Source organism: Rathayibacter sp. AY1B5, assembly GCF_002932795.1.
Taxonomy (GTDB): domain Bacteria; phylum Actinomycetota; class Actinomycetes; order Actinomycetales; family Microbacteriaceae; genus Rathayibacter.
Window position 1 is genome coordinate 56525 of sequence record NZ_PSWM01000005.1, and the last position, 56910, is coordinate 113434.

A 56910-nucleotide genomic window follows, 5' to 3' on the forward strand; every position below is an offset into this window, starting at 1 on the left:
GGTGACGGGGGCCTGGTTCATCCGCAGCGTGAGGCCCTTGTTGACGGCGTCGCCGAACTTGACGGCGCTCGCGAGCGGACCGTAGGCGCCCATCACCGAGACGGTGCCGCCCTTGCGGATGCCGTCGATCGCCCAGTTCAGCGCGATCGGCGAGCCGCCCTGCAGCTTGAGCGTCGCGCCGGTGACGTGCTGGAGGAGGTTCCCGTCGGCCTCCGCACCGACCGCGTCGATCACGACGTCGGCGCCGAGCCCGCCGGTGGTCTTCTTGAGGGTGACGATCAGGTCGTCCTCCTCGGTGTAGTCGATGGTCTCGGCGAAGGCGAAGTCGCGGGCCTTGGCGAGGCGGTAGTCGATCTGGTCGACGACGATTACTCGGCCGGCGCCCATCAGCCAGGCGGAGCGCGCGGCGGCCAGGCCGACCGGTCCGGCTCCGAGCACCACGACCGTGTCGCCCTCGACGATGTCGCCGAGCTGCGCGCCGAAGTAGCCGGTCGAGAAGGCGTCGGTGAGCATCAGGGCGTCCTCGTGCGGCAGCCACTCGGGGATCTTCGTCGGGCCCACGTCGGCGAACGGGACGCGCACGTACTCGGCCTGCCCGCCGTCGTAGCCGCCCGCCGAGTGCGAGTAGCCGTAGATGCCGCCGATCGCGGTGGCGTTCGGATTCACGTTGTGGCAGTTGGAGTAGAGGCCGCGGGAGCAGAACCAGCAGGAGCCGCAGTAGATGGTGAACGGGACCATCACGGTGTCGCCGACGCTGAGGTTCTGCACCGACGAGCCGACCTCGTCGACCACGCCGATGAACTCGTGGCCGAAGGTGTGGCCGATCCGGGTGTCCGGGAGCAGCCCGTGGTAGAGGTGCAGGTCGGATCCGCAGATCGCCGCCATCGTCACCCGGACGATCGCGTCGTTCGGGTGCTCGATCCTCGGCCGGTCCTTCTCCTCCACGCGGACCTTGTAGGGGCCCCGGTAGACCATCGCGCGCATGCCGCCTCCTGTGTCGTCGTCCCCCAGCGTGCGTCGCGCTCCCGCCGTCCCTCCAGGAGGTTGCGCGCGAAGCCCGGGCTCCCCAGCGTCCGTGCCTCCGCGCCGCGCTCTCCCCCCTCCGCGAGATGCCGCTTCGGTACGCGACACGCCGCACAAGGCGTACCGAAGTGGCATCTCGCAGGCAGGGCGCGAGCGCAGGCGCGGACGTAGGATCGACGGCATGCCGCAGATACGGATCAGGGACGCCGCCGCCGCGCTCGGCGTGAGCGACGACACGCTGCGGCGCTGGATCGAGAACGGGACGCTCGAGAGCGCGAAGGACGCGTCCGGGAGGCGCGTCGTCGACGGCCTCGAGGTCGCCCGGCTCGCCCGCGCGAACGCCGTCCTGCCGGAGGATCCCTCCCCGGTCGCGCGCTCGGCCCGCAACCGCTTCGTCGGGATCGTCACCGGCATCGTGATGGACACCGTGATGGCGCAGGTCGAGCTGCAGTGCGGTCCGCACCGCGTGGTCTCGCTGATGAGCAGCGAGGCGGTCCGCGAGCTCGGGCTCGAGCCCGGGTCTCCCGCGGTGGCGGTGGTCAAGGCGACCACGGTCATCGTCGAGACGCCGCTCGCCCGCGGCTGATGCGCACCGGGTCCGGCCTGCCGCGCTGGGTCGTGGCGGTCGCCGCGCTCGGCGCCCTGCTGGTGCTGCTCCCGCTCGTCGCGATCCTCGCCCGCGTCGACTGGCCGCAGTTCCTGCCGCTGATCACCTCCGACTCCTCCGTCGCCGCGCTCCTGCTGAGCCTGCGCACCTCCGCCGTCGCGACCCTGCTGTGCCTGCTGCTCGGGACCCCGATGGCCCTGGTGCTCGCCCGCACGGCGTTCCCCGGCCAGCGCCTGCTCCGCTCGCTGGTGCTGCTGCCGCTGGTGCTGCCGCCGGTGGTCGGCGGGCTGGCGCTGCTCTTCACCTTCGGGCGGATGGGCCTGCTCGGCGGCGCGCTGGAGGCCCTCGGCGTCCGCATCGCGTTCTCGACCACCGCCGTCGTGATCGCGCAGACCTTCGTGGCCCTGCCGTTCCTGGTGCTGACGCTCGAGGGCGCGCTGCGCAGCGCCGGCGCGCGGTACGAGTCGGTCGCCGCGACGCTCGGCGCGTCCCCCGGGACGGTGCTCCGGCGGATCACGCTGCCGCTGATCCTGCCGGGCCTCGCCTCGGGCGCGATCCTCTCGTTCGCGCGGGCGCTCGGCGAGTTCGGGGCGACGCTGACCTTCGCCGGGAGCCTCGAGGGCACGACGCGCACCCTCCCGCTCGAGATCTACCTGCAGCGGGAGAGCGATCCGGACGCGGCCGTCGCCCTCGCGCTGGTGCTCGTGGTGGTCGCGGTGCTCGTGATCGGGCTCGCGCACGGCCGCTCCGCCCGGGGGGTGCCGCGGTGAGCCTGCTGCTGGAGGCGCGGCTCGCGGAACGCGGGATCGACGTGCTGATCGACGTGGCCGAGGGCGAGACGATCGCGCTGCTCGGGCCGAACGGCGCGGGCAAGTCGACCGTGCTCGAGCTGATCGCCGGCCTCGTCCGCGCCGACTCCGGGCGGGCGACCGCCGGCGGCGAGCTGCTCTTCGACGACCATCGCTGGACTCCTCCGCACCGCCGCCCCGTCGCCCTGCTGGCGCAGGATCCGCTGCTGTTCCCGCACCTGAGCGTGCGGGAGAACACGGCGTTCGGTCCGCGCAGCGCCGGCGCCGGGCGGGCGCGGTCCCGCGAGCGGGCCGAGCGCGAGCTGGCGGCCGCGGGCGTGGCCGACCTGGCCGACCGGCGCCCGGGGAGCCTCTCCGGCGGGCAGGCCCAGCGGGTCGCCCTCGCCCGGGCCCTCGCGACCGACCCGCGCCTCCTGCTGCTCGACGAGCCGCTGGCCGCGGTCGACGCCCGGACCGCCCCGGTCCTCCGCCGGATGCTCCGCGAGGTGCTCGCCGACCGCTCGGCGATCGTGGTCACCCACGACGTGCTCGACGCCTGGACCCTCTCCGACCGGGTGCTGGTGCTGCACGGCGGCCGCGTGGTGGAGGAGGGGCCGACCGCCCGCGTCCTCACGCGCCCGCGCACCGCGTTCACCGCCGAGCTCGCCGGGCTCGAGCTGCTCGAGGGCGTCCGCACCGGGTCGGGTCTGCGCACCGCCGACGGGCGCGAGCTGTCCGGAGTCGCGGCCGAGCCGGTCGCGGTCGGCGCCGCGGTGCTCGCCGCGCTCCGTCCCTCCGCCGTCTCCGTCGGCGACGGGGGCCTCCGGTCCGTGATCACCGACGTGGAGCAGCGGGGCGACGCGGTGCGGGTGCGCAGCGCGCTCCTGACCGCCGACGTCCCGGCGGCCGACGCGGCCCGGCTCGACCTCGCGCCCGGCCGCGAGGCGGGCTTCACCGTCGCCCCGGAGGACCTGCTGGTCTACCCGGCGTGAGGGGCGGGCCCGAGGAGACGGCTCGCTGTCCGGCGTGGATCCGTCCCTCGGGCCACCCGGTGCTCGACGCGAGGGACGGCCTGAGCGCCCGTTGCGCTACTCCGCCCGACCGACGTTCCCGCCGGGCGCCGCGCCGGACAGCGGGAGCCGCGCCCGCAGCCGCGCCCCCGCGAGCACGGGCGAGTCCGAGAGCTCCAGCGAGCCCCCGTAGACCGCGAGCTGCCGCTCCAGCCGCGCCAGGCCCGAGCGCGTCGCGTCCTCGGCGATTCCGCGGCCGTCGTCGTCGAGGGTGAGCACCACGACGCCCGCCTCCTCGGCGCCGCGCACCCGCAGCGAGGAGGCGCCGCCGTGCTTCAGCGCGTTGGTGACCGCCTCCTCCAGGAACCGGACCAGGAGCATCCGCTGCTCGAGCGGCGGCTCGGCGCCCTCCGCGGCGAGCGCCGCGATGCGCCCGAGGTCGAGGTCGACCGCGATCTCGGGAGGGAGGCGCGCGACGAGGTCGCGGACGGCGGGGACCAGGCCGTGGTCGATCTCGACCGGGTAGAGGGCGTGGCCGACCGCGCGCACCTCGTCCTCGCGGAGCCGGTCGAGCCGCGCGGCGATGGCGAGCAGCCGGTCCGACGCCGCCTCGTCCGCCGTGCTCGCGACCGCGTGCAGCTCGGCGGTCAGCACCACGAGGCCGTTCTGGAGGCCGCCGTGCAGGCTCTGCGCGACGTCGCGCCGCACCCGCAGCTCCTCCCGCTGCAGGGCCTGCACCGCCTCGAGCGCCTGCACGGAGGCGCGGGCGTGCTCCCGCTCCTTCTCGCGCACCCGCCGCGCCGAGCGCACGAGCAGGTAGCCGTAGGCGGTGATCAGCGCGATCACCGTGGATCCGACGACCAGCTCGACCGCGAGAGCGGGGAGGGCCGAGACCGGGTAGACGCCGGTCAGCACCTGGAGGCAGCAGCGGACGAGTCCCATCCCCACCGCGATCACCGCCGTCCGGGCCACGCGAGCGCCGCCCGACGAGCGCTCGGGGCGCAGCACCGCGACCAGCGCGATCGCGAGCCCGATCGTCGACACGTTGACCAGCACGCGCGTCGTGACGTCGAGCAGCGGGCCCGGATCGACGCCCCGCAGCGTCCGCGACAGCATCCCGAGCGCGAAGACGGCCTGGAGCGCGGCCAGCAGCGAGAGGACGCCGCCGAGGAGGGCCATCGCTCCGAGGACGATGCGGTTGTCCTCGTGCGCGTCGCTCGGGCCGGTGCTCATCCGGTGTACTCGAGGAAGAGGAGCGTCGCGTCGACCCGCGGGTTGCGCTCGCCGTCCGAGCGGACCCCGAGGGCCGCGTAGACGGCGTTGACGTGGTTGTCGACCGAGCGGACCGCGATGCCCAGGCTCTCGCCGATCGCGGCGTTGGTCAGTCCCGACGCGAGACCGGAGAGCACCTCGTACTGGCGCGGACTCAGCGCGGCGACCGGGGAGTCGCGGCGGGCGGCGCGGGCGGCGACCAGTGCCGGGTCGAGCACGGTGCGGCCGTCGGCCGTGGCGCGGACGGAGGCGAGCAGGGCGGGGGCGGAGAGGGAGGAGGTCTTCGAGAGGTAGCTCCAGCCGCGGGCCTCGGCGCGGTCGAGGCGGAGGAAGCGGTGCATCGCGTCGACGGCCGAGAGCAGGACGACGCCCAGCTCGGGCGCGGTGGACCGCAGCCGGCGCCCGAGCTCGATGCCGTCCCCGTCGCCGAGCTCGATGTCGAGGATCGCCACGTCGAGCTCCGCGGGCCGCAGCACCGACCGCGCCTCCGTGGCCGATCCGGCCTCCACGACGCTCCGCACGCCCGGCACCGAGCGCAGCAGCGACGACAGCATGTGCCGGTAGAGGGGCTGGTCGTCGACGACGGCCAGCCTGAGCTCCGGAACGCCCCCCGCGGATGTCATCCGCCCATCTTCACCCATGCGCCGGAGGTCGAGCCGTCCCTCGACCGGGGGGCGTCGCGCGGGGATCCGCGTCAGCTCGCGGGCAGGGGCGGGCGCCTGCCCCGTGAGCGGGGGGATCCGGAGTGACGGGGCCGGGTCGACGGGGCGGGCACGGGCGGGCTGCGGGGCCGGTCGGCGAGCGGCCGAGCGCCGACCGGCCGCCCGGCGCGGCTCAGGAGAAGCGGACGCCCGTCAGCGCGAGACCCGCGGCCGCCGCTGCGACGGCGAGCGCCGCCGTGCCGACGCCGTACCCCAGCCCGGCCGCCCAGCGCCGGTCGAGCAGCAGCCGCGCGGTCTCGACGCTCGCCGTGCTGAACGTGGTGAAGCCGCCGAGCACGCCCGTCCCGAGCACGGCCCGCCACACCGGGTCGAGGACGCCGGCCAGCACGAGCCCGGTGACGACTCCGAGCAGCAGCGACCCGCTCACGTTGATCAGCGCGGTGCCGACCGGCCAGCGCGTCGGCACGAGCGACCGCGCGACCCCGTCGACGACGAGCCGTGCGGCCGCTCCGACGCCGCCCGCGAGCGCGACCGCGAGCAGCAGGCCGGGCGTCACGCCGCCGTCCTCCGCCGCCCCGCGACCGCGATGCCCAGAGCGGCGGCGAGCACGCCCAGCACGAGCGTGCCGCCGGTGTAGAGCAGGTACTCGGCGACGTGGCCGCCCTCGAGCAGCGCGACCGTGTCGAGCGAGAAGGTGCTGTAGGTGGTGAATCCGCCCAGCACGCCGGTGCCGAGCAGGAGGCGCAGGGTGCGGCGCCCGCCGTCGTCCGGCCCGCGCCGCGCCAGCGCCTCGAGCAGGAGGCCCAGGAGGAACGCGCCCGGCAGGTTCACGGCGAGCGTCGCGACCGGCACGACGCCCAGCGGAGACAGTGCGGCACCGATCGCGGCGCGGGCAGCCGTGCCGACGGCACCGCCCGCCGCGACCAGGAGGATCGCGGAGGGGCGCAGGTGGAGGGGTCGCGTCACTCCGCGAGGTCCCAGGGCGCCGGGCGCGACGGGTCGCGGTCGGCGCGCGGGACGACGAGCACGGGGCGGTGCTGGCGGTGCGCGAGGTGGGCGGCGACGCTCCCGCTGAGGAACTCGGCGATGCTCGCGAGCACGCCCGCGTCGCGGGTGCCGACCACGATCATCCGAGCGTCGACCTCCTCGGCGACCTCGGCGAGCGCCAGGGCGGGCTCGCCCCGCGCGGCGCGCAGCGACCACTGCACGGTGCTGCCGTCCAGCTCGTGCTCGACCGTCTCGCGGAGCCCGGGCGGGAGGGTCGGGCCCTCGCCGCGGTCGGCCGCGGCTCCGACGAAGCCGAGCGGGATGCCGCCGGTCATCGGATCGACGTACTCGCCGACGAGGTACGGATCGGCCGAGACCGACACGAGCAGCAGAGCGGCTCCGGCGTCGGCGGCGACGCGGGCGGCGGTGCGCAGGACCTCGGGTCGCTGGCCGTCGACGATGCCGACGAGGACGGGTCCGGTGGGGGTGGGTGCGGTCATGAGGAGCTCCTTCCCGGTTGCGCCCCATCCTGGCACCGCACGGGCGCGAGCGGTCGGAGCATCCGTGCCGGATCCGTCGTGATCGTTCCGTTATCCGCGGGCCTCGGGCTAGAGTGGCTCGTCGCCGGATCCCCCACCGGCCCCGACCCCCGTCACCACCGTCACCCGAGGAGAACGCACGCGTGTCGAAGCCAGGCATTCCCACCCCTGAGGAGAGTGCCGGCACCCCGACCACTGCACCCCTGACCCGGCGCGAGGCCCGCGAGGCCGAGCGCCGTGCGGCCCGGGCGGAGGCGGAGACGGGCGCGGCGACCGCCGGCACTGCGGTCGAGGGCAGCGGATCGGACGACTCCACCCCTTCCGCGGGTACCGACGACTCCGCCGGCGCTGACGACTCCGCGGGCGCTGACGAGTCCGCGGGCACCGCTTCCACCGCCGTCGACGCCGCGGCCCCCGTGGCGACCGCTCCGACCGTCTCCGTCGAGGTCCCCGCTGTCGCCTCCCCCGCCTCACGGTCGATCCCGGCCTCACCGCGCCGCGCGTCCGCCTCCCGCCCCGTCGCTCCCCGCGCCGCCGAGCCCGCCCGGGCCCGCGGCCTCAGCCGCCGCGCCCTGGCCTTCGGCACCTTCTCGGTGGTCGGCGGCCTCTTCGCCACCGCCGCGATCCCCGCGTACGGCGCCCGCAGCTCCTCCGCCACCGCGACCGGTCGCGCCGCCGCGAACCGGGTCGGCCTCCAGAACCTCACCGTCTCCTCCGACGCCGCCGGCCAGACCGCCGTCCGCGACGCCTTCGCCGCGCCGACCCAGGCGCAGCTCGACGAGGCCAGCCGCCAGGCGGCCGTGCTCTCCGGATCGAACGGCGGCGAGTTCTCGACCGTGCAGACCCGCGCGGTCGGCGACGACTACCCGTGGCCCTACGAGACCATCGACGACGACGGCGGCGGACTCTCGCCGCTCGGCTACTACTACCGCGAGTGCGTCGACTTCGTGGCCTGGCGCCTCAACCGCGACGCCGGCCGCACCTCCGCCCCGTGGAAGTACACCTGGGGCAATATCACTCCCCTGGGCGGCAGCGCCTACGAGTGGCCCGACAACTGGGCCGCGAAGGGCTGGGCGACCAGCAGCGTCCCGATCGTCGGCTGCGTCGCGTGGTGGACCTACAACCACGTCTCGTACGTGCAGAAGGTGAACGACGACGGCACCGTGCTCCTGGAGGAGTACAACTACGGCGGCAAGCACAGCTACGTGACCCGCACCTTCCCCACCGCGCAGGTCCCGCTCTTCCTGTACCCGCCGGTCCTCTAGCGCGCCTGTTCCCGCCCCGCCCCCTCCCCTCCGCGAGATGCCACCTGTGACGGCCGTGCGCGGCGTGTCGCCGTCACAGGTGGCATCTCGCGAGCGGTGAGCGCTCGGGGACTCACGCGAGGGCGGCGACGAGCGCGGTGAAGGCGGGGCCGGCCGGGTCGACGAGGTCGAGGTGGCCGGCGTCGGCGAGCTCGTGCAGGCTCACCGAGCGGTGCCGGGCGGAGTAGCGGCGGCTGTACTCGACGGGGACGTCCTCGTCGAGGACGCCGTGGATCAGCGTGGTCGGCTGCGGCGGCGGGGGCAGCTGCGCGGGGTCGGCGCCCGGGAGCAGCCTGAGGTCGCCGCCGAGGAGCTCCCCGACGGCGTCATCGCTCAGGCGGTCGGCGGAGGCGGCGGCCAGGTCGAGCACGCCCGCCAGCGCCACCACGGCCGCGACGTGCGGGGACGGACGGGCGGCCTGCGACCAGACGGCGAGGTGGCCGCCGGCGGAGTGGCCGACGAGGGTGACCGGTCCGGCGTCGGGCAGCAGTGCCGGGAGCGCCGCGAGCACGGTCAGGACGTCCTCGCCGGTGCCCGGCCAGCCTCCGCCCTCGTCGCCGACCCGCCGGTACTCGGGGAGGATCACGTCGTGCCCGCGGTCGGCCAGCGCCGCAGCGAGCGGCCGGGCGTGCAACCGGTCCCACCGCGCGCGCCAGAATCCGCCGTGCAGGAGCACGACCGGCCCGCGCGCAGTACCGCCTGCACGGGCCGCTGCCCGGAACACCTCCACGAGCTGCTCGGGTGCCTCCCCGTACCGCCGCACCTCGTCCGGCTCGCGCCCCTCCGCCTCCTGCATCCCCCCAGTACCTCCCGCGAGATGCCACCTACGACGCCCGGACGCGGCGTGTCGCCGTCACAGGTGGCATCTCGCGGAGGGGCGTCAGGACTCGAACCAGCCCCGGGGGTGGTGGTCGGCCGTGAGGGGCGTGCGCGGGCGGGTCGGCCGGGCCCAGCGGACGGCGTTCGCCAGCACGCGCCGGATGTCCGGGTGGTGGTAGACGGGGTAGTCCTGGTCGCCGGGCGAGAAGTAGAAGACCTTGCCGAGGCCGCGAGTGTAGGTCACTCCGGAGCGGAACACCTCGCCGCCGGTGAACGTCGACAGGAACACCGTCTCCTCCGGCACCGGGATGTCGAAGTACTCGCCGTACATCTCCTGCTCGGGGATGATCAGCGGGCTGGGCACGCCCTCGGCGATCGGATGCGTGGGCGCGATCGTCCAGACCAGCTCGCGGTCGCGGTCGTTGCGCCACTTCAGCGAGCAGGTCGTGCCCATCAGCGCCCTGAAGATCGACGAGTAGTGGCCCGAGTGCAGGACCAGGATCCCCATCCCCTCCTGCACGTGCCGCAGCACGCGCTGGACGACCTCGTCCGACACCTCCTCGTGCGCGATGTGCCCCCACCACAGCAGCACGTCCGTCTTCGCGAGCGCCTCCTCGGTGAGACCGTGCTCGGGCTCGGGGAGCGTCGCGGTGCGCACCGAGACGGCGTCGCCGAGCGACTCCGCGAGCCCGTCCGCGATCACGCGGTGGATGCCGTCGGGGTAGTGGCGCAGCACGGTCTCGTCGCCGCGGGTCTCGTGGCGGAACTCGTTCCAGACGAGGACCTCGATCGGGGCGCTCATGCGACCGCCACCTCCTTCTTCTCGGCGGCGGAGCGGTAGATCGCGTCGACCACCCGGCTGCGGTGCAGCGCGTACTCGCCGTAGTGGCCGGAGTAGCGGGGGCCGCCCGCGGGCGCGTCGGCTCCCGAGGCGATCGCCTCCAGGAACTCGGCGATGACGGAGCGGTGGTGCCCGGCGGGGACCTTCACGTCGGGGTGCGAGACGGTCGGCGCTCCGGCGACCTCGGAGTAGAGGGTGAGCGTCCCCTCCGTGGCGTAGTCGGCGATGTGGAGGCGCGCGCCTCCGGCCGAGCCGAGCAGCTCGACCTCGATGTCCTCGTGGACCTTCGAGTAGCTCGCCCAGGACGCGTCGAGCTGGAGCGAGCGTCCGTTGTCGAGGCGCAGCAGGGCACTGGAGAAGTCCTCCACCTCGAACGCGTGGGTGCCGGTGGCGGCGACGCCGTGGGGGCGCCCGCCGCGGCCGGAGCGGCCGATCTCGCCGTACGCGACGGCCGAGACACTGGTGACGCGCGGCTCGTCGAGCAGGTGCAGCGCGATGTCGAGCACGTGGGAGCCGAGGTCGATCAGCGGGCCGCCGCCGGCGAGCTCCTTGCTGGTGAACCAGGAGCCGATGCCGGGGATGCCGGTGCGCCGCTGCCAGCTCGCGCGGGCGTGGTAGACGTCGCCGAGCGGCGCGTCGTCGAGGTAGTCGCGGAGGAAGGCGACGTCGGCGCGGCGGCGGTGGTTGTAGGCGATCTCGAGCACGCGGTCGTTCGCGCGGGCGGCCTCGACCATCTCGGCCGCCAGCTCGGCGGTGGTGGCGAGCGGCTTCTCGCAGAAGACGTGCTTGCCGCTCGCGAGCGCGGCCACGGCGATCGGGTGGTGCAGGTGGTTCGGGACTCCGATGGAGACGACGTCGACGTCGTCGCGGGCGACCAGGTCCTCCCAGTCGGCGGAGAGGTCGGGGACGCCGCGGGTCGCGCCGAGTTCGTGCAGGCGCGCCTCCTCCTGGCCGGCGAGCGCGACGACGCGGGCGCCGGGCAAGGACTGGAAGGCGTCGAGGTGGGTGGTGCCGGCGAAGCCGAGGCCGACGACCCCCACACGCAGCTCAGTGGTGTTCTCTGTCATGCGCCGAGCCTACTCGAATCGATTCGAGCACTCCACGGCCGACGTGTCCTCCCGGAGCACCGGACCGCCCGCGCGTCAGGCTGCGAGGCGCGCCTCGAGCGCGGCGAGCGACGCGCGCAGGGCCGGCGCCTCGAGGGCGTCGCCGTCGGCGGCGGCGTGGGCGTCCGCGAACGCCCGGACCTGGCGGTGCAGCTCGACGCGGGTCCCGCCGCGGGCGACGACCGCGAGCCGCTCGGCGAGGCGCACGCCGGCGCGGACGACGAGCGGCTGCTCCATCGCGTAGGAGCGCAGGGCGAGGAACACGTCGGCCAGCAGCTCGCCCGCACGGGGCCACGGAACGAGCAGCCGCACGACTCCGTCGGCGTCGGGGTAGCGGCCCCGCGCCTCCGGCCGGCCGCAGAGGTCGACCAGCGCGCTGGTCAGGGCCTCGACGGCGCCGACCGCGGTGTACGGGTCGTTCGTGCCGGTCGCGAGCCCGCGGACTCCGATCTCGACCACCTGCTGGACGGCGTAGCGGAGGTCCTGGTGCGGGGTCCGCGCGTCGGCGACGACGACCGCGGCGACCGCCTCCTCCTGGGCGACCGACCCCTCGAGGACCTCGAGCACCGGGTCGCCGACGAGGACGTGGTCGCCGGGCAGCGCGAGCACCTGGAGCCGCGCGTCGCCGCGGCGGGCCAGGGCGACCAGCCGCTCGATCTCGAGCTGCTCGACGTAGCCGCCCCGCACCGCTCGCAGCACGACCGTCTCGCGCCCCGGCGGCTGGGCCTCCTCCGCGAGCGAGGCCTCGTCCGCGTCCACCGGCTCCTCCCCGTCCTCCGGATGCAGCCGCTCGATCACGTCGACGAGCTCGCCGAGGACCCGCTGCTGCAGCGTCGTCACCTGCACCGACAGCGCGATGTGGTGGATGAAGTAGACGAGCACCGCGACGTCGCCCACCGCGAGCAGCACCGAGAACGAGACGGCCACCACCGGCACGAACGTCAGCGACGCGTCCTCCTCCGTGTGCACCGCGCGCAGCACGATCAGCGAGTAGAGGAACGTCGAGGTGAGCACCGCCAGGACGACCTGGTTGCCGCGATCGGCCATGAAGTTGCGGACCAGCCGGGGCCCGTAGGCGGAGGACGTGGTCGCCAGCACCGAGATCGTGATCGAGAACGAGGTCGCGGCGACGCCGAGCATCGTCCCGCCGATCGCCGAGAGGATCGCCCGGCCGCCGGTCGGCGACAGGTCCTCGATCAGCGGGATGTCGCTGACGCCGGCGCGGACCAGCAAGTGGTCGACCTCGACCAGTCCCAGCGCCAGCCCGACGGCGAGGACGCCGAACAGGGCCGGGAGGAACCAGAAGGATTCGCGGAGGTGGAGGAGCCGGGAGCGCACCCTCGAAGGCTAGAGCGGCGCCTCCTCGCGGGCCGCGCCGCCGCGGAGGCTTGCGCTCCGGGCCGGGTCGTGCCGCGGAGCCTCGCGCGTCGCCCCCGGCAACGCCCCCCGGACGCACCGGAGGCGCCGACCCGGCGGGGATCGGCGCCTCCGGTGGGCGTCAGGTGACGTTGATGAGCGTGCGCTGCCAGCCGGAGGAGCCGTCGGGCGCGACCGGCGCGCGGTCCTCGATCTGGACCATGCCGTTCTTGTCGACCGCGCGGACGGCGACGTAGTGCGAGCCCGGCTGGGCGTCCCAGTCGACGAACCACTGCACCCAGGTGTCGAGGTTGACCGGGGTCGAGAGCGTCGCCTCCTGCCAGTCGCCGTTGTCGATGCTCACCTCGACCTTGTCGATGCCGATGCTCTGCGCCCAGGCGACGCCCGCGATCTTGAGCGCGCCCGACGTGACGGGGACGCCGATCCGCGGGGTGTCGATCCGCGAGGACATCTTGATGGGGGCCTCGGCGGAGTAGCCGCGCGGGGTCCAGTAGGCCTGGTCGGCCTCGAAGGTGGTGACCTTGAGCTCGGTGAGCCACTTGGTGGCCGAGACGTAGCCGTAGAGGCCGGGCACGATCATCCGCACCGGGAAGCCGTGCTCGAACGGGAGGGGCTCGCCGTTCATGCCGACGGCGAGGATCGCGTCGAGGTTCTCGTCGGTGACCGCGGAGATCGGGGTGGACGCCGTGTAGCCGTCGCTGCTGGTGGAGAGGAGCATGTCGGCACCGCTCTGCACGCCGGCCATCGCGAGCACGTCGCGCAGGGGGACGCCGAGCCACTTGGCGTTGCCGACGAGGTTGCCGCCGACCTGGTTCGAGACGCAGGTGAGGGTGATGCCGTACTCGTCGAGGCCCATGTCGAAGATCTGCTGGAGGTTCAGCGTCACCTCGCGGTCGACCATGCCGGTGATCTTCAGCGACCACGCCGACGGGTCCAGGTTGGGCACGGTGAGGGCGGTGTCGACGCGGTAGAAGTCGGCGTTCGGCGTGTAGAGCGGGGTGATGCCCTCGATGTCGAGCTCGGCGCCCGCGGGGACCGAGACGGTGCTGCGCGGGGACGGCAGACGCAGGGCGTCGCGGACGCCGGCGAGGGAGGACGTCGCCGCGTTGACCAGTCGGGCACCGGTGCCGACGACGGCCGCGCCGACGGCGGAGATCAGTGCGATGCGGAAGAAGCCGCGGCGCTCGAGGGCGCCCGGGCGAGCCTCGGAGGATGTTCCCCGGGCCTCCGAGGCCCGGGCCGCACGCCAGCCGCGGAGGCGCGTGAAGAGGAGGTGCATGACGACGACGGCGACGACGAGTCCGACCAGCGTGGGCACCGCGGCGAGCGGCGACGCTCCCGTGCGGGTCACGATGGCGGCGATCGAGAGACCGCCGGCGATCACGAGCAGCACCTGGCCGAGCGGCGGGCGGACCAGCTGGAGCACTCCGGCGATCGCGGCGGCGACGACGACCGCGGCGCCCACGCTGCCGAGCAGGAAGGTCTTGTCGTTCTCGCCGAACGTCTCGATCGCGAACTCCTTGAGCGGGCGCGGGACGATGTCGACGATGAAGGCACCGAGGGCGAGCACGGGGCTCGCGGTGCGGGCGACCGCGAGGGCGATGAGCTCGGCGACGGCGAGGAGGACTCCGCCCGTGACGATGCCCGCGAAGGCGGCGAGCAGGAAGTAGAGAGCTCGATGCTCGCGCACGGGTGCCGCTGTCTGGTTCATGGAGGAGAGTTTTCTCCCGCGACCTGCCGTTTCCCAGGGTGTCCCTGGTTTGGTCGTGTAGGCGCCTTTTTCATAACGAACAGGTAACGCACAGCGGCAGCGCTCGGACGGGATCGCATCTCGCTCTACCCACCGCCGACGTCACCGCGCGCGACGACCCCGCCGGAGCACCGCGGCGTTCGCGGTGACGATGAGGGCGATGCCGATCCATCCGGCCGCGCCGACGTCCTGCCCGAGCACGGCCGTGCCGATGAGGGCGGCCAGGACGGGATTGACGCTCATGAGCATCCCGAAGACGCTCGTCGGGAGCCTCCGGAGCGCGATCACGTCCGCCACGAACGGGACCGCCGTCGCCAGGACGCCGGCGCCGACCGCCAGGAGCACGGTGCCCGCGTCCGGGCGCGTCGTGGCGAGCGTCCAGACGGCGACGGGCAGGAAGACGGCGGCGGAGACCCCGGTCGCCGTGGCGGTCCCCTGCGCTCCGGGCAGACGGAGTCCGATGATCCGGTTGAGCAGGATGTACGCGGCCCAGCAGCAGGCGGCCGCGAGACCGAGCGCGATGCCGAGCTGGTCGGACGAGGGCCTCGGCCCCGCGATCGCGACGACGCCCGCTCCCGCGACGAGGGCGCAGAGCGCGCTGGTCCTGCTCCGGGAGCCGAGCAGCGCGACCGCCAGCGGCCCGCAGAACTCCAGTGTGACCGCCAGCCCGAGCCCGATGCGGTCGATGGCCGCGTAGAGCGTGAGGTTCATCGCCCCGAACACCACGGCGAGGAGCAGGACGGGCCACCACTGCGCGCGGGTCAGGTCGCGGATCCGCGGCCGCACGACCGGGAGGAGGATCAGCGCGGCGACGATCTGCCGGACGGCGACCACCCCGACGGATCCCAGGACCGGGAAGGCCAGCGTCCCGGAGGCCGCTCCGAGCTGGTTCGAGAGGGCGCTCGCGAGGGCGGTCGCGGCGCCGACGGTCCGGCCGTCTCCGGGGAGCTGCTTCGTCATGCCGGAAGTCTGCGAGCGGTCCGGTCCCGGCTCACAATGCGCCATCGGCCCGATCGATGCGCGATCCGCATGAATAGGATGCGGGCATGGATCTGGAACTGCGCCACCTCCGGTCGTTCGTCGGCGTCGTGGACGCCGGGACCTTCACCGACGCGGGCATCGACCTCGGCATCTCCCAGACGGCGGTCTCCCGCAACGTCGCGGCGCTCGAGTCCGTCCTCGGCCGGAGACTCCTCCACCGGACGACCCGCAGCGTCGAGCTCGCGCCGGCGGGTGAGCGGGTGCTGCGGCACGCCCGCCGCGTCCTGGCCGTCGTCGACGATCTGCGCGAGGAGGCGGCGGCCGGGACGGACACGATCCGGATCGGCTACGCCTGGTCGGCTCTCGGCGAGCACACGCAGGAGTTCCAGCGCCGCTGGGCGACCGCGCTCCCCCACCACGAGCTGCGGCTGATCCGCTCCAACACGCCCACCGCGGGGCTCGCGGAGGGCCTCAGCGATCTGGCGATCCTGCGGCGCGGATCCGCTCCTGCGGACGTCGAGTCGGCTCTGATCGGCACCGAGAAGCGCTACTGCGCCCTGTCCGTCGACGACCCGCTCGCCGCGAAGCGCACGATCACTCTCGCCCAGGTGGCGACCGCTCCGCTGGCGCTCGACGACCGGACCGGGAGCACCCGGCTCGATCTCTGGCCCGAGCACGACCGGCCGCGGAGCACCGTCCCGACGACCGACGTCGACGACTGGCTCACGGTGATCAGCAGCGGCTCCGCCCGCGGAGTGACCGCGGAGTCGACGGTGAGCCAGTACCGGCGGCAGGGCCTCGCGTACCGGGTCGTCCGCGACGCCCCGCCGGTCCCCGTGCACGCCGCGTGGATCCGGAGCGACCCGCCGCCCGCCCTGCGCGAGGTCATCGGGCTGCTCCGGGGCCTCTACCGCACCTCCGACTGACGACGACGGCCGCCGGGGGCGAGCCCCGGCGGCCGTCGTCGTCACGTCACCTGCAGGTGAGAGCGGAGTACGCGGCCTGCTTCGTGGTCGTCACCGATGCTCCGTCCACGGTCGCCGTCGCGGTCACCGTCGCCGAGCCCGCGGCCACCGAGGCGGCGCGGGTGGTGAAGGCGTGCGAGGCGCTCGACCCGGGAGCGATCCCGGTGAACGCCTTCGAGCCCCAGGCGGAGCCGAGGGTGATCCCCGCCGGGACCTTCGCATCGTTCCGAGCGGTGACCGTCACCACGACCTTGCCCGCCACGCAGCGGCTGATGGCCGCCACGGTCGTCGGTACCGTCGCCGCGGAGGCGCGGACGATGGAGAGGCGGTAGGTCGCTGTCGTCGTGTGGTCCTGCGCCGACGACTCGACGACCACGCTCGTCGTCCCCGAGGCCGCGAGCGGCACGGTGCGGCGGACGGTGTCGTCGATCAGCACGCCGTCGACCTTCACCAGGCCGCTGGGCACGGCCGGGTCGAGGTCGAGCGAGACGCTCGTCGTGCCGGCCGGCACCGTGAGCGTGTGGTCCCTGACCCCGGCGGCGAGAGCCGGCGAGAGCGTCCCGACGTCGGAGGAGAGCTTCGTCAGCTCCGGGTCCGCGGCGTAGGTGGTCGACTCGGTCGTGTAGACCCCGAAGACACCGCCGACGTAGCTGGATCCGGTGCCCTGGAAGCGCACCGTGACGACGGGGATCTTCTGCCCCTTCGCGTCGAGCACGTACTTCCCGCTCTGGTCGCGCTTGTAGCTGTCCTTCGCGGCGAGACCGCTGAGGATCGACGCCGGGATCCGGTCGTACTGGACGTACCAGCTCGTCGCTCCGGCCGCTCCCGAGACCACCTCGGTCTTGAGCTTCACGTCGTTGAGGTAGACGTCGAAGGTGCGTCCCGCGTCGCCGCCGTAGTAGCGGACCCCGAGGTAGTTCGCCGGCAGAGCCGGGTCGACGATCATGTCGTACTGGAAGTACGCCTCCGCCGAGCGCTCGCCGTCGCGGTACCCCTCGCCGCGCCAGGTCCCCACCGAGGACCGCGCGGTCTTGTAGTTCTTGTCGGCCTCGCTGTTGTTGTTGTCGAAGGAGGTGAGGGAGTCGATCGTCGTCTCGTCGACGCGCAGCTGCTCCTTCTGCGTCCGGATCAGCGCCTGGGCCGCGGCCGAGTCGGGCTCGATCAGGGTCATGTAGGTCGCGTAGCGGGCGTTGTACAGGCTGTAGTACGGAGTGAACACCCGGGCGGCGGACGCGGCGTCGACGTTCTTCATGCCGAAGCGCATCGTCGTGCGGCCGTTGCCGTCCGCGCCGTCGGGCAGGCGGACCAGGTTGCCGCGGACCGCGGACTTCCAGGCCGCGGAGTCCGCGACGACGACGTTCGAGTTCACGGACTTGTCGGCCGTGCCCATGCGCACCAGGACGCCGGCGACGTAGGACGCCTCGACGTTCGAGCGGTTGAGCTCGGTCGCCAGCAGCACCGGTCCGTAGCGGAACGCGGTCCAGTCGGGGTTCTCCGTGTCCGCGACCGCGCTGACCGCGGCGGGCAGCTTCCAGGTCAGCACGTCACCGGCGGCGACGGCGACCGAGACGTAGCCGGCCTGGGCCGTGACGGCACGGACGGCACCGTTCACGGTGAGCGTCGGCGCTCCGTCGATCCAGGACGGCACGCGCAGCTTCAGGGTCGTGTCCGCGGACACGGCTCCTCCGGCCAGCGCTTCGACCCTCAGGGTCGCCGTGTCCGTGCTCGGGATGTCCGCCGTCTGGGTCAGCCGGAGGTTGTTCGCGGAGGAGCGGAGGACCGAGGAGCGGAACTGGTTCACGAAGACGGTCTTCGGCTTCTCGAAGTAGATCGAGTCGCCGAGCTTGGTGAAGCTCTCGATGCCCGAGCCGTGGTCGCACCAGAACTCGTCGAGCTCGTGCCCGAAGACCTTGGCGTAGCCCGCGGTCTGCGGCTGGAAGTAGGTCACCATGCCGGTGTCCGGGTTCTGCACCGAGAGGACGCCGTTGATGAACGTCTCCTCGTAGAAGTCGGCGTACTTCACGTCCTCGGTCACCTGGAACAGCGCCCGGGTGAGCTTGAGCATGTTGTAGATGTTGCAGCCCTCGGAGGTCGAGTTCTCGCCGTAGCCGGTGGTCTGGCCGTTCGTGGCGTACTCGTACAGGGTGCCGGGTGCGTGGAAGTGCTCGGACTGGCTGTTGCCGCCGTTGGCGTAGGTGTGGGTCTCGTCGACCATGCGCCAGAAGTTCTCGGCGGCACGGCGGTACATGTCCAGGTCCGACTTCTCCGTGGCGGTGAGCGTGGCGTAGAGCGCCGGGTCGTCGGTGAAGACGCGGTAGCGCTTCAGCGCGCCGATCAGCTTCGGGATGGTCGTGTTCGCGTGGAGCCCGTTGAGGACGTCCTCGTTGTTCGCGAGCTTCTGGAACAGCGCGGTCTCGTCGAAGTACTCGGCCGCGCGCTTGTGCGCCGGGTCGTGCGTGGTCTCGTACAGGCGGTAGAGCGCCTCGTTCATTCCGCCGTACTCCGTGTTCAGGAGCTGACCGGGGTTCGCCTGGCGGCCCGCCCAGGTGGTGATCCAGCTGCCGAAGCCGCCGGCGACGGCGAGCGCCTTCTGCGAGACGGCGTCGGGCGCCTGGTCGTGGGCGTCGAGGAGGCCCGCGAGCACCTTGTGCAGGTTGTAGAAGGGGACGAGCAGGCCGTCGCCGCCCGAGGGGAGGTAGCGGGTCGGGAACGGCGAGACGTAGCCGGCGTTCGCCGGGTCCTTCAGCGCGTAGGCGTCCTGGACCTTCTTCAGGCCGTCGACGGAGGCGGTCAGCTTCGCGAGCAGAGCCGCCTTGGTGGCCGCGTCCTCCTCGGTCGCGTAGGCCTGCGAGAGCGCCGAGAGGTAGTGGCCGAAGAAGTGGCCCTGGAACCGGGTGCCGTTCTCGCGCTCCCAGCCCCCGTATCCGCCGCTGGTGGTCGGGGTGAGCCCGGCCTCGCGGTAGAAGGAGTAGAGGAACATCTCGGGATCGAGGCTCAGCAGGTACTCGACGGTCTGCTGCTCCCCGTTCTCGAGGTAGGGGTCCTGCACGGAGACGTCGGACAGGCCTGCCTCCAGCAGGTAGTTCGACGTCTTCACTCCCCGGGGCTGCACCTGGAGAGTGTAGGTCTTCGTGACAGCCGCGCTGCCGCCGTAGGTGGCGGAGCCGGTGAGCACGACCGTCTTCGCGGAGCCGGTGGGCGGCGTGACCGCGGCCGTGCCTCCGCTGATCGCGACGGTCGCCGGGTCGGAGGAGCTCCAGCTGAGGGCGGACCCCTTCGCGCCGACGGTGGGCAGGGTGAAGCCGGTGCTGGTGCTCGTGGGCGGGGCGACCAGCTCGAGGTCGGCCCGGGCGATGCTCGCCGGATCGAAGGAGGGGTTCCCGGCCTTCGTCAGCGCGACGACGTCGGTGGTGGTCGCGACGCCGTTGTAGAGCGCGTAGTCGTCGAGCAGGCCGCGCAGGTGTGCGCCGTTGTACTGGGGGCCGTTGAAGCCGAGGGTCTTGACCGACGTCGACTCGGAGCCGAGGACGCCGGACGCGGAGGAGGACGGCGCGGTCTTGACGACGGCGGTCTGCTTCACTCCGTTGCGGTAGAAGGCGACGGCCTTGGTGCTCTTGTCGTACGTGGCGACCACGTGCGTCCACTCGCCGGCGGGGAAGAAGCCGGAGCGGGCGGTCTCGACGGCGACCTTGTACGGCTGCCCGCCGGACGGGCCGATCGAGAGGGCGAGCGGAGTGCCGTCGCCCTCGGACGTGAGGTACCAGCCGTCGGAGTTGTAAGCGGTCTTGTTCCAGGTGAAGACCTGCTCACCGGTCATCGCGCTGGTCGGCTTGTACCAGAACGAGACGGTGAGATCGGCGGGCTGCAGCGCCGCCGCGGTGCCGAGCGAGATCGCGTTCGATCCCGTGAACTCGAACGCCCCGCCGTTCAGGCCGGTGCCGTAGGAGGCGGTGCCCTTCTGCATCCCGAGAGCGGTCCCGCGCCCGCTGGTGTCGGCGAGCGAGCCGTCGAACGGGAGCTCGAGCACCTTCGCGCCGTCGAGGGAGGTGGTGGGGGCGGCCTGGGCCGTGGGGCCGACCGACAGGAGACCCGCCGTCAGCGCCATCACCGCCACGGTGGCCAGGGGGAGTCGTCGTCTCATTCGTGAGGCCTCTCGTCGTTGAGAAATCCGGCCCAGGGGGGCGGGCCGCCTCGAATGTTACCGTTAACAAGAGCTTTCGGTGAGGTTTCGGTGAGAGGACCGACAGGATCTCGAGCTCTCAGCGGCGCCGGTCCAGAGCCGCCCGGAGGTACGGAGCGGTCCGGCTTCCCGCGGCCTCCGCGACCTCCTCCGGAGTGCCCGTCGCGACCACCGAGCCGCCGGCCAGGCCCGCCCCCGGGCCGAGGTCCACGACCCAGTCCGCGTCGGCGACGACGCGCATGTCGTGCTCGACCACGATCACCGTGTTGCCCGCGTCGACCAGGTGCTGCAGGTGCTCGAGCAGGCGGTCGGCGTCAGCAGGATGCAGGCCCGAGGTCGGCTCGTCGAGCAGGTACAGCGTGTCCCCGCGCTGGGCGCGGCGCAGCTCCGAGGCGAGCTTCACCCGCTGCGCCTCTCCCCCGGACAGCTCGGGCGCCGGCTGGCCGAGCGAGACGTAGCCGAGCCCCACGTCCACCAGCGCGTCGAGGTGGCGGGCGACCTCGCGGTCCTCGGCGAAGGCCTCGCGCGCATCGGCGACGCTCAGCGCGAGGACGTCGGCGATCGTCCGGCCGCCCAGGGTGACCTCGAGGGTCTCGTCGTTGTACCGCGTCCCGCCGCACGCCGTGCAGGGCGCCTCGACGGTCGGGAGGAACAGCAGCTCCACCTCCACGGAGCCCTCGCCCTTGCAGACGGGGCAGCGCCCGCTGGGCAGGTTGAAGGAGAAGCGGCTCGCCGAGAAGCGGCGGCGCTTGGCCTCCGGGGTGGCCGCGAACAGCGTCCGCACCCGGTCGAACAGCCCCGTGTAGGTCGCGACGTTCGAGCGCGAGGTCCGGCCGATCGGGGTCTGGGTCACCTGCACCACCCGGCGCAGGCGGTCCGCGGGCCCGGAGGCGGTGCCGCGGGTCGCCGCCGCGGCCGCGTCGAGCAGCGGGTCCGCCTCCCCGCCCTCCTCGGCCGGCGCGTCCTCGGCGACGTCGGCGCGGAGCGAGGCGCGCAGCAGATCGGGCAGCGCCTGGTTCACGAGCGTCGACTTGCCCGATCCGGAGACGCCGGTGACCGCGGTGAGCACCCCGACCGGGAACGCGACGGAGAGGTCGTCGAGGGTGTGCCGCGAGACTCCGGCGAGGTCGATCCACTGCTCCGCGGTGCGGCGGGAGCGCAGCGGCGCCGGGTCGCCCTCGGGGAAGAGGTAGCGGCGGGTGACGGAGCCGCGGGCGCTCGGCAGGCCGTCGAGCGGGCCGGAGTAGACGACGGTGCCGCCGCCGGACCCCGCGCCCGGGCCGATGTCGACGATCCAGTCGGCCTCGCGGATGACGTCGAGGGAGTGCTCGACGAAGAAGACGGTGTTGCCGGTCGCCCGCAGGGTCCGCAGGATGCCCAGCAGCGCCTCCGTGTCGGCGGGGTGCAGGCCCGTCGACGGCTCGTCGAGCACGAAGACGACGCCGAAGAGGCGCGAGAGCACCTGCGTCGCGAGGCGCATCCGCTGGAGCTCACCCGAGGAGAGCGTCGGCGTGGAGCGGTCGAGCGAGAGGTGGCCGAGGCCCAGGTCGACGATCGGAGCGAGGCGGCCGACGAGGTCCTCGACCAGGCGCTGAGCGGCCAGCCGGGTCTGCGGCGCTCCGTCGGCCGGGGTCCACCCGGGCTCGAGCACGCGCCGGGCGAGCACGACCAGCTCCTCGAGGGGCAGCGCCGACAGCTCGGTGATGTCGAGCCCCTCGAACGTGACGGCGAGCGCGTCGGGCTTCAGCCTCCGCCCGCCGCACACCGGGCAGGCGACGCTGACGACGAACGAGGCCGCCCGCTCGCGCATCCGGGCGCTCTTCGAGCCGGCGAAGGTGTCGAGCACGTAGCGGCGCACCCCGAGGAACGTGCTCATGTAGCGCGGCTCGTCCCCGGCGGCGACGGAGGCGCGCACCTCCGCGGGCGAGCGGTCGGTCCAGACGGGCACCTGCGGGGAGTCGGGCGTGTGCAGGATCCAGTCGCGGTCCTCGGCGGGCAGGTCGCGCCACGGAGCGTCGATGTCGTGGCCGAGCGAGATCAGGCTGTCGCGCAGCTGCTTGCCGTGCCAGGCGGTCGGCCAGGCGGCGAGCGCTCCGTCGCGGATCGAGAGGGAGTCGTCCGGCACCATCAGCTCGTCGGGGACGTCGTAGACCCGGCCGATGCCGTGGCAGCTCGGGCACGCGCCCTGCACGGTGTTGGCGGAGAAGTCCTCCGCGAGCAGCATCGGCGCGCCCTCGGGGTAGGCGCCGATGCGCGAGAACACCATCCGCACCACGCTCGAGAGCGTCGTCGCGCTGCCGACCGTGGAGCGGGCCGAGCCGCCGGAGCGCCGCTGCGGGAGGGCGACGGCCGGAGGCAGGCCCTCGATCGAGTCGACGTCCGGCACGCCGACCTGGTCGATCAGCCGCCGCGCGTAAGGGGCGACAGACTCGAAGTAGCGGCGCTGCGCCTCCGCGTAGAGCGTGCCGAAGGCGAGCGAGCTCTTGCCCGATCCGGAGACCCCCGTGAAGGCGACGAGGGCGTCGCGCGGCACGTCGACATCGATGCTCCGGAGGTTGTTCTCGCGGGCGCCGCGCACGCGGACGCGGTCGAGGGGGTCGGTGGTTCCAGGCGCGCTCATCCGTACAGCCTGCCGTGCCCCGGATGTGGGACGGCCCGGGCGGAGCGGGCGGCGGCGTCGGCGGCGGCGGTGAGACGACATGCCCGCCTCTTAACGCGTCGGGCCTCCGGTCAAAGCAGCACCCTTCAACTTCGCCGTGTTCCCTGACCCCGGGCCTCACTCAACCGGTTGCGAGAGGCATCGAAGAACGACGTGCTGACTCGGCTCCGACGAGGCGTCCGGCCTCTCCCTCGACTACGTGTACCCGGGCGCCGAGGGCCAGCTGCCCTCCGACAACCCCTACGCAGGGCTCGACTACGACGAGCAGCCGCGCGCCTTCCGCCGCGTGAACCACCCGGTGACGCAGGGGTTCGTCCAGCGCTACTCCGTCGCCCTGACGCTCGGCCGCCACGACGGGTACCCGCCGATGATGCGCGACGTGTGGCGGCAGGCGTACACGCGTCTGCGCGACGACCTGTTCGAGGTCGACAACGAGCAGCACTTCCACCACGGCATGGCGATCCTCGAGCGGTACACGCGCCGCTACGGGGACGCGTGGGGGCTCCCGTTCGCCTGCCAGCTGCCGGACATGGACGTCTCGAGCGTCTCGTTCCAGTTCGGCTTCGTCGGGCAGCAGCCGGGGATCGGCTACCAGCTGCTCCGGTACGGCGAGAAGGAGGGGTCGGCGTCCGCGCGGGAGAAGGGGATCGGGATCGTCGACTTCTGGGCGCGGAACGGGCTCGGCGACTCCGGCCTGCCCCGGATGTGCTTCAACCCGACCCTCGGCGGATTCGAGCCCTACCCGCACTACCTGCGGATGCTGGCCGACGGCGTGGAGGCGGTGCTCGACGCGTTCCTCCTCCTCCGCGCCGCCGGCGACGAGCGCCCGGGCTGGCTCGAGTTCTGCACGCGCGCGGCGGACTGGCTCCTCGGCGCGCAGAACGCCGACGGCAGCTGGCACCGCGCCTACCACTCCGACGGGTCCGTGCGGATGGAGTCGCGCGCGAACACGCCGAGCGTCATCCGGTTCCTGGTGCAGCTGCACCTGGTCACGGGCGACGAGCGCTACCGGGAGGCGGCGCTGCGGGCGGGCGAGTGGACGCTCGAGAACACGTTCGAGTCGATGGAGTACCGCGGCGGCACCTGCGGCAACGCGGACATCCAGGACAAGGAGGCGGGCATCTACGCTCTCTGGGGCTACCTCGCGCTGCACGACCTGACCGGTGATCGGCGCTGGCTCGACGCGGCGGTCGGAGCGGCGGACTACACCGAGACGTGGACCTACGCCTGGCGGTTCCCGGTGCGCACGCCGTACCCGGCGCACCCCTTCGACCACTACTCCATCAGCGGCCAGAGCATCATCACGCTCCAGGGCGGCGCCGACGTGTACCTCGCCGCCTGCTCGTACACGTACTACCGGCTGCACCTGCTCACCGGCGACGAGCACTACCTCGACGTCGCGGAGCTCCTGCACCGCAACACCCGGCAGTCGACCGACGTCGACGGCTCGATCGGCTACGTGATGCCGGGCCTGGGACACGAGAGCGGCGACTTCGCCGACCAGACGCTGCGGAGCCACTACCACTGGCTTCCGTGGTGCACCTTCATCGAGGTGGACGCGGCGTCGCGCCTGCGCGACACCTTCGGCGTCTACGAGATCGCCGACGCCCAGCGGCTGCCGGCGGCGGAGCGGGCGCGGCGGAACCGGATCTACGACGGCTACGGGCAGCGCTGAGGCGGTGCCTCGGCGCGGTCTCGGCGATGGTCCGCCCCTGCGCTGCCGAGGTGGACACCTCGTTCTCGCGAGCAGAGAGGACGCCGAGCACCTCCGGACGGGCGGGCACCGCCGACGCCGTGTAGCCGCGGAGCGGGTTCGCCGGCCGCCACCGGCCACCACCGTCCGCCTGGGCCAGGACGATCGAGAGCGACGGCGCCATCACGTCGTGCACGTCCCGGGCTGTGCGTGCTCGCTCGGAGGCGACGGCGAGCTCGTCCGCGTCGGCGAGCCCGTCCTCCGGCACCCGCCGCTCGAGGAGAAGGATCGAGCGGACGCGGGTCACCCGCAGGAGCCGGCCCACGAGCCGGCCAAGCCCACGACGAGCGCACCGATGGTCGCGGCCGCGATCCCGCCCGCCCCGGTCGCAGCGTGCACGGCGAGCGAGGCGCCCGCACCGACCAGGGCGACGACGACGGCCGTCCGGCGAGGCGCGATCGGTGATCACCGACGGCCCGCGCCACCCTCACCAGCACCACCCAGTCCGCGAAAAGGCCGGTGACCGGGACGTTTCAGTGAGCATCGGGGAGGCAGCACCGTGATGGAGTCGACCCGGCGCGCCAGCGCCGTGACGGAAAAGCGTGCTTCCCTCATGATGGTCCAGCGCGCATAGCTCTTCCAAGGAGAAAAGTGCACGCCGTCGAGACGGAGATGTCCCGGCGACGGGACAGCAGGGAAGGACAGAACCATGAGGAGGACCACCACGACCGTCCTCGCACTCGCCGCCGCAGGAGTGGTCGCGCTGAGCGGCGCTCAGGCTGCGAGCGCGGCGACGATCTACGAGCACAGGAACTACGAGGGTCGGGCGCATGACGGTGGGTACGACACGGCCTACGTCGGAGAAGGTGCCAACGACATGGCGTCCTCCATCAGGAACCGCGACTCTCGTCGCTACTACGAGCATGCCGATCGTCGCGGACGGTCGGTTCGCCTGATGGGCGACTACAACGACCTCCAGTCGATCTCCACGGACCTCGGCTGGAACGAGAGCTGGAACGACAGGATCAGCAGCTGGGAGTAGCAGACCACGGTCGACGCACCTGCACCGCGACGGCTCTCCTCGCTCGGACCCGCCCGAGCCCCCGGCCACGAGCTCCCCATCCCTCACAGAAACGGCTTCGGACATGACCCGACGACACTCCAGCCATCGCTCCACGACCCGTGGGATCGCGGCTCTCGCGGCCATCACCCCCACTCTCGTCCTGCTCGGTGGATGCACGAGTGCTCCGCTGGACAAGGACTCGACGGCTCACGCTCTGCTCGACAGCACCACCGGCCGGATCGTTCTGCCCCTGGAGGAGTACGACTACTACGGTGACGACGCGAACGCGGCGATCGGGAACCGCGCCCTCGACACCGTGACTGCACGCTGCATGGCGGGGCAGGGCTTCGCCTATTCAGCGGCGTCGGTCGAAGAGGATCCGGAGCACAGCGGCGGCGACCGGACCTACGGTCTGTGGGACGAGGAACGCGCCCGCCGGTGGGGATTCGGCTTCGCACCGTCCCGGGTCAGCGCCGCGAAGGCGGTGGACGCGGCCGCTGGCGGGGAGGCGTGGACGACGGCGGTCGGCAGGTGCGAGGAGGAGACCGACCCGGCGCTCATGGCGATCCTGCCCGGGAACGATGAGAGCACCGACTCCTCCGTCTCTCGGATCGCGACCGAGGCTTACAGTGCCGCCCGGGCGGATCCGCTCTGGCAGACGGCCCGCGACGCCTGGGCGAGCTGCGTTCGGGACGCCGGACTGACCCCTCGCTCCGGCTCGTCCGAGTGGGGTGTGGAGCAGGAGGACGCGGTGCGGACGGGTGCCGACGGCGCCTCCTCGAACTCGGAGGAGGAGATCCGCCTCGCGACGGTCGAGGCGCACTGCAACACCGAGACCGGTCTCTCGCAGACCCTAGGCGACCTCGAGGCGTCGTACCAGGCGCCCCTCATCGCGCAGAACCAGGCCGCACTCAACGAGATCAAGACCCGCAACCAGGAGCGACTCGCCGCACTCCGCGACTACGTGGCCGCGCATGGCTGACGGACCCCTCACCCTCCGGAGGCTCCAGCAGCCCGGAGAGTCGCGACGCCCGCAGCAGTGATCCTCCTCGCGTCGACCGCGTCCGACCACTCTCGGCGGAAAGCGGAACTCCGAATCACATAAGAGAACGAAAGAAGGACTCCTCATGATTCAACCCGACACCGAAGCACGGAACGGTATGAAGTCACGGGGGCATCTCGCCCTCTCCTCCTTCCTCGGTCTCGGTCTGGCGCTCGCCCTGGGTTCCTGTTCATCGATGCCGGTGGAGCGGGAGCAGGACGTGACCGCCCGGGCACTCCTCGACCACACGACCGGCGAGATCGTGCTGCCTCTCGATGAGTACGACCCTTTCGACCCGGACAGCGTGGGGCTCCTCGTCGACCGCGCTTTCGACATCAGCACAGCGAAGTGCATGAGTCGACGAGGTCTGCAGTACACGGCTGCTGCCGTCGAAGAGGACCCCCAGCACGGGACCGGTGATCGAACGTACGGACTGTGGGACGAGGACCGAGCTCGCGCATACGGCTACGGCTACGCCCCCTCCCTCGTCGACGCTGCGAAGGAAGCCGACGCGCAGGCCGGAGGACCCGGCTGGGAGTCGGCGGTCGATGACTGCTCGACCGACGAAGACAACGAACTCGCTGCACTGATCCCGACGAACGAGGAGTCGGTCGATTCGCTCGTCGCCCGCATCCGGACCGATTCGTACAACGCGGCCGCATCGGATGCCGGATGGCAGAATGCTCGGGACGAATGGTCGCAGTGCCTTCGAAGCCTCGGCCTGTCTCCGCGTACGAGTGGCGGCGGCTGGAACTCGGAACAGGGTGAGGGACTCGTCACCAGCATAAGACCGGACGGCTCTTCTCCTGACAGAGAGGAGGAGATACGCGTCGCATCGCTTGAGGCGCAGTGCAACACCGAAACCGGACTCTCGCAGATCCTCGGCGATCTCGAGGCGTCGTACCAGGCGCCACTCATCAAGCAGAACCAGGCCGCACTGAACCGGATCAAGACACGGAACCAGGACCGGCTCGCCGGGCTTCGAGCCTACGTAGCCGCACATGGCTGACGCGACGACAACACTCCGACGGTTCCGGCATCCCTGGCGGATCGCCGTCCTCGCAGCAGTACTGACCCTCGCATCAGGCGCGTCGTTCGCTGCTGGACTGTCCGTTCACGCGCCCGAGCGGGACGCCCTTGTCTCGACACAGGAGCGGATCGAGGTGACGGCGATGGTCGAGCGGCGGGTCGTCGACTCCCGCTCCTCCTTCCCGGGAACGATCGTCGAGAGCCCTGCGGTTCCGGTCATCGCCCGATCACTGCCCGGTGTTCCTGTCGTCACTCGCCAGGCACTGACCACGGGCGAGCCTGTGTCCTCGGGCGACCTGGTCGCGCTCGTCGCCGGCGTGCCCTACTTCGTTCTGACCGGGCCGCTGCCGCTCTACCGGGATCTTCGCGCCGACGACCGAGGGGACGACGTCATTGCTCTGCAGCGCGCCCTGAACACGACGGGCGCCGATATCGAGGAGAGCGGATCGATCGACTGGGCCACGCTCGACGCTGTGAGTGGCCTCTTCGACGAACACGACCTCGTCCTCCCGGAGGCCGTCGCTTCGGATGGGAAGAAGACGTCGTTCATTCCCGCGAACCAGATCCTCGGCACCGGTTCCGCTGAGGGCACTGTCGTGTCGGCAGCCGGGGTGGGAACGGTGCTCGGTTCAGACACGCCGCTCATTAGCATCCGCACCGGACCGAAGACGATCAATCTCCGCGCCGACGTCGCGACTGCGGCGCGATTCACCGTCGGCGCCTCGATGACGGCTCGAGCTGGTATCCAGGACCTTCCGGTGACAGTAGCGTCCATCGGCGCGTTCAGTGATGCCGGCGAAGGCAGGCTGGCTGGACGTGATGTCGTCCTGGCCTGCACCGACCCGGCTCTCGCCGATCTCGGCCCGGGGACCTCGGTCTCCGTGCTCAGCGGCGGCGTCGATGAGGAAGCATTGGCCGTGCCGCTGATCGCTGTCCGGCGCGATGCAGAGGGCGACTACGTGCAACGCCGCTCCGACGGCGCCCCTGCTCCGGAACGCGTGCCGATCACGGTGCAGCGCTCCGGCGGCGGCTGGGCTGCTGTGGCGGACGGGGAGCTCGAGGTCGGCGACCCCGTGCTGCTGTCGTGAGTGATCCGGTTCCCCTGCTCAGCCTGCGCGACGTCTCTCGCACCTTCGGCAGATCTTCGACAGGAGGCGTGCGCGGGATCACCTTCGACGTCCGCCGCGGCGAGTTCGTCGCCGTCGTCGGCCCATCGGGGGCAGGCAAGAGCACGCTCCTCGACATCCTGGGTCTCCTCGATCGTCCCACCGACGGCAGCTACCTGATCGATGGCGTCGCCACGAACGAACTCCGCGAGGGGCGTCGCAACATCCTCCGCTCCCGTCTCATCGGATTCGTCTTCCAGTCGTCGTTCGTCCTCGGTCATCAGAGCGTGGGAGAGAACGCGGCGACCGGGCTGCGGATCCAGGGCCGTCCGCTGAAAGACCGCCGTCGTTTGACCTCGAACGCGCTCGCTTCGGTCGGCATCGGCCACCGTGCGGACCTCGACGCGCGTCTTCTCTCCGGTGGCGAGCGCCAGCGGCTGGCTATCGCCCGGGCCGTCGCGACGAGACCTGACCTCATCCTCGCCGACGAGCCGACGGGCAACCTCGACTCGGCCAACGGCGAGAGCGTGCTCGATCAGCTGGTGGACCTGAACGCGACCGGGACCACCGTGGTACTCATCACCCACGATCCCACCATCGCAGCCAGAGCGGAGCGCCGCATCCGGATCGCCGACGGTCGCGTCATCGAGGACACGGGAGCGAGACCGACCAGCGCGCTGCCCTCCCCGCCTCCTCGACCGGAGACGGCCCCGCGCCGCTCCTTCATCACATCCGCGGCGGACGTGCTCGGCGACTCCCTCGGCGCCCTCGCCGCTCGCCCGCTCCGCACAGCCCTCCTCGTCCTCGCGTTCGCGCTCGGAGTCGGTGGTCTCATCGCCGCGCTCGGAGTCAGCGAGAGCGCCTCGGCGCAGGTCTCGGAGCGGCTCACAGCTGCCGCGCTGGACGAGGTCCGCGTCACCGTGCCGGGCGGCGCGGAACTCCTGGCTGCTGAGGACGGGCGCCTCGATTCCTGGCTCGCCGCGACCAGAGCGCTGCCTCATGTGGTCGACGCCGGCTTCGTCGCGCAGACCGGAGCGGAGGCCGCGCGCATCCGGCGCCTCGCCTCGACCGACCCGGAGCCGGCCGCACCGCTGCAGCTGATCAGCGCGGACCCCACGTACCTCCGCCTGGTCGGCGCCTCTGCCGTCGGACCCGACACCCGGGGTCTTCTCGCGACCCCCGGAGCCGACGCCGTTGCGCTGCTCGGGTCGGGCGCGGCCTCGACCCTTGCCGCCGCCGCCCCGGGACCCGGCTCCACCGTCGAGGTCCTCGGCATCCGGGCCGCCGTAGCGGGCACCCTCATCGCGGGCGAGCGGGCGCCCGGAATCGACGGATCGGTCGTCGTCTCCCGGGACATCCTGGCGCGAGCACCGTCCGTCGCCGTCACCATTCTCGTCCGGACCGATCCCGGCTTCCCCGCTCCGCTCGCCGAGGCGCTTCCCCTGGCGCTCGACCCGGGCGATCCAGGGCGCTTCACCGTCGAGACGGTCGCCGATCTGCGGGCCCTCCGCTACGGCGTCGCGACCGACCTCGGCGCGCTCATCGGCTTGATCGGGGTCGTGCTCCTCGTCTTGGCGACCATCAGCGCCTCGACGACGATGTACGTGTCCGTCCAGGCTCGAGCGGCCGAGATCGCTTTGAGGCGAGCGATCGGAGCGAGCCGCGGTGCGGTCGCACGACTGTTCGTCGGCGAGGGGCTTGTGGTCGGAGTCATCGGCGGTGTGACGGGCGCCGTCCTCGGTACCGCCGCGACGCTGGCCACCGCCGCGGTGCAGGGATGGTCGCCGCTGCTGCCGCCCGCTCTCACTCCGCTGAGCATCGCGCTCGGAGCCGTGACCGGAGTCGTGAGCGCGATCGTGCCCGCGTGGGCGGCGGGGCGGCAGGAGCCTGCGAGCGCGCTCCGCGCCTGACGCCGAGACGGCCCGCTCCCCGCCGAGGCGCCGCCGTCAGGGCGGTGTCTCGGCAGGGGCGGGCCGTCTCGGTGTCAGCGGCGCGAGCGCGTCAGCAGCGCGCCCGCGTCAGCGGCGCGAGCGCGTCAGCAGGTGCGCGCCGGGTAGGCCGCGGTCAGGGCGCCCGCGGTGAGCGAGGCAGCCGGGATCGAGGTCTGACGGGTGGTGAACGCGGCCGAGGCGCTGGCGCCGGGGGCGGCGGTCAGGGTCTGCGAGGCGCCGAACGGCGAGCGGATGACGACCGAGAGGGGCGTCGTGCCCGTGTTCTTCACCACTCCGGTGAGGACCACCTTGCCGGCGACGCACCGGGTGGAAGCGGTGAGCGTCGAGGTCGGTGCCGTCACCACCACGGTCGCGGTGACCGTGACGGCCGTGGAGCTCGAGAGCCGGCGGTCGGCGGCGTTGTAGGCCGTCGATCCGTTCGCGCCCACCCACTGGTTGTCGTTCGCACCGATCGTGCGGACGACTCCGGTGACGGAGTAGCGGCCGGGCGTCGTCGCCACCGCGGAGGTGTTCCAGGTGACCGGCTGCGAGGCCGTGCCGCGGTTGTAGGCCAGCACGACGTCGGCGCGGGCGGGCAGAGCCGCCGCGGCGTCGGCGCCGGAGGCGACCGTCACCTCGCCGAGGTCCGAGCGGACCGCGGAGGCGGCGTCGGCCGACCGGACCTCGGCGTACTGCCCCGCGGTCAGCGAGACGATGCCGCCGTGCTTGGTCGACGAGGCGAGCGAGAAGCCCGGATCGGTGAGCTGGGTCCAGCCTGCGTCGAGGTCGTTCGTCACCATCGGCTTGTAGCCGGTCGCGGGGATCACGTCGACGTAGAGGTACCAGGTGTCCTCGCCGTGGTCCTTGAACACCGCGGGCCCCTCGACCCCTCCGGCGTTGCCGCCCGACCAGACCGCGCCGATCCGCGACTGGATCTGCGTCCACGCGGTCGTCGGCAGCCACCAGGTCGCCGAGGTGGTCGACTCCATGTAGATGCCCTTGCCGGTGCCGTTGTCCTTCGAGATCCGGTAGGTCGTGCCGGAGTCCTGGATCAGCGTGGTGTCGATCGTGTCGGCCCCGGTGTCGATGAAGGTGCCGCCGTACGAGTAGGTGGCCTGTGTGAAGTCCGTGGTCGCTCCCCAGAGCACGCGGGAGGATCCGGTGCCCGGCGTGTGCGCCGCGTTCGGGTAGACCGTCGAGGACCAGTAGACGACGAAGGCGCCCTTGCCGGGTCCCGCGTAGTCCGGCACCCAGGTGGCCTCGGGAGCCCACATCATGCCGGCTTCGAGCTTCTTCGTCCCCGCAGCGTCGAGCGCTACGTCGAACTGGCGGACGTCGCTCCACGACACGAGGTCGCTCGACTCCCAGACGTTCATCTTCGTGCTGCCCTTGGTGGTCCAGTAGCACCAGGTGTCGCAGCCGCTCGGGCCCCGGTCGCCGCCGAAGACGCGGAGGTCCGTGGCGATGATGTAGTACTTCTTCGTGTCGGGGTTGTAGGTCAGGTACGGGTCGCGCACGCCGGTGGTGCCGAGGTCGGAGGCCAGGATCGGCTTCGCGCCGTTGAGAGGGTCCCACTTCTCCGGGTCGTCGCCGCGGGAGACGTCGAGGTAGATCTTCTCGGCGTAGCCCTCGGAGTCCTCGACGAAGTGGACCATCATGTAGCCGTAGGGGGTGTCGACGCCGACCTGCGGCTCGACGGTCACGGCGATCGAGCGGGTCTGCACGATCCCGCGGATCGAGGCCGTCGCGGTGAGCGTCGAGGTACGCGCGGCCTGGCCCACGGCGGGGCGGTCGGCGCTGAGGGTGCGGCCGTCGGCCGAGACGCGCAGGGTCGGGTCACTGGAGGACCAGGTCACCGCTCCCCCGTAGTCGGGCAGGTTCGTGGTCGAGTCGTCGACGGTGAGCGGGGCGACCCCGGCCAGCACGGCGGCGGCGATCGGGGAGAAGGTGGAGGCGTGCGGCTTCGCGTCGACACTCGACACGGCCACCACCTCCGCCCCGGAGAGCGCGCGGTCGTAGACGCGGAACGCCGAGACCTCGCCGGTGTAGAACGGGTCGGGGTACGGTGCGCGGCCGATCGTGTTCAGCGACTGGTCGGCCACCGACGAGGGGCGGAGCGCCGTGGGCGCCGAGGCGACCTGGACGCCGTCGACGAAGAACGAGATCGTGCCGGCGCTCCCGTCGATCACCGAGGTGAGGCTGTACCAGCGGTCGGCGGTGAGAGCGGAGGCGCTGCGGGCGTTGTTCTCGCCGTTCCCTCCACTGGTCGTGATCGCGGTGCGCACCCGGTCGCGGACGGACGCGAACCAGTACTGGTTCGTGCTGTCACTGCCGATGTTCCACAGGAAGTGGAAGTTCGAGAGCATCGACGCGTCGGCGCGGGTCTCGATCGTCACGGTGGCCGACGAGCGGCCGGTCAGCAGATTCGCGGGCAGCTGCACCCAGGGGGCGGTGGTGCTGCTCTTGGGGCCGCCGGTGAGGCGGAGCGACGTGCCGGTCCAGAGCGCGTCGGTCGCGTTGCGGACGGTGGCGGCTCCCACGCCTCCGCTCACGGTGTTCGGGACCGTGCTGCCGGTGGTCTGCGTGAACCGGTAGTCGGCGAGGAGGCCCTGCTGCGGGATGACGGCGTCGGCCGCCTGCGCGGCCGGAGCCGGTGCGACGAGGCCCGAGAGCAGCACTGCTCCGAGGCCGAGCGCGGCGAGCGCTGCGCGCAGCGGCGCTCGCCGCGCGGGTGTGGTGGTGGGGGGCATGGTGCTCCTTCAGTGGAGTGGTGCGGTTCGGGGGGAGGGGCTCGGGGTGCGGTGCCGTGCTGGTCGAGCAGCGCCGTCAGGGGCGGGTCGAGACCTGTGCGCGGAACGCAGGGGTCTCGATACGCCGCTGCGCGGCTGCTCGACCGGCATGGAGGGGGTCAGTCACAGGTGAGGGCGGGGTGGGTCGCGGTGACGGTCGCGGTGCGGCCGGCGTCGTCGGTGCCCGCGACGGCGACCGTCGTGGATCCGGCCGGCACGCTCGTCCGACGGATCGTCACGGCGCTCGAGGTGCTCGCTCCGCCGGCGACCGCGGTCGCCCGCTTCGCCGTCGTGCCGGTGCCGACCGTGACGTCGACGGGCAGGTCGTCCGCGTTCCTCACGACCGTGGTGACAACGACCTTGCCGGCGACGCAGCGCGCGGCCGAGGTCGCCACCGGCTGCAGCGGAACCGTCGACGCCGGGGCGCCGAGCGAGAGGCGGAAGCGCTGGCAGTCGTTGTTCAGGACGCTCCACTGCCCGATCCGCGTGCCGTTCTGCGCCGAGCAGTTCGAGAGGTCGAGCGCCTTGCCGCTGTGCGCGGCCCGCAGTTCGACGGTGCCGTCGTTGCCCGGGCGGAGGCGCCAGCTGCTGCCCGTGACGCCGCACGCGCCCTGGGTGACGGTCGCGCCATCGGCGGTGGAGCCTCCGGTGACCGCGAGGCACTTGGCGGCGGCCGAGACGGGGTGCATCTCGAGCGCTCCGTCGGCGGCGGAGCCGAAGGTGACGCGCTGGCAGGGCGAGCCGAGCCAGTCCTGCTGCTGGAGCAGGGCGCCGTCGGCCGTGGAGCAGTTCGGCAGGTCGAAGGACTTGCCGGTCACGAAGGACGTGACGGCGACGGGCCCGGCGGGACGCAGCACCCACTCCTGAGCCGCGGCGGAGGTGGCGGCCGCCTGGCGGACGGTCGAGCCGGACGCCTCCAGCAGCTTGCCGCTGGTGCGGTTCGTCAGGGTCGAGTAGCCGCCGGTGGCCGGGGCGACCGTCCACTGCTGGCAGCTCGTGGTGAGCCACGCGGACTGCTGGAGACCGGCGGTGCCGGTGGCGCAGCCGACCGGTCCGAGCGCCTTGCCGCTCGACGCGTTCATCACGCGGAGGGTGCCCTCGCCGGTCGCGTCGAGCATCCAGTTCGCGCGCGGAGTCGAGCAGGAGCCCTGCACGACGCCCGCGCCGTCGCCGCTCTGCGCGGAGGAGACGGTGGCGCAGAGGCCGGTGCTGCGGCTGACGAGCTGCCACGGGGCGCCCTCGACGCGAGCGGTGATCGGGGCGTTCTCGCCGCTGGGGACGGGGATGCGGGCCGCGGTGCCGAGCGGAGCGCCGAAGTCGGGCTCGCCGGTCGCGGTCCACTCGACGAGGTGCGCGCGGGCCGAGCGCTGACGGCCGCAGCCGTCGTTCGGGCCGGGGTTCGCGTGGTACAGGTTCCAGGTCTCGGTGCCGTCGGGCGAGTCGAAGAAGTCGTTGTGGCCGGTGCCGTACTCGCCGTTCGCCTTCGAGAAGACGGGTCCGTCGCTCTTGGTCCAGGAGGAGGCGAGCACCGGGTCGCCGGTGCCGTCGTACTCGAGGGTGCCCAGCTGGTAGTCCTCGGTGCCGCAGAAGCTCGCCGAGTAGACGATCCAGGTGCGGCCGTCCTTCTGCAGCGGGATCGGGCCCTCGTTGACGGGCATGCCGATGGTCTCCCACGGCTCGACCGGCTCCGAGAGGACGTTGCCGGTGCTGGTCGCGGTCCACGGGTCCGACATCCGGGCGATGTAGTTGCTCTGGAGGCCGTTCCCGGGCTGGAACTCCGACCAGGTCATGAAGAGCTCGCCGTTCAGCTCCAGGTACGCGCCGTCGATGTTCCACCGGTCGGTCGGCACCGGGCGCCCCTTGTAGGTGTACGGGCCCATCGGGTCGTCCCCGGCGCTCTCGATCACCTGCAGGTGCTGGCCGTCGAAGTTCCCCGCGGTCCCCATCGTGTACATGAGGTACCAGCGCCAGCCGTTCGGACCCTGGAGCCGCTGCAGCTCGGGCGCCCACATGTTGGCGTTCCGGCCGGGGTTCGTGTCGGTGTACACGGTGGTCGGGGCAGTGGTGCCGAGCGCCGCGAGAGTGGGCGCCTTCCGCATCACGACGCGGTTGTCCCAGGTCGTCGCGACCATGTAGTAGTTGCCGTCGTGGAACTCGATCGTCGGGTCGGCGGTGTCCGGCGCGATCGGGTTCGTGAAGGTCGGCTCGCCGAGGGCGACGGCCGGCGAGGCAGTGGTGAAGGGCAGGGCCACGACCGCGGCGAGCAGGATCAGCAGTCCGGCCGTGAGCCGGCGCCGGAGCCTCGCGGGTCGGGGGCGCTCTACGGCGGCGAGCGTCGGTGCGGTCGTCATCGTGACTCCATCGTCAGGGGGCGGCGTGGGGCCCGGAGGCGCACCGTGAGCGGCGCGCCCCCGGGGGCGAAGGGGCTCCGGAGAGGCGCCGGAGGACGCCACGGAGAGAAGCCCGGTGGACCTCGGAGAAGGACTGGCCGTGCCTCGCAGGATCCGGCGCGACCTCCACTTCGAGATCTCCGACGCCGCCCGCTACACGATTTGTTCACGGTAACAGGGCGTTTGTGCAAACTCAACGGTCCCCGTGAGCGGGGGTGACATCGCCTCACGCCGCCCGCGGACCCCCGGTCGCGTTCACAACTCAGGAACGATTCGCGGCGCCCCGCGGAACGGCGCGGGCTGGGAGAGCCGGATCGGACGTTCTTCCTCCTTCATGAACAGCACCGCCGCCCCGAGCCGCCGCCCCGCACCCCCGCCGCCGGTGTCAAGAGGGGAGAGACGAACCGCACCGCTCGCCTAAGGTGCCGGGATGCCCCGCACCCGGACGCCCCGCGCCGCCCTCGCCTGGCGGGAGGCGGTCACCGGCTCGCGCCTGATGCTCGCGCTCAAGACGGCGCTGGCGGTCGGCATCGCCTGGGCCGTCGCGCCGCTCGCTCCCGGAGTCGCGGAGCAGTACCCGTACTACGCGCCGCTCGGCGCCCTCGTCAGCATGTACCCGACGCTGATGGGCTCGGTCCGCACCGGGCTGCAGACCCTGCTCGGACTCGCGGCCGGCATCGGCCTCGCGGCTCTCGTGATCGTCACCGTCGGCCCGACCTGGTGGACGATCCCACTCGTGGTCGGGATCGGCGTGGTCCTCTCGGGGACGGGCTGGTTCGGCGCGGGCCGCGAGTACGTGCCGATGGCGGCGCTGTTCGTCCTGATCATCGGCGGGGCCGACGCCGAGGACTACTCCCTCGGCTACCTCGTGCAGATGGCCGTGGGCGTGGTGGTGGGGCTGCTGGTGAACGTGGTCGTCGCCCCCGGGCTCACCGTCGAGGCGGCGTCCGCCCGGATCGACGCGTTCCAGCGCGAGCTCGCGGAGCACCTGCGCCAGCTGGCCGCCGCGCTCGAGGAGACGTGGCCGCCCGAGCACGAGGCGTGGGCGCGCAACGGCGAGGAGCTGGCCCGGACGGCGGAGGAGGTCCGCGCGGCCCTCGCGGAGGCGGACGAGAGCCGCAAGGGCAACCCGCGCGCGCTGCTGCACCGCCGCGACTCCCGGCCCGACCACCTCCGCCTCGAGACGCTCGACGCGATCCTCTTCCACGTCCGCGACCTCAGCGGCGCCCTCGCGGACACCATCTGGGAGCGGCCCGGCGCGCTCCCGTTCGATCCGGCGCTCGGCCCGCCGCTGAGCGAGGCCTGCCGGGCGGTCGCCGACGCGATCGACCGCGACGACGCCGGCTCCCCCGCCGCGCACCGGGCGATCGGAGGCGCGGCCCGCGCGATCCGGCACCTCGTGCAGGTCGTCGACGAGCGGACGGCCGCGACCTCCCGGACCCTCGGGCCCGGCGTCCTCGCGGCGATGCACCTCCGCCGCGTCCTGGTGCGCCTCCAGCACGACGGCGCGGAGCCGCAGGAGGGGTGAGCTCCAGCGCCGTTCCGCCCATACTGGTATGATCAGTACGGGCATCAGGAGGACGGGCAGGGCGTGGAGCGGACGGTGACGACGGTGGAGCGGACGGTGACGACGACGGGCTCCCGTGACCGCACGCCGGAGCGGGGGGTCCCGGGAGCCCGTCAGGCCTTCGCGCCGGTGCTACGCGCAGACGAAGAAGGCGACCTCCACGTAGCCCATCGTCGCGGAACGCGTGTCGACCTGGGAGCTCTCGACGGTCACGCCGGACGCGGCGAAGCTGCTGCCGCCGCCGCCGTTCGCAGAGTTGGCCGCGTAGGAACCGCCACCGCGCAGCCACAGGGAGGTGCCGCCGCCGGCACCGCCGAAGTAGCCGCCGCCACCGCCACCGGACCCGTAGCTCCTCTGCTGGCTCGAGGGCGTCCTCGGGGCGCCGGCGCCGCCGTCGCGCCCGGAGCCCGGGCTGCCGAGAACCGTCTCGGTCACGTTCACCGTCGTCACACCGGGCTGCCCCGGCCCGGTCTGCGTTCCGCCCGTGCTCACGGCCTGTCCGGTGGAGCCGGTGCGGCTGTCGGTGCGCGAGGCCCCGCCGTCGAAGCCGGAGCCGCCGACCGGGCCTCCGGACGCCGCGTTCGGTCCGGCGGGGAACGATCGCGTGAAGTCGTTCGAGCTGATGACTACCGCCTGGCCACCGCCGCCGCCCGCGATGACGAGCAGGGAGCCCGCGGCGGTGATCCCGCTGGCCCCGCCCCCTCCTCCGGTGAGAAAGTAGCCCGGTGTCCCCGGAGCCCCGCCGTTGCCGAGTCCGCGACCCCCGGCCTGGGTGCTGCCGGCCGATCCGGCGGTGAGGACGATCTCGGACGCTCCGCCGAGCGCGTCGACGGGGATGGTGCCCGTGACCCGCGCGCCGCTGAGGGTGGCCCCCGAGGGTTCTCGGTTTCCGCCGCCGTCGCCGCCGACCACCGTGAAGCGGACCCACTGGGTGCCCGCGGGAACGGCGATCGTGCGGGCCGCGAGCGCGGTGGTCGAGGTGGCGTCGATGCGCTGCGCGTCCTGCAGGGCGCACTGGGGAGTGGTGGAGGCCGCGGCCATCGGGGCAGCGATCGAGGCTGCCACCACGGGCACCGCCCATGCCGCGCCCCTCACCACCGTTCGTCGCTCGGTGAGGCGGGGGGATCCGCCGGTCGGGGTGCTGGTGTCTTCGGTCTGCATCGGAGTCCTTCTGTCGTCGTGCACCCCTGGGTGTCGGGGGCAGAGTCGGGTGAGAGGCGCGGGAGGATGCCCGCGCTGCTCCGACAGAGTCGCCTTGCCCGCGAGAACCCGGGCATTCCGAGGCCGCTCTGGCGCGAACGTCGCCCGGACACGGCGCGTCGCGCCGCCAGGGCCTCACCTTCTGGAGGTTCTCCCGCAGCACCGAGCAGCGGCACCAGGACGTCGCGGACCCCGCATCAGCGGACGACGACGCCCGCTGGAGGCGTCCGCCGACCTCAGCCCGGGTCGGCCGGCAGCGTCCCGAGCGTCTTCGCGTAGCAGCGCGAGTTCGGCTCGTCGCCCCAGTAGCCGTAGCCCGCGATCGGGTCGTAGCCGGCGCTCGCGTAGAGGGCCATCGCCTCCGGCTGCTCCGTGCCGGTCACCAGGCGGAGCAGCTCCACGCCCTCGCGCGCCGCCAGCCGCTCGACGCCGGCGAGCAGCACCCGGCTGAGCCCGCGGCCCCGTGCAGCGCTCACCACGAACATCCGCTTGATCTCGCCGATGCCGTCCTCGACCGCGAGCGCCACGCAGCCGACGAGCCCGCCGTCGATCTCGAGCAGCAGGGTCGGGGCGTCCGCCGGAGGACGCGGACCGGTGTCGTCGCCGCCGTAGCGGGCGAGGAGGTCGGCCTCCTGCAGGGCGAAGAGAGCCGTGGCGGCCGGGTCTCCGGCCGTGGTCTCGATCAGGCGGTGCACGGCACGATGCTACGGCGCGGCGGCGAGCCCCGCGCCGATCCCGGTCAGCTGCTCCAGCACGACCCGCACGGCCGAGCGCTCCAGCGTCTCGGGCCGGGCGAGGCAGTCGATGTGGCGGCCGAGCCCCGGGATCCCGAGCGGCCGGAGGACCACCTCCGGCGTGCGCCGCAGGTCGGTCGTGTACCGCGGCAGCAGCGCGACGCCGTCGCTCGCCGCGACCACCGCGGCCGCGACCAGGAAGTCGTTGATCCGGTGCGGGATGCGCGCGTCGCCGCCCGCGAGGACCGCGATGGCGTCGATGGCCCGCTCCAGGGGGAAGCCCTCGTGCACCGCCACCCACTCCTCGTCGCGGAGATCGGCGGGGCGGACGACGTCCGCCGCGGCGAGCGGATGGTCGCGGCGGAGAGCGAGATCGAGCGGCTCGAAGAGGAGGGGCGTCGACCGCACGGTCCCGGGCCACTCGGCGCTGCCGGCGAGCCGGTGCGCGATCACCAGGTCGTGGTCCGCGGTCAGCCCGGCGAAGGCGCTCTGCGCCACGTCGAAGTCGGCGAGCGCGACGCCCGGCCGGCCCGGTGCTCGCAGCGCCTCCAGCAGCGGGCCGAACATCGCCAGCCCCGCGCTGTGGAAGGCGGCGACCGAGACCGTCCCGCTCGGCTCCCCCTCGAAGTCCGCGACCGCGCGGGCCGCCCGCTCGAGCGCCACCTCGACCTCGACCACCGCCGCGGCGAGAGCGCGACCGGCGGGGGTCAGCGCGGTCCGGCGCCCGTCGCGGAAGGTCAGCGCCGCCGGCGTGCGGCGCTGCAGCGCGCTGATCTGCTGCGAGACGGAGGAGGGCGACACTCTCATCGCGGCGGCCACGGCGGCGATGCTCCCGCGCTCTCCGAGCTCCCGAAGCGCTCTGAGCTGTCCCAGTTCCATGAGTTCCAACTTACGCGTCGGCGAAGAAGACGCCGTCTTGTCCTGCGGGTCTCCCTGCCGCCACCATGAGCCGTGCGCGCTCTCCTCTCCCGCTTCCGGGTCGACCTCCTCCTGCTCGTGGTCGCCGCCTCCTGGGGCTCGACGTACTTCGCGGCGAAAGAGCTCGTCACCGACTCGAGCGTGATGGCGCTGCTCGGCTCCCGGATGACCCTCGCCGCTCTCTGCCTGGCCGTGATCGTCGCGGCACGGCGGCACCGGATCACCGCGGCGGAGTGGCGGGTCGGCGTCACCATCGGCGCCCTGCTCGCGACGATCTTCGCGCTCGAGACCTACGGCATCGCCGGCACCTCCGCCACCAACGCGGGCCTCATCATCAGCCTGACGATCGTGATCACGCCGATCCTCGACTCCGCCGTCTCGAAGCGCCGGCTCCCGGGCCGCTTCCTGCTCGCGTGCCTCGTCGCGGTCGTCGGAGTCGCGCTGCTCGCGGGCAACGGCGCCCTCCGCCCGCTCTCCCCCGGCGATCTGCTGATCCTCGGCGCCGCCGTCGTGCGGGCCGTGCACGTCACGTCGATGCACCGCCTCTCGGCCCGGGCGCCGATGGACTCCCTCCGCCTGACCACGGTGCAGCTCGGCACCTGCGCCGTCGTGTTCAGCGCCGCGTCGCTCGTCGTCGGCGTGCCGATGCCCGAGTACGTCGCGGGGCTCGACCCCGTGGGCGCCGGGCTGTTCCTCTACCTCGTCCTGGTCTGCACCGTGTTCGGCTTCCTCGTGCAGACCTGGGCGGTCCGCCGCACCTCCCCCTCCCGGGTCAGCCTGCTGCTGGGCACCGAGCCCGTGTGGGCGGCGGTCGTCGGAGTCGCGCTCGCCCGCGACCCGATCGCGCCGATCGGCTTCCTCGGCATCGCGCTGATCCTGGCGGGCACGGCCTGGGGCCGCTCGATCGAGCAGCGGACGTCGGCCGCGGCGGCCTCCGAGGTGCCGGTCGCCGCCGCCCCGGAAGCGCTCCTCGTGCGGGCGCCGGAGGACAGGCAGGCGCTCCTCGGGCGGACGCCGGAGGACGGGCGGCCCCGTCCCGTCGAGCGGTAGCCGGGTCAAGGGACTCGCGCGCGGCGCCCCGATGTGCGGGAATCGGGTCGGGAGGCGTCCGCCGCGGGCGCCGCCGGAGGAGGATCCATGTCGCTCAGCGTGCTGTTCATCGGCGGGACGGGCATCATCAGCGCCGCCTGCGTCCGCGAGGCGCTGCGGCTCGGCCACGACGTGACCGTGCTGAACCGGGGGCGGACGTCGCTCCGCCCGCTGCCCGAGGGCGTCCGCGAGGTGCAGGCCGACGGCCGCGACCGCGACTCCGTCACCACCGCGCTCGGCGACCGGAGCTTCGACGCGGTGATCGACTTCGTCGCCTTCACCCCCGACCATGTCCAGCAGGACGTCGACCTGTTCGCCGGCCGCACCGGCCAGTACGTCTTCATCAGCTCGGCCTCGGCCTACCAGAAGCCGCCGCGGAGCCTGCCCGTCACCGAGTCGACGCCGCTGCGGAATCCCTTCTGGGGCTACTCGCAGGACAAGATCGCCTGCGAGGACCGCCTCGTCGCCGAGTACCGCCGCAGCGGCTTCCCGGTCACGATCGTCCGCCCCTCGCACACCTACGACCGCACCGCGCTGCCCGTCGACGGAGGCTGGACCGTCGTCGACCGGATGCGCCGCGGCCAGGAGGTGGTCGTCCTCGGCGACGGCACCTCGCTCTGGACGCTCACGCACGCCGACGACGTCGCCGTCGGCCTGGTCGGGCTCCTCGGCGCCTCCGCCGCGATCGGCGAGGCCTTCCACATCACCGGCGACGAGACGCCGACCTGGGACGAGATCCACCGCTGCCTCGCCGCGGCGGCCGGAGTCGAGCCGCGCCTCGTGCACGTCGCCTCCGACGCGATCGCCGCGGCCGACCCCGAGCTCGGTGCCGGGATCATCGGCGACAAGGCGCACTCGATGGTGTTCGACAACGCGAAGATCCGCCGCCTCGTCCCGGCCTACTCCCCCTCGGTGCGCTTCAGCGACGGCGCCCGCGAGATCGTGGAGTGGTACGACGCCGACGAGTCGCGCCGCGTGGTCGACGAGCGGATGAACGGCCTCTTCGACGCGCTGATCGAGCGGTACCGGCCGCGACCGCTCTAGCCGGCGGGCTCGGACGGATCGGTGGTGCCGGGCGCGGCGGGCGCCTTCGCCGGATCGGACGCGCCGGGCGACTCCGACGCAACGGGCGCCTCCGACGTGCCAGGCGCCTCCGACCCGCCGCCGGGACCGCTGCCGTCCGGTGCCGCGATCGGCTCGAGCCGCACCAGGAACCCGCCCGGCACGCCCGGCTGCAGCTCCTGGTACTCGGACGGCACGCGGGAGGAGCCCTCGCCGACCGCGGCCACGGTGAAGGCGTCGTCGGTGCGCGTCCCCGCGAGGAAGACGGTGTAGACAGCCGTGCCGTCCTCGGTCGTGCGCTTCCCGCCCGCGGCGCCGACCCACCGGTGCCCGCCCGGATCGGCGATCGCCGTCTCGCCGAGGGTCGCGTCGATCGCGGCCGGGTCGACGCCCTCGGTGCGGATCCCGTCCTGGCACTCGCGCCAGATACCCGTGAATCCGGGGTCGGGGTCGGAGTAGCAGAACATCATCGTGCCGTCGGGCGCGACGTGCAGATCGCCGTAGCCGCCGACGACCGGGCCGGAGACAGGAGCGGTCGAGGGCCCCGTGGTCGGCCCGGGATCGGGTTGCGGCGTGCACCCCGCGATCGCGAGGACGAGCACCGCCACCGCTCCCGCTCGCCACCTCATGTGCGCAACCTACTGGAGCCGCGCCCCCGCCCGTCCGCGTGCCGAGCCGGGAGTCCGCCGGGAGCCGGCGCGCCCTCAGGCCAGTCGGCGGCCGCTGAAGCGGTCGACGGGGGCGTCGTGCCGCATCGCCCGCTCGTACATCCGCCGGAACGGCGCCGTGAGAACGCCGTTCGTGCGGTCCAGCGAGTCCTGCCACGCCACGATCTCCCCCAGCTGCGCGGCGAGATCCGCGCGGAGGGCCGCCTCGTCGACGGTCGTCGAGACACCCTTCGAGACGACGACCCGGCCCGCGACGATCACGGTGTCGATCGACGAGCCGTTCTCGGAGTAGACGAGCTGGTTCTCGAGCCGCTGACGCGGAGTGAAGTTCAGCGTCTCCAGGTCGTAGACGACGAGGTCGGCCTGCTTGCCGACCTCGATGCTGCCGGTGACGTCGTCGAGCACGGCGCTGCGCGCGCCTCCGATCGTGCCGGCCGTGAGGACCTCGGACACGGTCGGCCAGGTGGCGATGTCCGGATCCGTGACCTTGTGCAGGAGCGCCGCGGCCTTCACGACGTCGAGCATGCGCGGCGAGTCGCTGCTCGAGCAGCCGTCGGTCCCGAGGCCGAGGTTCACGCCCGCGTCGTGCAGCGCGCGCCACGGGGCGATGCCCGAGCCGAGCTTGAGGTTCGAGATCGGGTTGTGGGAGACGGACGTGCCCGCGGCCGCGATCCGCTCCATGTCGGAGTCGGTGAGCCAGATCCCGTGGGCGAAGGTCGTGTTCGGGGAGAGCGCGCCGATCCGCTCCATGTACTCGACCAGGGTCGAGCCGTAGGCCAGCTCGCCGGTCACCAGCTGCGTCTTCGTCTCGAGGACGTGGATGTGGCACTCCGCCCCGTGCTCGAGCGCCAGCTCGGTCGCACCGACCAGCAGCTCGGGCCCGCAGCGCTGAGGAGCGGACGGGGCGACCATGTAGCGCAGCCGCCCGCCTCCCCTCCCGTGCTGGGTCGCGAAGGCCTCGCGGCTGAAGGCGAGGTAGCCCTCCGTCGTCGGGCGCGACGCCGACCGCGCCTGGTCGAGGATCTCCGCGGGCACGTACTCCTCGAGGAACGGCATGGTCTCGTGGAAGGGCCTGCTGATCACGTGGCCCGAGATGTTGGCACGGACGCCGATCTCGTCGTACGCGTCGAAGACGGCGGCGAGCTGCTCCGCGTCCTGGTCCGGGTTCTCGAGCACGTCGTCGACCAGGGTCGTGACCCCGGCCTTCAGCGATTCGAGGGCGAAGAGCGACGAGCGCAGCCGCACCAGATCCGGAGCGACGCGGCTGTTCCCGAGGATCGGGTACGACAGCAGCATCCACAGCTCGAGCGGCAGGTTGTCGTAGCGGCCCTTGTAGAGGTACTCCCACGAGTGGGTGTGGGCGTTGACGAAGCCGGGGACGACCAGGCGGTCGCGCCCGTCGATCACCTCGTCGCCCGGCTCGGGGACGAGGCCGGGGCCGATCGCGACGATCAGCTCGTCGACGATGCGGATGCTCGCCGTGATCGGGACGGCGCCCGAGACCGGGTCCATGGTGATCACGGCGGCGTCGGAGAGGAAGAGGGGCATGGCGGTTCCGTTCGTGGTGCGGGGTGGGACGGGGCGGGCCGGCTCGTGGACGGGGCCGGCCCGCGGAGGGGCTCGGGCTCAGCCGCGGACGGGCTCGGGCTGCGCGGCGACCGGCGCGGCCGACTCCCGGCGCTCGACCCAGGCGGGAGCGTCCCGGCCGAGCAGGAGATAGGCGATGCCGGCCGAGACTCCGCCCGCGAGCCACGAGACGTCGACGCCGCCGAGGGCGGTCGCGGCCGGACCCTGCAGGGCGGGCACCGAGCCGTTCATGAACAGCCAGGTCAGGGTCGCGCCGATCGCGAAGGAGAGCAGCGCCCGCCAGCGGACGTCCGGCAGCAGAGGCGAGCCGACCGGCGCGAACAGGTGCCCGAAGGAGCGGACGCGCGGCTCGAACACCGTGTAGTGCACCAGCACGATCGCGCCCCACGGGGCGACCCAGCCGACGAGGCCGACCAGCCACGCGTCGAGCGTGGTGGCGAGGTCGTCCTGGAAGACGAAGAACACCGCGGCCGCGAAGGCCAGCACGCCGACGATGAGGCTGAGCGCACGGCGCCCGAGCCGGATGTCGAGGGCCTGGGTCGCCATGCCGAACGAGTAGATGTTCAGGACGTTGGTCGCGATCGGACCGTGCACCACCAGGAGCAGCACGGGGATCGCGAGGGCGCCGAAGTTCTCGACGATCAGCTCCCCGGGGTCCACGGAGCCGTTCTTCGTCGCGAGGGTCGCGCCGAGGACGCCGAGCCAGACCACCGGGATGAACTGGCCGAGGACGCTGGCGAGGTAGAGCCTGCGCTTCGAGGAGCGGGGCCCGACGAAGCGGGAGTAGTCGCCGGCGTAGGCGAGCCAGGTGAGGCCCCAGCCGATGCCGATGGCGGTCATCACGATGGACATGGCCGCGATGCGGTCGCCTCCGGTGAGCGCGCCCTCCGCGGGGCCGGCGTAGGACCAGTCGATGTCGAGGAAGAACCAGGCGACGACCGACATGATCGCCAGCACCAGGAGGGTCGGCGGGACGGTCCAGCGCTCGAAGGCGGCGATCGCGCGATAGCCGAGGAAGGAGATCGCGACCTGCACCGCCATGATCACCGCCGCCACCGCGATCTTCCAGCCGACGTTCGCCTGCTCCGGATCGACGACGCCGACGGAGCCGAGGAGCGCGGTGACCAGGTCGAGGACGATCCAGGTGTTGATGGCGCACCAGCCGATCACGACCACGGCCTGGATCGCGGCCGGGACGTAGTTGCCGCGCCGGCCGAAGACCGCCCGTCCCACGAGCATCCCGGTCGCCCCCGTCCGCTGGCCGAGGAGGACGAAGAAGCCGAACACCGCCATCCCGACGACGTTGCCGAGCACGAGGACCGTGACGGTGTCTGCCAGGCCGAGGCCCATGTTCACGCCGAGGGCGCCGAGCACCCAGTTGATGGGGGCGATGTTGGCGCCGGCCCAGATCCAGAACTGCCCGTCGAGCCGGGCGGTGCGTCGGGAGTCGGGCAGGGGACTCAGCGCGTCCTCGGCGTCGGCGGTGCCGTGCAGGGTGTCGGTGCTCATGGCGGATCCTCTCGGGGAGGGGGATGAAGGGGAGGGCGGGGCGCCCGGTGAGGCTCCACTCTCGTGCGGACCCGTTTCGGGCGGCGCGTCCGCGTGTAAATTCGCCGTGACGTGAGAGGACGTTCTGTATGGCCTACCTGCTGTCGGACGCGATGCGGGATCCGCGCCTCGCCGCCATGCTCCCGGTGGTGGCCGCGGGGCACGCGGCCGCCGAGCGCGCCGTGATCCGCTGGGCGCACACGAGCGAGCAGCTCGACATCGCGCCCCTCCTCCTCGGGGGCGAGCTGCTCCTGATGGAGGGCGCGCTCCTCTCGACCGACCAGGACCCGGCGGAGTGCCGCGAGTACGTGCGGTCGCTGGTCGACGCGGGAGTCGGCGCCCTCGCTCTCGAGCTCTCGCCGCGCCTGCCCGCGGTGCCGCCGCCGATCGTCGCGGCGGCCGACGAGCTCGGCCTGCCCGTGCTCGCCCTGCCCCGGCGCGTCCCCTTCGTGCAGGTCTGCGAGAGCATCAACACCCACCTCACCGAGCAGAAGTTCCGGAGCATCCGGCTGGCAGACAGAGTGTCCGGCCTGCTGGCCGACGCCGCCTCCGGGGACGCCGGCGTCGACGAGCTCCTGCAGGTCGTGGCCACCGCGACGGGCGCCTCCGCCTCGCTCGTCTCGCTCACGGGCGAGGAGATCGCCCGCGCCTCGCCCGGGCCGGAGGCCGACACGGAGCCGACGGCCGGGACCTTCTCGAACGTGCTGCACGCGGGCGAGTCCCTCCTGGGGACCCTGCACCTGCGGGCCCACGCCGACACCGACCTCCACGCCGTCGCCGTCGCGCTCGACCGGGCGCCGGACGTCCTCGCGATCGCCGTGCTCCGGCACCGTCCGCCGTCGGTCACCGAGCGGCTGACCGCTCAGCTCTTCGCGATCGCCACCGCCGATCGGTCGCGCGCGGACCCGGCGGCCGACCTCCAGATCGACGCCTTCCTCGGCCGCCTCGGCGCCGGATCGCGGGAGCGCTACCTCGGCGTCCGGGCCGACACCGGTCACGACGACCGGCGGCTCCGCGCTCTCCTCCGCCTCCTGACGGGCGCGGGAGCGGATCCCGGCCCGGTGCTCTGCGTGGTCGGCTCCGAGTTGCTGGCGCTGCTGCCGTTCGCCACCGCCGCCGCGATGGAGGCCGGCCGCGCGGAGCTCCTGCGCCTGGGCGCGGCGCTCGACTCGGACGCGCTGCTTTGCGTCGGCAGCGGGCTCGGCGGGCAGGAGCGGGTGCCTCGGGAGCTGGCGGAGGTGCGCGGCGCGCGCGAATGGGCGCCCGCGGGCGGAGTCGTCGACTCGCGCCAGTACCGGCTGGAGCGGTTCGCGAGCTCCCTGCAGGACGATCCGGAGGCGGACGACCTCGTCGAGGAGGTGCTCGGGCCCCTGCGCGCCCAGCGCGGCGAGCTGCTCACCACTCTCGAGGCCTACGCGTCGCTGTGGGGGAGCAAGACGGCGACGGCGGCCGCGCTCGGCATCGGCCGGCAGACCCTCTACGACCGCCTCGCGCGGATCGAGGAGCTGATCGGCCCGCTCGACTCGTCGCCGGCCCGCGCCCGGGTCGTCATGACCGCCGTCTTCCTGCACCGGGCGCGAGCGGCGCTCCCGGCGAGCCCTCCTCCGGTCGGGCGGGCGTTCCCGCCTCCCGCCGAACGCTGACGCGACCGGACCGCGTCGGGTCGGGTCAGGCGGGCAGCAGCTCCGCGACGAGCGCCTGCACGCGGGCCCTGATGTCGTCGCGGATCGAGCGGACCTCCTCGAGGGGTCGGCCCTTCGGGTCGGCGAGGTCCCAGTCCTCGTAGCGCTTGCCGGGGAAGACGGGGCAGACGTCGCCGCAGCCCATCGTGATCACGACGTCGGAGGCCTGGACCTGCTCGGTGGTCATCAGCTGCGGGACGGCCTGCGAGATGTCGATGCCCTCCTCCGCCATCGCCTCGATCGCGATCGGATTGATGCTGTCGCCGGGCTCGGAGCCGCCGGAGCGGACCTCGACGGCGCCGCCGGAGAGCGCGCGGAGGTAGCCGGCGGCCATCTGCGAGCGGCCGGCGTTGTGGATGCAGACGAAGAGGACGGTGGGGGCGGCCATCGGGGCTCCTGGTGTCGAGGGGGCGGTGCTCGGAGGAGCACGGGGCGAGGGTAGCGGACCCGGGCGAACGGCCCGCGGGCCCGCGGAGCCGGAGGAGACTCCGACGAACGGGTCGGGAATATACCCCCCGGGGGTATGTTGCACTCCCCTGGACCGAACCGGAGGAGACACCATGACCGACCACGCCCACCACCAGCCGACCACCTGGCGCACCGCCGCCCTCGCGACCCTGCACTGCCTGACCGGCTGCGCGATCGGCGAGGTGCTCGGCATGGTGATCGGCTCCGCCCTGGGGCTGCCCGCCCTGGCGACGGTCGCCCTCTCGATCGTCCTCGCATTCGTGTTCGGCTACGCGCTCACGCTGCGGGGCGTGCTCCGCTCCGGAGTGACGTGGCGCGCCGCCGTCGGCATCGCGCTGGCGGCCGACACCGTCTCGATCGCCGTGATGGAGGTCGTCGACAACACGGTGGTGCTCGCGATCCCCGGAGCGATGGACGCGGGCCTCTCGTCCGGCCTCTTCTGGGGCTCGCTCGCCGGCGCCCTCGCCCTGGCCTTCGTCGTCACGACCCCGGTGAACCGCCTGCTCATCGCCCGCGGCCGAGGCCACGCGGTCGTCCACAGCATGCACGGCTGAGCCGCGCGGGTCTCGGTACGCCGCCTGCGGCGGCTGCTCGACCAGCAGGAGGCGCACGCCGATCGAGCAGCGGGCGTCTCGAGATCCCGCGGCCGTCAGCCCTGCAGGCGGCGGTAGTGGCGGTTGCGGACCGAGAGGATCGCGCCTCCGATGACCGCCGCGAGGAACGACCCGGCCAGGACGCCGACCTTCACGTGGTCGTCGGACTCGCTGCCCGCGCCGAAGGACAGCTCGCCGACGAGCAGCGACACCGTGAATCCGATGCCGGCCACGAACGCCATGCCGATGACGTCCACCCAGCGCAGCGACGGATCCAGGCCGATGCCGCGGAACCGGGTCAGGAGGAAGGTGCTCCCGGCGATGCCGAGCGGCTTGCCGAGCACGAGGCCCGCGATGATGCCCACGGCGATCGAGTCCTGGAACGAGTCGACCAGGCCCGCGACTCCGCCGACCGTCACTCCGGCCGAGAAGAACGCGAAGACCGGCACCGCGACCGCGGTCGAGAGGACGCTCCAGCGGTCGGCGAAGTGCGCGGCGAGGCCGTCGTAGACGGGGCGCCCCTCCGCATCCGACCCCACCTGCACCCGGGCGCGCCTCGACGCGACGACCGGCACGGTGAAACCGAGCAGCACGCCCGCGACGGTGGCATGGATGCCCGAGGCGTGCACGAGCGCCCAGGTCGCCACTCCGAGCGGGATCAGCACCCACCAGGCGCGCACGCCGCGCTGCACGCAGACCGCGAAGACCGTCAGCGGCACGAGGGCGAGAAGGAGCATCAGCACGTCGATGCCGGCGGTGTAGAACACGGCGATGATCGTGATCGCGATGAGGTCGTCCACCACGGCGAGCGTGAGGAGGAACGTCCGCAGCGCCGGCGGGAGGAAGCGGCCGACCACGGCGATCACCGCGACCGCGAAGGCGATGTCGGTGGCGGCGGGGATCGCCCAGCCGTCCAACGCGGCTCCTCCGCGGGGCAGGTTCACCGCGGTGAAGATCAGGGCGGGGACGGCCACGCCGCCGACGGCTGCGACGATCGGCACCAGCGCGGTCTTCGGGTCGCGGAGCTTGCCGGCGACGAACTCCTCCTTGAGCTCCAGTCCGACGACGAAGAAGAAGATCGCGAGCAGGCCGTCGGCCGCCCACGACCCGACGCTCAGCTCGAGGTGCAGAGCCTCGGGGCCGAAGCGGAAGTCGCGGACCGCGCTGTAGAGCGCGGACGCGGGGCTGTTGGCGACGATCAGGGCCAGGAGGGTCGCGGTGAGCAGGAACGCTCCGCCGACCGTGTCCTTCTGGAGGGTCTGGCGGAGACCCCGCCAGATCGAGTGGGGGGCCTGATCGGCGGGCAGGGGCTGGTGCGGCATGAGGGGTTCCGTCCGGAGGAGTGGGTGAGCGCGGGGACGCGGCCGCGGGCTCCGGAGGAGGGGCGGTCGCGGGTCAGCTGCGCGGCGGCGGGCAGCCGGCGATCTCGCCGTGCGCGTTCGTCCCCCACGAGCTGAGCCATCCGTTCGTCCCCGAGGCGCGCTTGGTCAGCAGCAGCCGGGTCGGGTACGCCGCGGCGGCGCGCGCGCGAGCGCGGCTCAGCGGAGGAAGGGTCAGGGGCACGGCTCAACGGTACCTTCCGGGCCCGGGAGACGGCCGGTCCCGTCCACGATTCAGGGAGGATGCGCGATCCGGGCCGCGGATGCGCGTGTTCTCGTCGGCCGGAGCAGCCGCGACCCCTGCACGCTCCCTCCGGCACCGATACCCCTACCCGTGGATCGGCCGCAGGCGCATCGTGGAGGAATGAAGCAGATCCAGTACGCCGGCGCGACCTTCCAGGTGGGGGACGCGGTCGCCGACGCACTCGTCTCCTACGCCTCCGGGCTCGCCGCGCACGGCCGCACCGACAGCGTCGAGCTCCCCGTCCTCGCCGGCGACGGCCACGCGACGGTCGTGACGCTGCTGCTCAACTCCGCGACCAGCCTCGTCGTCTCCGGCGCCGCCGGCCTCCTGCCCGGGCTCGACGAGAAGGCCGTCGCCGCCGACCTCCGCCAGCGGACGCAGTGGCTGGACGCCGTCCCGGCGGTCACCGCCGTGGAGCCGAGCGCCCCGGAGGACCTGATCTGGCTCGAGTTCCCGGAGGTCGCGGCCCTGATGGAACCCGAGACCGGCGCCCACTCCCCCGCGACCCTCCACCTCGTCGAGCGCCCGTCGCGGCGCGACTCCCTCGTCTTCACCGTCGTCTACGTCAGCACGCTCGACCGCGACCTGGGCTCCGGCGAGATCCGCCGGCTGCTCGAGACGAGCCGCCGCAACAACGTCGAGCACGGCGTCTCGGGGATGCTCGTCTTCCGCGGCCGCCGCGTGATGCAGCTGCTCGAGGGCGAGGAGTCGGACGTGCGCTCGCTCTACGCGCGGATCCTCGCCGACCCGCGGCACGAGGGCGTGGTCACCGTCTGGACCAGCGTGCACGAGCAGCGCCGCTTCCCGGACTGGTCGATGGGCTTCGACGAGCTCGACCTCCCCGTCGAGCGGCCGGCCTCCTGGCCCGAGCCGGACCTCCCCGAGCAGTCGATCGACGCCGTGGCGGACGACTACCTCCGCCGCCGGTCGGAGGCGCTGCGGAGCGCACTGGTGAGCAGCGACCCCCTCGTCGCGAGCCTCGCCGTCATCCTGCACGGGCACCGCCCCGAGCGCGTCCTCGAGGGCGGCGCCGGAGTGCGCCTGCGCTGCGCCGAGTGCCGCGCCTTCGACGCCCACGACGGGTACGACTCCTACCCCTGTGCGACCGCGAGGACCGCGATCCAGGCGCTCGAGGCGGCCTGACGCCGGCCGGGCGGCCGTGCGGGATCGCCGTCCCGGGGCGCTCCGAGCGCACCCCCCTTCCGCGGGTCCGCGCAAGCCCGTCCGTGCACCCCGGCGCGCCCCTAGGGTGAGGCCATGACCGATCCCGGCGCGGCCCGCCACGACGTCCTCATCATCGGCGGCGGCAACGCCGGGCTCTCGACCGCGGGGCGGCTGCGGCGCTCCGGAGTGGACGACGTCGCGGTGATCGAGCCCCGGTCGACCCACGTCTACCAGCCGATGCTCTCCCACGTCGCGGGAGGCACGGCACCCGCCTCCGCGGCGACCCGGCCCCAGGGCTCTGTGACGCCGAAGGGGGTCGTCTGGATCCAGGACCGCGTCGAGACGATCGACCCGGTCGCGCACACGGTCGCCCTCCTCTCCGGCCGCCGCGTCGGCTACGGGCAGCTCGTCGTCTGCCCCGGCATCCAGAAGGACTGGGCGGCGGTCCCCGGGCTCCAGGAGGCGATGGACTCGCCGTTCGGAGTGTCCAACTACGAGTACGAGTACGCCCGCAAGGCGTCGCAGGTGCTCCGCGAGGTCCGCTCCGGCACCGTCGTCTTCACGCAGCCCGGCGGCCCCGGCACCTGCTCCGGCGCCTCCCAGAAGCCGATGTACCTCGCCTGCGACTACTGGCGCGCGACCGGCGTCCTCGACCGCATCCGCGTCGTGCTCGTCGTGCCCACCCCCACCCTGTTCGGGATGCCGCTGATCGACTCCGAGCTCGAGCGGAAGGTGGCGGAGTACGGGATCGAGGTCCGCTACGGCCGCGAGCTGGTCGAGGTCGACGCGGCCGAGCGGCGGGTCGTCCTCGCCGTCGACGAGCGCGCGACCGCGCTCCCCGGCCCCGACCGCGCACGGCGCTCGACCGACGGCCCGCGCGAGACGCTGTCCTACGACGTGCTGCACGCCGTGCCTCCGCAGTCGGCCCCCGACTGGCTGGCCGGCACCGGACTGGCCGCCGAGGGCGACGAGGGCGGGTTCGTCGAGGTCGACCCGCTGACCCTGCGGCACCCGCGGTTCCCCGACGTCTGGGCGCTCGGCGACGCGGCGGCCGCGGTCAACTCGAAGTCCGGAGGAGCGCTGCGCCAGCAGACCACCACGCTCGCGAAGAACCTCGTCGCCGCGCAGAAGGGGCGCCCGCTCCCCCGCGTCTACAACGGCTACTCCGTCTGCCCCTTCGTGGTCTCGCGCTCGAGCGTGGTGTTCGCCGAGTTCGACGACCGCTACCGGCCGAAGCCGACCGTCCCCTTCTGGACGGGCCTGGCGAAGGAGCGTCGCCTCACCTACCTCGCCGACCGCCGCGTCCTGCCGTGGGTGTACTGGAACCTGATCCTGCAGGGACGGGCCTGAGCGTCCTCTTCCGGACATGTCCGGAAGAGGCGCTTGCCGCTGCCGGATGCACTCCCGAGACTGAGGGGTCGGCACTGCCGTCCGACGCGCCCCCTCGTCTCCTGGAGGACCCGATGCGGCCCAGCCCGACTCCCGACCGCTCCGGCACCGCGCGATGACGACGGCGCAGGACTGGGGTCCCTCGACCGACGCGGACTCCGCCGGCGGTCCGCCCCCCTCGCGGAGGCAGCGCGTGCGCGCCTGGATGCGCGGCGGCTCCTTCGGACCGACCGGCCTCACCCGGCGCGGCTGCCTCCTGGTGCTGGCGTCGGCGCTCGTGGTGGCGGTGCCGGTCGTCGCGCTGACGCTCGCGCACGTCGATCCGCACGCGTCGCTCAAGGTCTGGATCCTGGCGATCACGCTGATCGCGCTGGTCGGAGCGCTGCTCCGGGTCGTCGCCGACGCCGGACCGGATCCGCAGGCCGACCTGGACCGCGCGGGCAAGGCGGTCGGAGCAGTCGCCGCGGCCTACACGGCGCTGGCCGTGATCATCGACTGGGGGATGCTGCACCTCTGAGGCGCGGTCAGCGGTCCTCGTCCCGCGGGTCGTCCGTGCCACCGGGAGCGCCGCGGATGCCGTCCGGAGTGCTGCCGGCGCCTCCCCCAGCGCCGCCGGTCCCGTCCGGCGCCGCCCGGTCGCCATCGCGCCGGCTGAGCCAGCCGGCGGCCTCGCGCCGCAGCCGCTCCGCCTCCGGACTCGGGATCGGCGGCTCCGCCGGCCGCTGCAGGAGCCGCACCTGCCGCACCGCGCCGAGCACCACTCCCGCGCCGAACAGCGTCAGGCCGAGCAGGAGCACCAGCCACAGCGGTGCGTGCCGCCGTCCGCCGCCGACGACGGCGCCGAGATCCCAGCCCGCATCCGCCGCCAGCCAGAGCATCCCCGCCACGAAGACGGCGCTCACCAGCGAGAGGGCCCAGGGCTGGGCGAGGAGGAGCGCCTGCGTGCGCTGCGTGCGGATCCCCTTCGCCATGCGGCGATCCTAGAGGGCGCGTCAGCCCGCGAGGATCCGGTCGACGAGCCCCTGCGCGTCGCCCTCCGCCGGCACGATCTGCACGGTGTCGCCCTCGATCGGCTGCATCACGGAGAGCGCCGACTCGACCCGGTCGCCCGCGCGGAGGAGGAGCCGGGCGTCGGCCCCCTCGTCGATCGCCGCCTGCGAGCCGCGGCGCAGGAGGGCGGCGCCCGCCTCGTCGAACCGGACGTCGACGACTCCTGCGCCCGGATCGGCCTCGACCGCCGCGACGCCCGCGCGGGTGAAGTCCTCGGGATCGACGAGGACGTCCTGCCCGCCGACCGGGACGCACTGAGGATCGGAGCCGGCCTCGCAGAGCGCGGAGACGGCGACCCCGAGGCCGCCGACCGGTTCCGGGGTGGCGGCCGGAGACGCCGCAGGCGACGACCCGGCGGAGCAGCCGGTCAGGGCGAGCAGGAGGAGCGCGGCGGCTCCGGGGGCGGTGCGGCGGATCACGGGGTCTCCTCGGGTCGCGTCGGAGCGCGCCACGATACCGAGGCCCCGGCGCAGCGGCCACTCCGCGGCACGGCTCGGGCGGGCGGCGACAGCGCCACCTCAGAGCCGGACGACCAGCTTCACCGCCGACACGCCCCGGTGCAGCCGGTCGAGGGCGGGCTGCAGCGCGGCGAGCCCCTCGCCCACCACCTCGGGTGCGGGGGCGCAGACGTGGCGGCCCTCGGCGAGCGCCGTCGGCAGGTGGTCGCGCCACAGCATCGGCCCCACCTCGTTCGTCATCAGCGAGCCGCCCCAGACGAAGCGGGCGCGGATGCCGTGGCGCCGGGCCGCGATCTGCAGCGCCGCGGTGCCGCCGACCACGCGCAGCATCGTCCGCACGAACGCGGCGCTGAGACCGCGCCGCCGCGGGAGCGAGCCGAACGAGACGGAGGGGCTGGCCAGGGCGACGCGTCGCGCTCCGGTGGCCGCGGCGACCGCGACCGACGGGGCACCGGAGCCCGTGCCGATCGCGAGCACCCCCGCGACCTCGTGGCCCGCGAGCGCCGCGACCAGGTCGGCGACGACGGTGGGGCTGCGGTAGTCGAGCACGATCTCGGCGCCCAGCTCGCGCATCCGCTCGTGGTTGCGGGGTGACGCGGTCGTCGCCACCCGGTGCCCGGAGGCGACGGCGAGCTGGATCGCGTTGCTCCCCACGCTCGTCGTCCCGCCCCAGACCACGACCGTCCTGCCCGTCGGGCGGACCGGGACGCTCGGGTGCGGCAGGGCGAGGTGGTCCCGCTGGAACAGCGCCGTCGCCGCCGTCGAGACCGCGAGCGGCAGCACCGCCGCCTCCTCGAAGCCCATCCGGTCGGGGATCGGCGCCGCCAGGTCCTCGCGCACGACCGTGTACTCCTGGAAGGCGCCCTCGTCGCGGTTCCGGCGCCCGCGCTCCATCCCGACCGCGTACGCGACGACCCGGTCGCCGACGGCGAAGCGCGTCACTCCGGAACCGACCGCCTCGACCACTCCGGCCACGTCCTCCCCCAGCACCGCCGGGTACGGCACCCACCGGAACATCAGATCGCCCGTCCACTGCTTCATCTCGTCGACCGGGTTCACGGCCAGGGCGCGGTTGCGCAGCAGGACCTCCCCCGGTCCGGCGACGGGCATCGGAGCGGGGCGGACGACGAGGTCGGCCCGCGGGGCGGTCAGCAGGGCGGCGGTGTTCTCGGGCACGGGCGACTCCAGTCGGAAGTGATGGCAGGACGTGTCGTCACCCTACTCCTGATGACAGGTCGTGTCGTCAGCTATTCTGGGCGGATGTCACGCTGGGCCCCCGACGCCGCCCTCCGCCTCGAGCAGGCGGCGATGGAGCTCTTCGCCGAGCACGGCTACGCGGGCACCACCGTCCCCGCGATCGCGGAGCGCGCCGGACTCACCACGCGCACCTTCTTCCGCCACTTCGCGGACAAGCGCGACGTCCTCTTCCTCCGCGAGCGCGAGTTCCCCGAGATCGTCGGCCGCCTGCTCGCCGACGCCCCCGCGGGCCTGGACACGATGGCGCTCCTGATGCACGGCCTCGAGGCCGCCGCCGACGAGCTCCAGACCTGGCGCGCCGGGATCGCCGCGCGCCGCGCCGTCGTGCGCTCCGAGCCGCAGCTGCGCGAGCGCGAGCTCCTCAAGTCGGCCGCCCTCGCCGACAGCATGCGCTCCGCCCTCGTCGACGCCGGAGTCTCGCCCGAGGACGCCGCGCTCGCCGCGCTCACCGCCTCCGCCCTCTTCGACGTCTCCCTCGAGCGCTGGCTCGCCGCCCCCGGCTCCGTCCTCCTGGCCGACGTCCTCCGCGGCGAGCGCGCCCGCCTCACCGCACTGCTCGCGCGCTGACGCGCCGCTCCGCCGCGCTCCTCCGCCCCGCGCTCGGGCGATGCGTCGCGAACGGTCGTCATCCGAGCCCCGGAGCGACCGTTCGTGACGCGTCGGACCGGCGGCCTCGAGAGGGCACTGCTCAGGCGGGCAGCGCCCAGGGGAAGGCCGGCGCGTTCGAGCGGGCGCCCTGCGAGGCCTTCGAGCGGCCGGGCTCGCCGAGCTCCGCGAGCAGCGACTCCGACTCGCCGACGAGGACCGCGAGCGCGCCGGGCGTGAACCACTCCGGGCGCAGGGCGAACAGGAGGTCCTCGGTGGCGGTGTTCCCGCTGGCGCCCGGCGCGAAGGGGCAGCCGCCGAGGCCGCCGAGCGCGCCGTCGACCACCGCGGCCCC

General features: G+C 73.2%; 49 protein-coding genes (2 of these 49 only partly in view). 20 read left to right on the top strand and 29 right to left on the bottom strand.

The window, feature by feature from the left end; all coding sequences use genetic code 11:
• Positions 1-984 carry the 5' portion of a zinc-dependent alcohol dehydrogenase gene (locus C5D44_RS05100; RefSeq protein ID WP_104281040.1) on the bottom strand. The gene continues 156 nt to the left of window position 1, outside the view, so 984 of the gene's 1140 nt are visible here — the first part of the coding sequence; the start codon lies at positions 982-984; the stop codon falls past the left edge of the window.
• A gap of 220 nt (positions 985-1204) precedes the next feature.
• Here C5D44_RS05100 and C5D44_RS05105 point away from each other — a divergent pair, with 220 nt between their 5' ends.
• Genes C5D44_RS05105 through C5D44_RS05115 form a run of 3 tightly spaced genes read left to right on the top strand, consistent with a single transcriptional unit; the run spans position 1205 to position 3410 of the window.
• A complete protein-coding gene (locus tag C5D44_RS05105) occupies positions 1205-1609 on the top strand; it encodes a molybdopterin-binding protein (RefSeq protein WP_104222447.1) in 405 nt (134 codons plus the stop codon).
• A complete protein-coding gene (locus tag C5D44_RS05110; RefSeq protein WP_104260651.1) occupies positions 1609-2400 on the top strand; it encodes an ABC transporter permease in 792 nt (263 codons plus the stop codon). Before C5D44_RS05105 ends, C5D44_RS05110 begins: the two co-directional genes overlap by 1 nt.
• The gene (locus C5D44_RS05115) at positions 2397-3410 is read left to right on the top strand and encodes a sulfate/molybdate ABC transporter ATP-binding protein (protein WP_104281041.1); all 1014 of its coding nucleotides are present in this window, start codon (positions 2397-2399) and stop codon (positions 3408-3410) included. Before C5D44_RS05110 ends, C5D44_RS05115 begins: the two co-directional genes overlap by 4 nt.
• A gap of 96 nt (positions 3411-3506) precedes the next feature.
• Here the strand turns inward: C5D44_RS05115 and C5D44_RS05120 are convergent, their stop codons facing one another.
• The 5 genes from C5D44_RS05120 to C5D44_RS05140 form a co-directional block, all read right to left on the bottom strand.
• A complete protein-coding gene (locus C5D44_RS05120) occupies positions 3507-4661 on the bottom strand; it encodes a sensor histidine kinase (protein ID WP_104275901.1) in 1155 nt (384 codons plus the stop codon).
• Positions 4658-5323 carry a response regulator transcription factor gene (locus C5D44_RS05125; RefSeq protein ID WP_104281042.1) on the bottom strand — a complete coding sequence of 222 codons (666 nt, stop codon included), beginning with the start codon at positions 5321-5323 and terminating at the stop codon, positions 4658-4660. The genes C5D44_RS05120 and C5D44_RS05125 overlap by 4 nt, the downstream gene beginning before the upstream one ends.
• A gap of 211 nt (positions 5324-5534) precedes the next feature.
• Positions 5535-5918, bottom strand: a complete 384-nt coding sequence (locus tag C5D44_RS05130) for a CrcB family protein (RefSeq protein WP_104275903.1) — start codon at positions 5916-5918, stop codon at positions 5535-5537.
• Positions 5915-6328 carry a CrcB family protein gene (locus C5D44_RS05135; RefSeq protein ID WP_104275904.1) on the bottom strand — a complete coding sequence of 138 codons (414 nt, stop codon included), beginning with the start codon at positions 6326-6328 and terminating at the stop codon, positions 5915-5917. The genes C5D44_RS05130 and C5D44_RS05135 overlap by 4 nt, the downstream gene beginning before the upstream one ends.
• Positions 6325-6849, bottom strand: coding sequence for a universal stress protein (locus C5D44_RS05140; RefSeq protein ID WP_104275905.1), 525 nt, complete (start codon positions 6847-6849; stop codon positions 6325-6327). The genes C5D44_RS05135 and C5D44_RS05140 overlap by 4 nt, the downstream gene beginning before the upstream one ends.
• Before the next feature lie 182 nt (positions 6850-7031).
• Between C5D44_RS05140 and C5D44_RS05145 the strand changes: the two genes are divergently transcribed.
• Positions 7032-8153, top strand: coding sequence for a CHAP domain-containing protein (locus tag C5D44_RS05145; protein WP_104281043.1), 1122 nt, complete (start codon positions 7032-7034; stop codon positions 8151-8153).
• 112 nt (positions 8154-8265) lie between these two features.
• Here C5D44_RS05145 and C5D44_RS05150 read toward each other — a convergent pair whose 3' ends face one another.
• The 6 genes from C5D44_RS05150 to C5D44_RS05175 form a co-directional block, all read right to left on the bottom strand.
• Positions 8266-8988, bottom strand: a complete 723-nt coding sequence (locus C5D44_RS05150) for a S9 family peptidase (protein ID WP_104281044.1) — start codon at positions 8986-8988, stop codon at positions 8266-8268.
• Between the two features lie 84 nt (positions 8989-9072).
• Positions 9073-9813 carry a ThuA domain-containing protein gene (locus C5D44_RS05155; protein WP_104275908.1) on the bottom strand — a complete coding sequence of 247 codons (741 nt, stop codon included), beginning with the start codon at positions 9811-9813 and terminating at the stop codon, positions 9073-9075.
• Positions 9810-10919: a Gfo/Idh/MocA family protein gene (locus C5D44_RS05160; RefSeq protein WP_104281045.1), complete on the bottom strand. Its 1110-nt coding sequence runs from the start codon at positions 10917-10919 to the stop codon at positions 9810-9812. Before C5D44_RS05160 ends, C5D44_RS05155 begins: the two co-directional genes overlap by 4 nt.
• Before the next feature lie 75 nt (positions 10920-10994).
• Entirely contained in the window at positions 10995-12296 is a 1302-nt protein-coding gene (locus C5D44_RS05165) for a DUF2254 domain-containing protein (protein WP_104281046.1), read from the bottom strand.
• 160 nt (positions 12297-12456) lie between these two features.
• Positions 12457-14046, bottom strand: a complete 1590-nt coding sequence (locus tag C5D44_RS05170) for a molybdopterin-dependent oxidoreductase (RefSeq protein ID WP_104281047.1) — start codon at positions 14044-14046, stop codon at positions 12457-12459.
• A 141-nt stretch (positions 14047-14187) separates the two neighbouring features.
• The gene (locus C5D44_RS05175; protein WP_104281048.1) at positions 14188-15045 is read right to left on the bottom strand and encodes a DMT family transporter; all 858 of its coding nucleotides are present in this window, start codon (positions 15043-15045) and stop codon (positions 14188-14190) included.
• 86 nt (positions 15046-15131) lie between these two features.
• On the opposite strand from C5D44_RS05175, the gene C5D44_RS05180 reads away from it, so the two are divergent.
• Complete coding sequence (locus C5D44_RS05180) at positions 15132-15992, top strand: LysR family transcriptional regulator (RefSeq protein ID WP_104281049.1); 861 nt, start codon at positions 15132-15134, stop codon at positions 15990-15992.
• 46 nt (positions 15993-16038) lie between these two features.
• Here the strand turns inward: C5D44_RS05180 and C5D44_RS05185 are convergent, their stop codons facing one another.
• Complete coding sequence (locus tag C5D44_RS05185) at positions 16039-20172, bottom strand: beta-L-arabinofuranosidase domain-containing protein (RefSeq protein ID WP_104281050.1); 4134 nt, start codon at positions 20170-20172, stop codon at positions 16039-16041.
• A 118-nt stretch (positions 20173-20290) separates the two neighbouring features.
• The gene (locus C5D44_RS05190) at positions 20291-22831 is read right to left on the bottom strand and encodes an excinuclease ABC subunit UvrA (protein ID WP_104281051.1); all 2541 of its coding nucleotides are present in this window, start codon (positions 22829-22831) and stop codon (positions 20291-20293) included.
• Positions 22832-23069: 238 nt separating this feature from the next.
• Here C5D44_RS05190 and C5D44_RS18395 point away from each other — a divergent pair, with 238 nt between their 5' ends.
• The 6 genes from C5D44_RS18395 (at position 23070) to C5D44_RS05220 (ending at position 30713) form a co-directional block, all read left to right on the top strand.
• Positions 23070-24545 (top strand): hypothetical protein, encoded by a 1476-nt coding sequence (locus C5D44_RS18395; protein ID WP_258067889.1) that lies wholly within the window; start codon positions 23070-23072, stop codon positions 24543-24545.
• 727 nt (positions 24546-25272) lie between these two features.
• Positions 25273-25605, top strand: a complete 333-nt coding sequence (locus C5D44_RS05200; protein WP_104275918.1) for a peptidase inhibitor family I36 protein — start codon at positions 25273-25275, stop codon at positions 25603-25605.
• Positions 25606-25708: 103 nt separating this feature from the next.
• Positions 25709-26608: a hypothetical protein gene (locus tag C5D44_RS05205; protein WP_104281052.1), complete on the top strand. Its 900-nt coding sequence runs from the start codon at positions 25709-25711 to the stop codon at positions 26606-26608.
• A gap of 145 nt (positions 26609-26753) precedes the next feature.
• On the top strand, positions 26754-27677 hold the full coding sequence (locus C5D44_RS05210; protein WP_146087980.1) for a hypothetical protein: 924 nt from the start codon (positions 26754-26756) through the stop codon (positions 27675-27677).
• Positions 27670-28785 carry a hypothetical protein gene (locus tag C5D44_RS05215; protein ID WP_146082502.1) on the top strand — a complete coding sequence of 372 codons (1116 nt, stop codon included), beginning with the start codon at positions 27670-27672 and terminating at the stop codon, positions 28783-28785. The genes C5D44_RS05210 and C5D44_RS05215 overlap by 8 nt, the downstream gene beginning before the upstream one ends.
• Positions 28786-28853: 68 nt before the next feature.
• Positions 28854-30713, top strand: coding sequence for an ATP-binding cassette domain-containing protein (locus C5D44_RS05220; protein WP_146087981.1), 1860 nt, complete (start codon positions 28854-28856; stop codon positions 30711-30713).
• Between the two features lie 125 nt (positions 30714-30838).
• Here the strand turns inward: C5D44_RS05220 and C5D44_RS05225 are convergent, their stop codons facing one another.
• Together C5D44_RS05225 and C5D44_RS05230 are read right to left on the bottom strand one after the other, a co-directional pair.
• Positions 30839-33484 carry a LamG-like jellyroll fold domain-containing protein gene (locus C5D44_RS05225; protein ID WP_104275923.1) on the bottom strand — a complete coding sequence of 882 codons (2646 nt, stop codon included), beginning with the start codon at positions 33482-33484 and terminating at the stop codon, positions 30839-30841.
• A gap of 158 nt (positions 33485-33642) precedes the next feature.
• The gene (locus C5D44_RS05230) at positions 33643-35874 is read right to left on the bottom strand and encodes a family 43 glycosylhydrolase (protein WP_104281056.1); all 2232 of its coding nucleotides are present in this window, start codon (positions 35872-35874) and stop codon (positions 33643-33645) included.
• A 469-nt stretch (positions 35875-36343) separates the two neighbouring features.
• Here C5D44_RS05230 and C5D44_RS05235 point away from each other — a divergent pair, with 469 nt between their 5' ends.
• On the top strand, positions 36344-37441 hold the full coding sequence (locus C5D44_RS05235; protein ID WP_104281057.1) for an aromatic acid exporter family protein: 1098 nt from the start codon (positions 36344-36346) through the stop codon (positions 37439-37441).
• A 171-nt stretch (positions 37442-37612) separates the two neighbouring features.
• Here the strand turns inward: C5D44_RS05235 and C5D44_RS05240 are convergent, their stop codons facing one another.
• The 3 genes from C5D44_RS05240 to C5D44_RS05250 form a co-directional block, all read right to left on the bottom strand.
• On the bottom strand, positions 37613-38641 hold the full coding sequence (locus C5D44_RS05240) for a hypothetical protein (protein WP_146082642.1): 1029 nt from the start codon (positions 38639-38641) through the stop codon (positions 37613-37615).
• Between the two features lie 275 nt (positions 38642-38916).
• Positions 38917-39375, bottom strand: coding sequence for a GNAT family N-acetyltransferase (locus C5D44_RS05245; RefSeq protein ID WP_104281059.1), 459 nt, complete (start codon positions 39373-39375; stop codon positions 38917-38919).
• Positions 39376-39384: 9 nt separating this feature from the next.
• Complete coding sequence (locus tag C5D44_RS05250; protein WP_104275927.1) at positions 39385-40293, bottom strand: LysR family transcriptional regulator; 909 nt, start codon at positions 40291-40293, stop codon at positions 39385-39387.
• Positions 40294-40365: 72 nt separating this feature from the next.
• Here C5D44_RS05250 and C5D44_RS05255 point away from each other — a divergent pair, with 72 nt between their 5' ends.
• On the top strand, positions 40366-41382 hold the full coding sequence (locus C5D44_RS05255) for a DMT family transporter (RefSeq protein WP_219815326.1): 1017 nt from the start codon (positions 40366-40368) through the stop codon (positions 41380-41382).
• Positions 41383-41469: 87 nt separating this feature from the next.
• On the top strand, positions 41470-42465 hold the full coding sequence (locus C5D44_RS05260; protein ID WP_104281060.1) for an SDR family oxidoreductase: 996 nt from the start codon (positions 41470-41472) through the stop codon (positions 42463-42465).
• On the opposite strand, the gene C5D44_RS05265 is transcribed toward C5D44_RS05260, so the two are convergent.
• The 3 genes from C5D44_RS05265 to C5D44_RS05275 all read right to left on the bottom strand — a co-directional run bounded on the left by C5D44_RS05265 (position 42462) and on the right by C5D44_RS05275 (position 46247).
• Positions 42462-43112 (bottom strand): hypothetical protein, encoded by a 651-nt coding sequence (locus tag C5D44_RS05265; protein WP_146087982.1) that lies wholly within the window; start codon positions 43110-43112, stop codon positions 42462-42464. The genes C5D44_RS05260 and C5D44_RS05265 overlap by 4 nt on opposite strands.
• A 75-nt stretch (positions 43113-43187) precedes the next feature.
• Positions 43188-44699, bottom strand: coding sequence for an amidohydrolase family protein (locus tag C5D44_RS05270; RefSeq protein ID WP_104275930.1), 1512 nt, complete (start codon positions 44697-44699; stop codon positions 43188-43190).
• Between the two features lie 78 nt (positions 44700-44777).
• Positions 44778-46247: a cytosine permease gene (locus tag C5D44_RS05275; RefSeq protein WP_104281062.1), complete on the bottom strand. Its 1470-nt coding sequence runs from the start codon at positions 46245-46247 to the stop codon at positions 44778-44780.
• A 128-nt stretch (positions 46248-46375) separates the two neighbouring features.
• Here C5D44_RS05275 and C5D44_RS05280 point away from each other — a divergent pair, with 128 nt between their 5' ends.
• Positions 46376-47929: a PucR family transcriptional regulator gene (locus C5D44_RS05280; RefSeq protein WP_104281063.1), complete on the top strand. Its 1554-nt coding sequence runs from the start codon at positions 46376-46378 to the stop codon at positions 47927-47929.
• A gap of 25 nt (positions 47930-47954) precedes the next feature.
• On the opposite strand, the gene C5D44_RS05285 is transcribed toward C5D44_RS05280, so the two are convergent.
• Complete coding sequence (locus C5D44_RS05285; RefSeq protein WP_104222419.1) at positions 47955-48356, bottom strand: arsenate reductase ArsC; 402 nt, start codon at positions 48354-48356, stop codon at positions 47955-47957.
• A gap of 172 nt (positions 48357-48528) precedes the next feature.
• Here C5D44_RS05285 and C5D44_RS05290 point away from each other — a divergent pair, with 172 nt between their 5' ends.
• Positions 48529-48990, top strand: coding sequence for a DUF4396 domain-containing protein (locus C5D44_RS05290; RefSeq protein ID WP_104281064.1), 462 nt, complete (start codon positions 48529-48531; stop codon positions 48988-48990).
• A gap of 95 nt (positions 48991-49085) precedes the next feature.
• Here the strand turns inward: C5D44_RS05290 and nhaA are convergent, their stop codons facing one another.
• Positions 49086-50351: a Na+/H+ antiporter NhaA gene (gene nhaA / locus C5D44_RS05295; RefSeq protein WP_104281065.1), complete on the bottom strand. Its 1266-nt coding sequence runs from the start codon at positions 50349-50351 to the stop codon at positions 49086-49088.
• A gap of 73 nt (positions 50352-50424) precedes the next feature.
• Entirely contained in the window at positions 50425-50592 is a 168-nt protein-coding gene (locus C5D44_RS17925) for a hypothetical protein (protein ID WP_181118456.1), read from the bottom strand.
• Between the two features lie 180 nt (positions 50593-50772).
• Here C5D44_RS17925 and C5D44_RS05300 point away from each other — a divergent pair, with 180 nt between their 5' ends.
• The 3 genes from C5D44_RS05300 (at position 50773) to C5D44_RS05310 (ending at position 53722) form a co-directional block, all read left to right on the top strand.
• A complete protein-coding gene (locus tag C5D44_RS05300; protein ID WP_104275935.1) occupies positions 50773-51795 on the top strand; it encodes a BLUF domain-containing protein in 1023 nt (340 codons plus the stop codon).
• 114 nt (positions 51796-51909) lie between these two features.
• A complete protein-coding gene (locus C5D44_RS05305) occupies positions 51910-53166 on the top strand; it encodes an NAD(P)/FAD-dependent oxidoreductase (RefSeq protein ID WP_104281066.1) in 1257 nt (418 codons plus the stop codon).
• Positions 53167-53320: 154 nt separating this feature from the next.
• Positions 53321-53722, top strand: a complete 402-nt coding sequence (locus C5D44_RS05310; RefSeq protein WP_104275937.1) for a hypothetical protein — start codon at positions 53321-53323, stop codon at positions 53720-53722.
• 7 nt (positions 53723-53729) lie between these two features.
• Here the strand turns inward: C5D44_RS05310 and C5D44_RS05315 are convergent, their stop codons facing one another.
• From C5D44_RS05315 to C5D44_RS05325, 3 genes are all read right to left on the bottom strand, one after another.
• Positions 53730-54176 (bottom strand): hypothetical protein, encoded by a 447-nt coding sequence (locus C5D44_RS05315; protein ID WP_104281067.1) that lies wholly within the window; start codon positions 54174-54176, stop codon positions 53730-53732.
• A gap of 21 nt (positions 54177-54197) precedes the next feature.
• Positions 54198-54674, bottom strand: a complete 477-nt coding sequence (locus tag C5D44_RS05320; protein WP_104281068.1) for a hypothetical protein — start codon at positions 54672-54674, stop codon at positions 54198-54200.
• Between the two features lie 99 nt (positions 54675-54773).
• Positions 54774-55889, bottom strand: a complete 1116-nt coding sequence (locus tag C5D44_RS05325; RefSeq protein WP_104281069.1) for a zinc-binding alcohol dehydrogenase family protein — start codon at positions 55887-55889, stop codon at positions 54774-54776.
• Between the two features lie 84 nt (positions 55890-55973).
• Between C5D44_RS05325 and C5D44_RS05330 the strand changes: the two genes are divergently transcribed.
• On the top strand, positions 55974-56537 hold the full coding sequence (locus C5D44_RS05330) for a TetR/AcrR family transcriptional regulator (protein ID WP_181110179.1): 564 nt from the start codon (positions 55974-55976) through the stop codon (positions 56535-56537).
• Between the two features lie 121 nt (positions 56538-56658).
• On the opposite strand, the gene C5D44_RS05335 is transcribed toward C5D44_RS05330, so the two are convergent.
• Positions 56659-56910, bottom strand: the final stretch of a protein-coding gene (locus tag C5D44_RS05335) for a hydroxymethylglutaryl-CoA lyase (RefSeq protein ID WP_181118450.1). It continues 675 nt past the right edge of the window; 252 of the gene's 927 nt are visible here — the last part of the coding sequence; its start codon lies beyond the right edge, outside the window; the stop codon is at positions 56659-56661.

Coding starts and splice junctions, on each gene's coding strand:
- C5D44_RS05105 (WP_104222447.1), top strand. CDS start 1,205: ATGCCGCAGATACGGATCAGGGACGCCGCCGCCGCGCTCGGCGTGAGC.
- C5D44_RS05110 (WP_104260651.1), top strand. CDS start 1,609: ATGCGCACCGGGTCCGGCCTGCCGCGCTGGGTCGTGGCGGTCGCCGCG.
- C5D44_RS05120 (WP_104275901.1), bottom strand. CDS start 4,661: ATGAGCACCGGCCCGAGCGACGCGCACGAGGACAACCGCATCGTCCTC.
- C5D44_RS05125 (WP_104281042.1), bottom strand. CDS start 5,323: ATGACATCCGCGGGGGGCGTTCCGGAGCTCAGGCTGGCCGTCGTCGAC.
- C5D44_RS05140 (WP_104275905.1), bottom strand. CDS start 6,849: ATGACCGCACCCACCCCCACCGGACCCGTCCTCGTCGGCATCGTCGAC.
- C5D44_RS05150 (WP_104281044.1), bottom strand. CDS start 8,988: ATGCAGGAGGCGGAGGGGCGCGAGCCGGACGAGGTGCGGCGGTACGGG.
- C5D44_RS05155 (WP_104275908.1), bottom strand. CDS start 9,813: ATGAGCGCCCCGATCGAGGTCCTCGTCTGGAACGAGTTCCGCCACGAG.
- C5D44_RS05160 (WP_104281045.1), bottom strand. CDS start 10,919: ATGACAGAGAACACCACTGAGCTGCGTGTGGGGGTCGTCGGCCTCGGC.
- C5D44_RS05170 (WP_104281047.1), bottom strand. CDS start 14,046: ATGAACCAGACAGCGGCACCCGTGCGCGAGCATCGAGCTCTCTACTTC.
- C5D44_RS05175 (WP_104281048.1), bottom strand. CDS start 15,045: ATGACGAAGCAGCTCCCCGGAGACGGCCGGACCGTCGGCGCCGCGACC.
- C5D44_RS05180 (WP_104281049.1), top strand. CDS start 15,132: ATGGATCTGGAACTGCGCCACCTCCGGTCGTTCGTCGGCGTCGTGGAC.
- C5D44_RS05185 (WP_104281050.1), bottom strand. CDS start 20,172: ATGAGACGACGACTCCCCCTGGCCACCGTGGCGGTGATGGCGCTGACG.
- C5D44_RS05190 (WP_104281051.1), bottom strand. CDS start 22,831: ATGAGCGCGCCTGGAACCACCGACCCCCTCGACCGCGTCCGCGTGCGC.
- C5D44_RS05200 (WP_104275918.1), top strand. CDS start 25,273: ATGAGGAGGACCACCACGACCGTCCTCGCACTCGCCGCCGCAGGAGTG.
- C5D44_RS05205 (WP_104281052.1), top strand. CDS start 25,709: ATGACCCGACGACACTCCAGCCATCGCTCCACGACCCGTGGGATCGCG.
- C5D44_RS05210 (WP_146087980.1), top strand. CDS start 26,754: ATGATTCAACCCGACACCGAAGCACGGAACGGTATGAAGTCACGGGGG.
- C5D44_RS05215 (WP_146082502.1), top strand. CDS start 27,670: ATGGCTGACGCGACGACAACACTCCGACGGTTCCGGCATCCCTGGCGG.
- C5D44_RS05225 (WP_104275923.1), bottom strand. CDS start 33,484: ATGCCCCCCACCACCACACCCGCGCGGCGAGCGCCGCTGCGCGCAGCG.
- C5D44_RS05230 (WP_104281056.1), bottom strand. CDS start 35,874: ATGACGACCGCACCGACGCTCGCCGCCGTAGAGCGCCCCCGACCCGCG.
- C5D44_RS05235 (WP_104281057.1), top strand. CDS start 36,344: ATGCCCCGCACCCGGACGCCCCGCGCCGCCCTCGCCTGGCGGGAGGCG.
- C5D44_RS05240 (WP_146082642.1), bottom strand. CDS start 38,641: ATGCAGACCGAAGACACCAGCACCCCGACCGGCGGATCCCCCCGCCTC.
- C5D44_RS05250 (WP_104275927.1), bottom strand. CDS start 40,293: ATGGAACTGGGACAGCTCAGAGCGCTTCGGGAGCTCGGAGAGCGCGGG.
- C5D44_RS05260 (WP_104281060.1), top strand. CDS start 41,470: ATGTCGCTCAGCGTGCTGTTCATCGGCGGGACGGGCATCATCAGCGCC.
- C5D44_RS05265 (WP_146087982.1), bottom strand. CDS start 43,112: ATGAGGTGGCGAGCGGGAGCGGTGGCGGTGCTCGTCCTCGCGATCGCG.
- C5D44_RS05270 (WP_104275930.1), bottom strand. CDS start 44,699: ATGCCCCTCTTCCTCTCCGACGCCGCCGTGATCACCATGGACCCGGTC.
- C5D44_RS05275 (WP_104281062.1), bottom strand. CDS start 46,247: ATGAGCACCGACACCCTGCACGGCACCGCCGACGCCGAGGACGCGCTG.
- C5D44_RS05280 (WP_104281063.1), top strand. CDS start 46,376: ATGGCCTACCTGCTGTCGGACGCGATGCGGGATCCGCGCCTCGCCGCC.
- C5D44_RS05285 (WP_104222419.1), bottom strand. CDS start 48,356: ATGGCCGCCCCCACCGTCCTCTTCGTCTGCATCCACAACGCCGGCCGC.
- C5D44_RS05290 (WP_104281064.1), top strand. CDS start 48,529: ATGACCGACCACGCCCACCACCAGCCGACCACCTGGCGCACCGCCGCC.
- nhaA (WP_104281065.1), bottom strand. CDS start 50,351: ATGCCGCACCAGCCCCTGCCCGCCGATCAGGCCCCCCACTCGATCTGG.
- C5D44_RS05300 (WP_104275935.1), top strand. CDS start 50,773: ATGAAGCAGATCCAGTACGCCGGCGCGACCTTCCAGGTGGGGGACGCG.
- C5D44_RS05305 (WP_104281066.1), top strand. CDS start 51,910: ATGACCGATCCCGGCGCGGCCCGCCACGACGTCCTCATCATCGGCGGC.
- C5D44_RS05310 (WP_104275937.1), top strand. CDS start 53,321: ATGACGACGGCGCAGGACTGGGGTCCCTCGACCGACGCGGACTCCGCC.
- C5D44_RS05315 (WP_104281067.1), bottom strand. CDS start 54,176: ATGGCGAAGGGGATCCGCACGCAGCGCACGCAGGCGCTCCTCCTCGCC.
- C5D44_RS05330 (WP_181110179.1), top strand. CDS start 55,974: ATGTCACGCTGGGCCCCCGACGCCGCCCTCCGCCTCGAGCAGGCGGCG.